At 32.8% G+C, this 54611-nt stretch carries 46 protein-coding genes; 15 read left to right on the top strand and 31 right to left on the bottom strand.

What is annotated here, in order from left to right:
- The 4 genes from ACHZDT_RS06560 to murI form a co-directional block, all read left to right on the top strand.
- On the top strand, positions 1 to 2501 hold a 2501-nt coding region (locus ACHZDT_RS06560), incomplete at its 5' end, for an outer membrane protein assembly factor (RefSeq protein WP_394773830.1).
- A 48-nt stretch (positions 2502 to 2549) separates the two neighbouring features.
- A complete protein-coding gene (locus tag ACHZDT_RS06555) occupies positions 2550 to 3572 on the top strand; it encodes an OmpH family outer membrane protein (RefSeq protein WP_394773829.1) in 1023 nt (340 codons plus the stop codon).
- Positions 3573 to 3587: 15 nt separating this feature from the next.
- Positions 3588 to 4091 (top strand): OmpH family outer membrane protein, encoded by a 504-nt coding sequence (locus ACHZDT_RS06550; RefSeq protein ID WP_394773828.1) that lies wholly within the window; start codon positions 3588 to 3590, stop codon positions 4089 to 4091.
- Positions 4092 to 4242: 151 nt separating this feature from the next.
- Positions 4243 to 5019, top strand: coding sequence for a glutamate racemase (murI, locus tag ACHZDT_RS06545; protein ID WP_394773827.1), 777 nt, complete (start codon positions 4243 to 4245; stop codon positions 5017 to 5019).
- A 2-nt stretch (positions 5020 to 5021) separates the two neighbouring features.
- Here murI and ACHZDT_RS06540 read toward each other — a convergent pair whose 3' ends face one another.
- Both ACHZDT_RS06540 and ACHZDT_RS06535 read right to left on the bottom strand, forming a co-directional pair.
- Positions 5022 to 6257: an aromatic hydrocarbon degradation protein gene (locus ACHZDT_RS06540; protein ID WP_394773826.1), complete on the bottom strand. Its 1236-nt coding sequence runs from the start codon at positions 6255 to 6257 to the stop codon at positions 5022 to 5024.
- Positions 6258 to 7586, bottom strand: a complete 1329-nt coding sequence (locus tag ACHZDT_RS06535; RefSeq protein ID WP_394773825.1) for a DUF4270 family protein — start codon at positions 7584 to 7586, stop codon at positions 6258 to 6260.
- A 281-nt stretch (positions 7587 to 7867) separates the two neighbouring features.
- On the opposite strand from ACHZDT_RS06535, the gene ACHZDT_RS06530 reads away from it, so the two are divergent.
- From ACHZDT_RS06530 to ACHZDT_RS06505, 6 genes are all read left to right on the top strand, one after another.
- Positions 7868 to 8659, top strand: coding sequence for a DUF6268 family outer membrane beta-barrel protein (locus tag ACHZDT_RS06530; RefSeq protein WP_394773824.1), 792 nt, complete (start codon positions 7868 to 7870; stop codon positions 8657 to 8659).
- A gap of 19 nt (positions 8660 to 8678) precedes the next feature.
- Positions 8679 to 9686 carry a Kelch repeat-containing protein gene (locus tag ACHZDT_RS06525; protein WP_394773832.1) on the top strand — a complete coding sequence of 336 codons (1008 nt, stop codon included), beginning with the start codon at positions 8679 to 8681 and terminating at the stop codon, positions 9684 to 9686.
- A 43-nt stretch (positions 9687 to 9729) separates the two neighbouring features.
- On the top strand, positions 9730 to 10011 hold the full coding sequence (locus ACHZDT_RS06520) for a DUF4907 domain-containing protein (protein ID WP_394773823.1): 282 nt from the start codon (positions 9730 to 9732) through the stop codon (positions 10009 to 10011).
- Entirely contained in the window at positions 10012 to 11118 is a 1107-nt protein-coding gene (locus ACHZDT_RS06515; protein WP_394773822.1) for a sensor histidine kinase, read from the top strand.
- Between the two features lie 17 nt (positions 11119 to 11135).
- Complete coding sequence (locus ACHZDT_RS06510; RefSeq protein WP_394773821.1) at positions 11136 to 11846, top strand: intradiol ring-cleavage dioxygenase; 711 nt, start codon at positions 11136 to 11138, stop codon at positions 11844 to 11846.
- 256 nt (positions 11847 to 12102) lie between these two features.
- Positions 12103 to 12819 (top strand): LytR/AlgR family response regulator transcription factor, encoded by a 717-nt coding sequence (locus ACHZDT_RS06505; RefSeq protein ID WP_394773820.1) that lies wholly within the window; start codon positions 12103 to 12105, stop codon positions 12817 to 12819.
- An 88-nt stretch (positions 12820 to 12907) separates the two neighbouring features.
- Here ACHZDT_RS06505 and ACHZDT_RS06500 read toward each other — a convergent pair whose 3' ends face one another.
- A complete protein-coding gene (locus ACHZDT_RS06500; RefSeq protein WP_394773819.1) occupies positions 12908 to 13423 on the bottom strand; it encodes a gamma carbonic anhydrase family protein in 516 nt (171 codons plus the stop codon).
- 10 nt (positions 13424 to 13433) lie between these two features.
- On the bottom strand, positions 13434 to 14423 hold the full coding sequence (locus ACHZDT_RS06495) for a type IX secretion system membrane protein PorP/SprF (protein ID WP_394773818.1): 990 nt from the start codon (positions 14421 to 14423) through the stop codon (positions 13434 to 13436).
- Positions 14424 to 14555: 132 nt separating this feature from the next.
- On the opposite strand from ACHZDT_RS06495, the gene ACHZDT_RS06490 reads away from it, so the two are divergent.
- The 3 genes from ACHZDT_RS06490 to ACHZDT_RS06480 all read left to right on the top strand — a co-directional run bounded on the left by ACHZDT_RS06490 (position 14556) and on the right by ACHZDT_RS06480 (position 16911).
- Positions 14556 to 15455 carry a NifU family protein gene (locus ACHZDT_RS06490; protein ID WP_394773817.1) on the top strand — a complete coding sequence of 300 codons (900 nt, stop codon included), beginning with the start codon at positions 14556 to 14558 and terminating at the stop codon, positions 15453 to 15455.
- Between the two features lie 144 nt (positions 15456 to 15599).
- Positions 15600 to 16007 carry a YtxH domain-containing protein gene (locus ACHZDT_RS06485; protein ID WP_394773816.1) on the top strand — a complete coding sequence of 136 codons (408 nt, stop codon included), beginning with the start codon at positions 15600 to 15602 and terminating at the stop codon, positions 16005 to 16007.
- Between the two features lie 91 nt (positions 16008 to 16098).
- Positions 16099 to 16911 carry a mechanosensitive ion channel family protein gene (locus ACHZDT_RS06480; RefSeq protein ID WP_394773815.1) on the top strand — a complete coding sequence of 271 codons (813 nt, stop codon included), beginning with the start codon at positions 16099 to 16101 and terminating at the stop codon, positions 16909 to 16911.
- A gap of 6 nt (positions 16912 to 16917) precedes the next feature.
- On the opposite strand, the gene tsaB is transcribed toward ACHZDT_RS06480, so the two are convergent.
- The 7 genes from tsaB to ACHZDT_RS06445 all read right to left on the bottom strand — a co-directional run bounded on the left by tsaB (position 16918) and on the right by ACHZDT_RS06445 (position 25093).
- On the bottom strand, positions 16918 to 17592 hold the full coding sequence (tsaB, locus tag ACHZDT_RS06475) for a tRNA (adenosine(37)-N6)-threonylcarbamoyltransferase complex dimerization subunit type 1 TsaB (protein ID WP_394773814.1): 675 nt from the start codon (positions 17590 to 17592) through the stop codon (positions 16918 to 16920).
- A 295-nt stretch (positions 17593 to 17887) separates the two neighbouring features.
- On the bottom strand, positions 17888 to 19180 hold the full coding sequence (locus ACHZDT_RS06470; RefSeq protein WP_394773813.1) for an efflux RND transporter periplasmic adaptor subunit: 1293 nt from the start codon (positions 19178 to 19180) through the stop codon (positions 17888 to 17890).
- A 6-nt stretch (positions 19181 to 19186) separates the two neighbouring features.
- A complete protein-coding gene (locus ACHZDT_RS06465) occupies positions 19187 to 20650 on the bottom strand; it encodes a TolC family protein (protein WP_394773812.1) in 1464 nt (487 codons plus the stop codon).
- A gap of 79 nt (positions 20651 to 20729) precedes the next feature.
- Positions 20730 to 21845, bottom strand: a complete 1116-nt coding sequence (locus ACHZDT_RS06460; protein ID WP_394773811.1) for an efflux RND transporter periplasmic adaptor subunit — start codon at positions 21843 to 21845, stop codon at positions 20730 to 20732.
- 38 nt (positions 21846 to 21883) lie between these two features.
- Positions 21884 to 23152 (bottom strand): ABC transporter permease, encoded by a 1269-nt coding sequence (locus ACHZDT_RS06455; protein ID WP_394773810.1) that lies wholly within the window; start codon positions 23150 to 23152, stop codon positions 21884 to 21886.
- 2 nt (positions 23153 to 23154) lie between these two features.
- A complete protein-coding gene (locus tag ACHZDT_RS06450; RefSeq protein ID WP_394773809.1) occupies positions 23155 to 24399 on the bottom strand; it encodes an ABC transporter permease in 1245 nt (414 codons plus the stop codon).
- The gene (locus ACHZDT_RS06445; RefSeq protein WP_394773808.1) at positions 24392 to 25093 is read right to left on the bottom strand and encodes an ABC transporter ATP-binding protein; all 702 of its coding nucleotides are present in this window, start codon (positions 25091 to 25093) and stop codon (positions 24392 to 24394) included. The genes ACHZDT_RS06450 and ACHZDT_RS06445 overlap by 8 nt, the downstream gene beginning before the upstream one ends.
- Before the next feature lie 176 nt (positions 25094 to 25269).
- Between ACHZDT_RS06445 and ACHZDT_RS06440 the strand changes: the two genes are divergently transcribed.
- On the top strand, positions 25270 to 26676 hold the full coding sequence (locus tag ACHZDT_RS06440) for a DUF4403 family protein (protein WP_394773807.1): 1407 nt from the start codon (positions 25270 to 25272) through the stop codon (positions 26674 to 26676).
- 23 nt (positions 26677 to 26699) lie between these two features.
- Here ACHZDT_RS06440 and ACHZDT_RS06435 read toward each other — a convergent pair whose 3' ends face one another.
- From ACHZDT_RS06435 to ACHZDT_RS06355, 17 genes are all read right to left on the bottom strand, one after another.
- Entirely contained in the window at positions 26700 to 26981 is a 282-nt protein-coding gene (locus tag ACHZDT_RS06435) for a hypothetical protein (RefSeq protein WP_394773806.1), read from the bottom strand.
- Between the two features lie 34 nt (positions 26982 to 27015).
- Positions 27016 to 27555: a DUF420 domain-containing protein gene (locus ACHZDT_RS06430; protein WP_394773805.1), complete on the bottom strand. Its 540-nt coding sequence runs from the start codon at positions 27553 to 27555 to the stop codon at positions 27016 to 27018.
- Positions 27556 to 27557: 2 nt separating this feature from the next.
- Positions 27558 to 28247: an SCO family protein gene (locus ACHZDT_RS06425; protein ID WP_394773804.1), complete on the bottom strand. Its 690-nt coding sequence runs from the start codon at positions 28245 to 28247 to the stop codon at positions 27558 to 27560.
- A gap of 10 nt (positions 28248 to 28257) precedes the next feature.
- The gene (locus tag ACHZDT_RS06420) at positions 28258 to 28899 is read right to left on the bottom strand and encodes a hypothetical protein (RefSeq protein WP_394773803.1); all 642 of its coding nucleotides are present in this window, start codon (positions 28897 to 28899) and stop codon (positions 28258 to 28260) included.
- A gap of 78 nt (positions 28900 to 28977) precedes the next feature.
- Entirely contained in the window at positions 28978 to 29334 is a 357-nt protein-coding gene (locus tag ACHZDT_RS06415) for a cytochrome C oxidase subunit IV family protein (RefSeq protein ID WP_394773802.1), read from the bottom strand.
- Between the two features lie 17 nt (positions 29335 to 29351).
- Positions 29352 to 30332, bottom strand: coding sequence for a cytochrome c oxidase subunit 3 (locus ACHZDT_RS06410; protein WP_394773801.1), 981 nt, complete (start codon positions 30330 to 30332; stop codon positions 29352 to 29354).
- A gap of 42 nt (positions 30333 to 30374) precedes the next feature.
- Positions 30375 to 30974, bottom strand: a complete 600-nt coding sequence (locus ACHZDT_RS06405; protein ID WP_394773800.1) for a heme-copper oxidase subunit III — start codon at positions 30972 to 30974, stop codon at positions 30375 to 30377.
- A gap of 2 nt (positions 30975 to 30976) precedes the next feature.
- Positions 30977 to 31879, bottom strand: a complete 903-nt coding sequence (gene cyoE, locus ACHZDT_RS06400; RefSeq protein WP_394773799.1) for a heme o synthase — start codon at positions 31877 to 31879, stop codon at positions 30977 to 30979.
- 158 nt (positions 31880 to 32037) lie between these two features.
- On the bottom strand, positions 32038 to 34161 hold the full coding sequence (locus tag ACHZDT_RS06395; protein WP_394773831.1) for an energy transducer TonB: 2124 nt from the start codon (positions 34159 to 34161) through the stop codon (positions 32038 to 32040).
- An 18-nt stretch (positions 34162 to 34179) separates the two neighbouring features.
- On the bottom strand, positions 34180 to 34923 hold the full coding sequence (gene deoC, locus ACHZDT_RS06390; RefSeq protein ID WP_394773798.1) for a deoxyribose-phosphate aldolase: 744 nt from the start codon (positions 34921 to 34923) through the stop codon (positions 34180 to 34182).
- A 110-nt stretch (positions 34924 to 35033) separates the two neighbouring features.
- Entirely contained in the window at positions 35034 to 35354 is a 321-nt protein-coding gene (locus ACHZDT_RS06385) for a VanZ family protein (protein WP_394773797.1), read from the bottom strand.
- A gap of 55 nt (positions 35355 to 35409) precedes the next feature.
- Complete coding sequence (gene gcvH / locus ACHZDT_RS06380; protein ID WP_041517696.1) at positions 35410 to 35790, bottom strand: glycine cleavage system protein GcvH; 381 nt, start codon at positions 35788 to 35790, stop codon at positions 35410 to 35412.
- Between the two features lie 87 nt (positions 35791 to 35877).
- The gene (sprA, locus tag ACHZDT_RS06375) at positions 35878 to 43083 is read right to left on the bottom strand and encodes a cell surface protein SprA (RefSeq protein WP_394773796.1); all 7206 of its coding nucleotides are present in this window, start codon (positions 43081 to 43083) and stop codon (positions 35878 to 35880) included.
- A 25-nt stretch (positions 43084 to 43108) separates the two neighbouring features.
- Positions 43109 to 43690 (bottom strand): Holliday junction branch migration protein RuvA, encoded by a 582-nt coding sequence (gene ruvA, locus ACHZDT_RS06370; protein ID WP_213295353.1) that lies wholly within the window; start codon positions 43688 to 43690, stop codon positions 43109 to 43111.
- Positions 43691 to 43768: 78 nt separating this feature from the next.
- On the bottom strand, positions 43769 to 46060 hold the full coding sequence (locus tag ACHZDT_RS06365; RefSeq protein ID WP_394773795.1) for an NADP-dependent malic enzyme: 2292 nt from the start codon (positions 46058 to 46060) through the stop codon (positions 43769 to 43771).
- Positions 46061 to 46220: 160 nt separating this feature from the next.
- On the bottom strand, positions 46221 to 46646 hold the full coding sequence (locus ACHZDT_RS06360; protein WP_394773794.1) for a CBS domain-containing protein: 426 nt from the start codon (positions 46644 to 46646) through the stop codon (positions 46221 to 46223).
- A gap of 551 nt (positions 46647 to 47197) precedes the next feature.
- A complete protein-coding gene (locus tag ACHZDT_RS06355) occupies positions 47198 to 47416 on the bottom strand; it encodes a helix-turn-helix domain-containing protein (protein ID WP_394773793.1) in 219 nt (72 codons plus the stop codon).
- A 109-nt stretch (positions 47417 to 47525) separates the two neighbouring features.
- On the opposite strand from ACHZDT_RS06355, the gene ACHZDT_RS06350 reads away from it, so the two are divergent.
- Positions 47526 to 47846, top strand: a complete 321-nt coding sequence (locus tag ACHZDT_RS06350; protein ID WP_394773792.1) for a hypothetical protein — start codon at positions 47526 to 47528, stop codon at positions 47844 to 47846.
- 792 nt (positions 47847 to 48638) lie between these two features.
- On the opposite strand, the gene ACHZDT_RS06345 is transcribed toward ACHZDT_RS06350, so the two are convergent.
- From ACHZDT_RS06345 to ACHZDT_RS06335, 3 genes are all read right to left on the bottom strand, one after another.
- The gene (locus ACHZDT_RS06345; protein WP_394773791.1) at positions 48639 to 50579 is read right to left on the bottom strand and encodes an OmpA family protein; all 1941 of its coding nucleotides are present in this window, start codon (positions 50577 to 50579) and stop codon (positions 48639 to 48641) included.
- 11 nt (positions 50580 to 50590) lie between these two features.
- Positions 50591 to 51496, bottom strand: coding sequence for a type IX secretion system membrane protein PorP/SprF (locus ACHZDT_RS06340; RefSeq protein WP_394773790.1), 906 nt, complete (start codon positions 51494 to 51496; stop codon positions 50591 to 50593).
- A 51-nt stretch (positions 51497 to 51547) separates the two neighbouring features.
- A partial coding sequence (locus ACHZDT_RS06335; protein WP_394773789.1) for a gliding motility-associated C-terminal domain-containing protein occupies positions 51548 to 54611 on the bottom strand: 3064 nt, incomplete at its 5' end.

Genomic DNA, 54611 nt, shown 5'->3' with positions numbered 1-54611 from the left:
GTCTTCAAAAAGGACAGGAAATCACCGTACCAGGCGAAGAAATTAGTGGGGCAATCAAAAAATTAGGCAAACTTGGCCTTTTTGATGAAATCTCTTTTTATGTAAATAAAATTGACAACGATAGTATCTATTTAGACTTAAATATCGTTGAACTTCCTAAATTAAACGAAGTAAAATTTGTTGGTATTAAGAAAAGCAAAGTCGAAGGATTAATTAAGGATAACAATTTGACCAAAAACAAAATTGTAAACGAAAACTTAATTACTACAACCAAAAATTATATCGAAAATAAATATAAAAAAGAAGGTTTTTACAACACCAAAGTAACAATAACAAACACTCCAGATACCATAAACGGACATCAGGTAAATATGCTTGTAAGGATAGATAAAGGTGATAAAGTAAAAATTAGCAGTATTGATTTCATTGGTAATAAACAACTTAGCAGCAATCAATTAAGATCTGCAATGAAAGACACGAAGCAAAAGAATTTCTTTCGTGTTCTTAAATCTTCAAAATTTATTCCTGAAAAATACAAAACCGACTTAGAAAAAGTTGTTGCCGCGTATAAGGAAAAAGGATATCGTGATGCACGTATTATTTATGATTCTGTTAGTTATAATAAACAGAAAAATATGCTTGCCATCAAAATTAAAATGGAAGAAGGAAACAAATACTACTTTGGTAATATTAAATTCCTTGGAAATACCGTTTACTCAGATCAATTATTAAATCGTTATTTAGGAATCAAAAAAGGAGAAACCTATAATGGTGTTTTACTTGAAAAACGTATTGCTGACAAAACAAAACCTGATGCTGAAGATATTACAAACTTATACCAAAACAATGGTTATTTGTTTTCTAACATTAATGCTGTAGAGGTAAAAACGGTAAACGATACTATTGATTTTGAAATTAGAGTTACAGAAGGACCTATTGCTTATTTCAATAAAATATCTGTAGTAGGAAACGATAAAACGAATGATCACGTTATTTACCGTGAGCTTAGAACTAAGCCAGGTGAAAAATACAGTAAAGAACAATTGGTAAGAACTATTCGTGAAATTGGTCAGTTAGGATTCTTTGATCCTGAAGCAATCGATCCAAAATTCAAGAATGTTGATGCCGCAGCAGGAACTGTTGATATTGAATATCACGTTGTAGAAAAAGGATCGAGCCAGGTCGAACTTCAGGGAGGTTATGGTGGTGGAGGTTTCATTGGAACTTTAGGATTATCATTCAACAACTTCTCGGCTAAAAACTTATTCAACAAGGAATCTTACAAACCATTACCTATGGGAGATGGTCAAAAAGTAGCGCTTCGTTTACAAGGAAGTACATATTTCCAAACGTATAGTTTATCATTCTCAGAACCTTGGTTTGGAGGAAAAAAACCAGTACAATTTAGTTCATCTATATCTTATAGTAAACAATTCCTAAATAACTATGCTACAAGAAGTGTAGATAAAAGCAAAAGTTTTAATATCCTGACATTACAAGTTGGTTTAGCAAAACGTCTTACTGTGCCGGATGATTATTTCGTTCTTTCACAATCTGTAAGTTACCAGCATTATGATTTGAATAACTATAATACAGGTTTGTTTACATTTGGTAACGGAGCATCGAGAAACTTAGCCTATACAATTGGACTTTCAAGAAGTAATAAAGGAGTTAACCCAATATTTCCAACTTATGGATCGGACTTTAGTATTTCTGCAAAAGTAACACCTCCTTACTCATTATTTAATGGTGTCAATTACGGAGATTTACAAAATCAAAAAGAATATAAGTCACAATATACAGGTACAGCAACTTCAGGCATCGACGGACAGCCTCTTAATCCTGGAGATTATGTAAAAACCGTAAGTGTAAATGGAACACCAGGAGTTGTAAGTGTTGGCTCTGATTATGCAAATGCAGATACGGATCAGGGGAAAGTCGATCAAAAGAAATACAACTGGTTAGAATACTATAAAATCAAATTTAAAGGAGACTGGTATACTAAACTATATGGTAAATTAGTTTTAAGAACATTAACAGAGTTTGGTTTCTTAGGTGCTTATGACCAATCAAGAGGTGTTGTACCGTTTGAACGTTTCTATTTAGGAGGAGATGGTATGGCGAATTACTCTATGGATGGTAGAGAAACAATACAGTTAAGAGGTTATGAAAATAACTCATTAACTCCTGTAAATGCTAAGGGAGAACAAATTGGAGCTACAATTTATAACAAATTCTCTGCTGAACTACGTTATCCAATTACATTGAAATCGTCTGCATCTATTTATGCATTGGCGTTTTTAGAAGCTGGTTCATCATATCCAACTTTTAAAGATTACAACCCATTTGACCTGAACCGTTCTGCAGGTGTTGGTTTACGTGTATTCATGCCGGCATTTGGATTATTAGGTATTGACTGGGGTTATGGATTTGATCCTCAACCTGGAGAAACTAAAGCGCATGGTAAAGAAATTCACTTTATTATTGGACAACAATTTTAGTAGAAATTTTAGTACATTTGTTTAAAAATTTTGAAATAAACTAATGTTATGAGAAAACAATTTTTATTTATATTTTCAGCTTTCATTGTAGCATATACAAGTCAGGCACAAACCAGAACGACGAGAATTGGTTACATTGACATGGAATATATTCTTGAAAATGTTTCTGACTATAAAGAGGCTAAATCACAATTAGAGCTAAAAGCTCAAAAGTGGAAACAAGAAATAGAAGCAAAAAAACTGGATATCAATATTCTGAAAGATGGTCTTAAAGCCGAAAGAGCTTTACTTACCAAAGAACTTATTGATGAAAGAGAAACGGAAATTAAATTTCTGGAAAATGAAATGCTGGATTATCAGCAAAAACAGTTTGGAGCTGAAGGAAATTTAATTCATCAAAAAGCTGCATTGGCAAAACCAATTCAAGATCAGGTTTTTACAGCTGTTCAGGATATTGCCGAAGCTAAAAGCTATGATTTTGTATTTGATAAATCATCAGATTTGACAATGCTTTTCAGCAATAAAAAGTTTGATATCAGCGATCAGGTTATCCGCGTTTTAAACCGAGCTGACAAACGTGAACAATTGACTAAAAAACAGTTAAAAGATCAGGAAGCAAAAGAAAAAGTTGAAAATGCTATTGACGAGAATCCAGCAATGCAAGACCGACAAAAAGCGTTAGATGAAAAAAGAACTGCCAGAGAAAAATTAATTGAAGACAGACGATTAGAGCAGGAAGCTAAGAAAAAAGAATACGACGACAGAAGAAAGGCAATTGCTGCAGAAAGAGAAGCGAAAAAAAATGGCACGGTTTCTGAACCAGCTAAAGCAGATGCAACTAAAACTGACGCAACAGCAAAACCAGCTGACGCAACAGCGAAACCCGCCGCTACCGGAACTGAAGCAACAACTACAGATCCTGCAGTTGATAAAGCCGCAGAAAGACAAAAACTTTACGAACAGCGTAAAAAAGAATTAGAAGACAGAAGAAAGAAAATTTTAGAAGAACGAGAAGCGGCCAAAAAAGCAAAAGAAGCCGAGCCACAAAAAGCAAATACGACCAATAATTAATTAATATTTTTAAAAATGATGAAACAAATTAAAACTTTACTAATTGCTGCCATACTTATTTTAGGAGCAAGTAACACAATGAACGCACAAGCTAAGGTAGCTCATGTTGATGTTAGCGAGATTATGTCGAAAATGCCTGCAATGCTAGATGCACAAAATCAACTACAAAAATTAAGTGGGACATACGATGCAGAATACAAAAAAATGGTTGACGAATACCAAGTAAAAATCAAAAAATACGAAGGTGAAGCTGCAACTGTAACTGATGCTGTAAACGGAGAACGTTCTAAAGAAGTTCAGGACATGCAAAAAAGAATCGTTGACTATAGAGACAACGCTCAAAAAGAATTGCAACAAAAAGAAACTGACATCGTTAAACCATTAATGGAAAAAGTAAGAGCTTCTATCTCAAAAGTTGGAAAAGCTAAAGGTTTCCAATATGTATTAGATGGTTCTACTCTTTTATTAGCTGATGGTCCAAACATTACTGCTGATGTAAAAAAAGATTTAGGATTCTAATAAACGAATTTCTTAAAATCAAGAACTGCTTAAACTTTAAAAGTTTTAAGCAGTTTTTTTTGGATTAGTTTCATATTAGAAAACTAAAATATTCTGATATTTCCGGTAAATTGGAATATCGATTTATTGCAAAAAAGACTAAATTTGTATCATGACGAATAACAATCCTATAGGTGTTTTTGATTCCGGCATTGGTGGAACTTCCATCTGGAGCGCAATCCACGAATTACTTCCAAACGAAAAAACCATATATCTAGCTGATAGTAAAAATGCCCCTTACGGTCAGAGAACCAAAGAAGAGATTGTTGCATTAAGCAAAAAGAATGTTGATTTTTTACTTGAAATGAATTGCAAACTTATTGTTGTAGCGTGTAATACTGCGACAACAAATGCCATTCTGGAGCTTCGTGCTGATTATGATATTCCGTTTATAGGGATTGAGCCTGCAATAAAACCTGCTGCTAATAATTCGAAAACACAGGTAATAGGCATTTTAGCCACAAAAGGAACTCTAAATAGCGAGTTGTTTAATAAAACGGCAGAGATGTTTCAAAACACTACAATAATTGAACAAGTGGGTCATGGACTGGTTCAGCTTATTGAAGACGGGAATTTATATTCAGCGGAAATGACTCAATTATTAGAATCTTATTTACAGCCCATGATTGATGCTAATATTGATTATCTTGTTTTGGGTTGTAGCCATTATCCATATCTAATTCCGCAAATCAAAAAGATATTGCCGGAACACATTCAGATTATTGATTCCGGAGAAGCAGTTGCCCGTCAAACCCAAAACGTTTTGCGCGAGAAAGTTGGTTTTACAGACACTCAAAATAGTGACCCTATATTCTATGTGAATTCAAATCCTGAAGTTTTAAAATCAATTTTAGATTATAAATATCCAGTGATAGAAAAAGATTTTTAAACCTAATCTATTTTTCGTTTGATAAACCAAATTCCGTCCAAAGATAGATTAAGGGAAATTTTATGGTAGTTCTCTTTGATTAAATTGTCTGAAATACTACCTCTTTGCCCGTAAGAATATGAGATATTCAAAGCAGAATATGTATTTTCTATCGGCAAAGTAAGTCCTATGGAAATTGCTGCATTATTTACCCGCTTTCCATCAACTTCAAGATAACCAGTATCAAAGTTTACACCTGTAGCATATTGAATTCTATCCCAATATTTACGAATATTCTTTTTTGTACTATAGGTAAATCCAAGTGCAAAACGATCCTGGTTCACAAAATTTCCATATAATTCAGATTGATTGCTGTCGCTCCATAAGCTCTTTTCATAATCCAGCGTCATGTTCAGGTTGTTTTTAAAACGTTTACTAATTCCAATTCCCATTTCTAAAGGCATATAGTAATCGTCTGTTTTTGATACCACATTTGATTCTACGGTCGTAACAACATCATCTGTAACAGTTTGAACAGTCTGAACTTTAGAAGCGCCAATTTGCGATGGCAATTTAAAAGTAGTTGCAACAGTAAAAGTAGAATCAATTTTGTATTGTGCTCCTAATGTTGCTCTTACGCCACTATAATTTGTTTTTTTCTGAATACTTGTAATTGAATTCATAATCAGGAAATTTCTATTGTCAGTAGTTTTTCCAAATAACACAGCTGCTGAAACTCCAAGTGATAATTTTTTTCCAAATTTATAGCCATACGAAAAATCAAAATTATTCAATCCGCCAGAACCTGTAGCAGTTAAATAGTAATAATCCTGACTATTGTCTATTGGTAATTTTAAATTAGAAATTTTAAAGGCTGAACTTGAGTATGGTCGTAAAGCTATACTAAACCCTGAATTTTTAGTTACGGGAAAAGCAAAAGCAAGATGCGAAAATTGAAAATTATTACGGCTTTCGCTTCTTAAACTACTTTGATACGTGGTAGAAATAGATTTTCCTCCAATATCAAACATAAAATGATTTTGAGGTAAATATCCTAATGATGCGGGATTTAGATTATTTATAAAAGTATCTGATGGCAAAGCAATTCCTGATGAACCAATTGACGGTAGTATTCCAAAATCAGCATCATATAAACTACCTACGCCGTATAACGAATACGGAGAACTTGAAATACTTTGAGAAAATGAAGTTAGCGACGTTAAAATGAAGCAACTTAAATATATTATTTTACGTTTCATTTAGTAGGAGATGTAATAAATTTTAATTTGTATTTTATTATTCACATGTTTTTGATCTCCCAAAACAATTCTGTTTACTGTTTTAGAAATTCCCGGCAATGTTAAAATAAGAGATGATTTAGAATCAGATTGTTTTAGCATTTCTTTTTGTAAAAAAGCACCAATTGGAACCGTATAACCAATATTTTCGTTAAACTCATCTGTTTTTTTATTCAAAATACCATAAACGGCAGTTCCGGCAGAATTCACTAATGAACCACTAACCCTGTTTAAATTATCAACCACATAAATTTTTAATGAATCGGCTAAAGGATATTGTTCAGAATACGTATTTGCAACTGGTTTCAACAGTATTTGTGCATCAACAATTGCTCCGTTAGCAGCAATATATTTGAGCTGTTTGATGTTCGGGAAATCAATCCTACAGGCAACTCCGGTACCGGACTGAATAAATCCCTGTCGGTTTGTTAATGTGCTTGATAATTTACTGGTTGAAACGGGCAAATTCTCCAGTAATGTTCCTGTTTTATCTGATGAAATAGCATTGAATTGCTTAGTTGCATCTAAAATTGTAAAATCCATTATAAAAGGAACTTCCTCAGTGTCTGCCTGATATTTTGAATAATACAACCTGACTTTACTTGTCGCGACATGAAAACCAATTACACTTGCAGAATTAGATGTAGATGGTACGAGAACAAGTCCTTTTAAATATTCGTTGAAACTATCAAAATCTGTAATTTCTCTTTTCTTAAATTTCTGAAAAAGCGCCGCACCAAATGCATCACTCATTTTAATATTAATAGAATCTTTTTCAACCGGTCTTGGTTTGTATGAAATCGTACCGAGACTTTCATCACTATAACTTACTGCCGAATTATTATAAAAGCTGTTATCATCTGTATTTGGTTTTACCCTTTGAGTTATTCGATGAATATCAAACGTTTGCACTTTTGTTGTATCTCCATAATAGTAATTATCATATTTTAAAATCATCGAAATAGAATCAAAAACATAATTAGTAGTTTCAGTATCAGAACCACTATTTTTTAAGGTATAGGAATCTGATGCCAATTGAAAATAACTGTTTGATTTCACCTTTCCATAAAGTGGATCGTCATAATTTCCAATTAAAATTCGGCTTTGATTAGATGTAACAAGTGAGTCAAAATTTATGGTAGACATATCGACTGTCACAGTGTCAATCAAAATGACTTTATTACCCAGAGCCAAATAATCAGATCCAACAACAAATTCGCCGGCATCTACATCTGTTCCGCAAGAAATTGCGGTTACTGCCAAAAACAACATCAATATAAACTTGTGCATAATCTATTTTTTGAACAAATATAAAATGCACTCTTCTGGACTGCACTATAACATATACAGTCACGCCTTTTTATACTATAAACAGCAAAAAATCATCTACAACGCATTAATACCAGTCAATAGTTCATTCAGCCTTAAAAAGGGGGATTTAGTCTATCAAAAAGTGCCATACATATATCTTCTTTTTTTTAAAACCATTAGCCACCTACTTTTGAACCAATAAATAAGTAATGAAAATAAGGTTTATAATTTGTTCGTTTTTTCTGATTTCAATTTTCAGCATGAAAGCTCAGGATAACTTTTCTGTAGATATGAATGTAAAAACAGCACCTACAGATAAAGTTGATTTTACTGAAACTAACATAGGGATTTCATTTAATAAAAAAATAAGCGATAAAAACACCATAACAAACACATTAGAATATTCGAATTTGAAAGTGAATTATGATTTAGGCAGTTTTAATGCATACGAGAATTTAGATGGATTTAACCAGATTAAGAACAAGTTTGAAATTTCTCATGCAATCTCAAATACAACAAATCTGAATTTTTCAATTACGCCAACAGTAAATTTTCAAAGTGATTTAAATAGTGATGATTTCTCAGTTTTAGGAAGTTTCGAAATTAAACAGCAATTGAATTCAAACATGAATATCGACATTGGTGTAGCCAGAACAACTGTTTTTGGTTCTCCTAAATTCATGCCTGTTTTATCATTGAACTATAAAATTAACAACGAAAGTTCGTTACAGATTGGATTTCCGGATTCTAAAATTTCATACTCTAATAATAGTCGGAATCAATTTAGTTTAAGCAATAGTTTTAATGGTAATTTTTATCATTTAGACCTACAAAACAATTTAAATAATAATGCCTCAAAAGTTAGTTTATCGCAAATGACGTCGGCATTTGAATACGAAAGAAATGTTGACAAAAACTGGTTTTTAAATTTTAAAGCCGGATATGATTTTGACAAAAAATACAACCTGATCGATAATGACAATCATAAAGTATATGATTTTAATACCGGCAATGGGTATGTTTTAGGAATTGGCATCAAATACAAACAATAAATAAATTTAATACACTATGATGAATAATTTAAAAAAAGGAATATTATTCGCGGCATTGCTTTCGAGTCTCTTTTTTATAGGCTGCAGCAACGATAATAACGATGATGATCTAGTAGGAAACTGGATTAAAAAATCAGCATTTGATGGACCTGCCAGATCTAGTGCAACCAGTTTTGTTATTGGTGATTTTGCTTATGTAGCAACAGGTTATACTGGCGATGTATATTTAAAAGATTTATGGGCATACAATTCTACCGGAGATTATTGGGAACAAAAAGCAGATTTTTCAGGAGTTGGGCGCAGTTCCGCTTCTAGTTTTACGCTTAATGATAAAGGATATGTTGGTTTGGGATATGATGGAACTAATAAATTAAAAGACTTTTATCAATATGATCCTACAAGTAATAGCTGGACGCAAAAAACTGATTTTGCAGGAACTGGCCGTTATGCTGCAGTAGGTTTTCAGGCTGGTGGAAAAGCTTATTTCGGAACTGGATATGATGGAAATTATCTTAAAGATTTTTACCAATACAATGATGTTACAAATGCATGGACGCTTGTAAACGGATTTAGCGGAAATAAAAGACGTAATGCTACTGCTTTTGTAATTGCTGATAAAGTATATTTTGGAACTGGAATTAACAACGGAGTTTATCAGGAAGATTTTTGGGAATTTGATCCTGCGACAGATGTATGGACAAGAAAACGTGATATTGATAAAGATACCGATGATGATGATTCATACAATGATGATTATGCGATTGTTCGTTCAAATGCTTCTGCTTTTTCCATGAACGGATTAGGTTATGTTGTGGGTGGAGAAAGTATCAAAACAATCTGGGAATATAACCCTTCAACTGATCTTTGGACAGAAAGAACTCCAATGGAAGGAGCCAGCAGAACAGATGCTGTAGGATTTGCTATCAATAACCGCGGTTTTTATATGTTAGGAAGAGTCGGTTCTACTTACTTTGATGATGCCTGGGAATTTAAACCTTTAGACGCACAAAGTGACGACGATAATTAATACAAAAAAACAATTTTTCCGGAGTAAAATCCGGAAAAATTTAATGTTTATTTTACTGGTTGTACAATTTACTGCTTGTGTCAAAAATGAAAAAACTTTTAAAACCGAATCCTTTAGAACTACGTCAGGTTATGGATATTCGATCACTTTAAAAAATAAAATCATTATCAGGCAGTCTATTATTCCGGTAATAAGCAACACTAAAAGTTTTACAACAGAAGGTGATGCTCTAAAAGTAGCTGATTTAGTAGTGAAAAAACTGAATCAAAACATATCGCCAACGGTAACCAAAAATGATTTAATTTTATTAAAAATAAAATTATAAATGAAAATAGATACCATCAGAAATACCAGTTCAAATAAAATTTTGTTCCATTGCATCATATGGGTTTTCTTTGTCCTGACTTCATTAATTCAGTTTTATGAAAGTCCGTTTAGAATCAACAATGATTTTTATGTACAATGGACAACAGGAATTATTTTGTTTTATCTGAACTATTTTTATTTGGTTCCTGCTTTGCTTTTAGAAAAAAAATACTGGCTTTATTTTGTGTTTGTGTTTTCGCTTATATTGCTTTTTATGATTATCAGGATCAATTATTTTATTCCTGATTTCTCAGAAGTAAGACATTTGAGACTTCGAAATATGCCACCGCCCGAAGACTTTAAATTAATGTACAAAGGAAGAACACCAGCCGTAATGGCAACGAGACAACCTTTGTTTTTTAAAATTGGACCTTCGTTTTTTTATATTTTAATTATTACAATAAGTGCAATTATCAGAACACTTACTGAATTTTACAACAATCAACAAAACAAGTTAATTGCCGAAACGCACCGAACAAATACTGAATTGATTTATTTGCGCAAACAAACCAATCCGCATTTTTTATTCAATTCCCTAAACAGTATTTATTCTTTGGCACATAAAAAATCTGATTTGGTCCCTGATGCCATCGTAACATTGTCAGAATTAATGCGCTATATGCTGTATGAAACTGATAATAAAACGGTGGCTTTAGAAAAAGAGATTAATTACATTCAGAATTATATTGACCTGCAAAAACTGAGGCTGAATAATATCGAGGATATTGTTATCAATGTTCACGGTGATACCCGAAACAAGTTTATTGAGCCTTTACTTTTGATTTCATTTGTTGAGAATGGCTTTAAGTATGGAACCGATTATAAAGGTGCTGCGCATGTAAAAATCAAGATTTTTATTCTGGAAAACAGTCTCGATTTCTGGATAGAAAATACAATTGAAAATTATGTTAAGGATCCTGAAAATTCAGGAATTGGACTTGTAAACATTCAAAGCCGACTGGATTTGCTTTATCCAAACGCACACAAACTTACAATAACAGAAGACAATCAATATTATCGTGTGCATTTGAACTTAGAATTAGACAAAATTCAAACCGCAATTTAATTAAATAGTAAATGATTATGGACAGAAAAAAATTCATTCGAAATGGGATTTTAGGAATTGCTTCATTAGCAACCGCTTCTAAATTATTAGAATCCTGTTCAAAAAGTGACAATGATGATTCTGTCACAAATGCCTCTGAAGATGGAAGTTGTACCGTTACTCCTGCCGAAACAAAAGGTCCCTTTCCTATCAAAACGCCAAGTCAGTTAGTTTTAGAAAATATAAAATCTGACCGCATTGGAGTTGCGTTGCTTATTAATTTAGTTATCGAAAACACAAACAATAATTGTTTGCCATTAGCAGGCGTTTTAGTTGATGTCTGGCATTGTGATAAAGACGGGAATTATTCTGAATACGGCGGAACATCTATGCAACAAACTGATTATACTTCGGTTCATTTTTTAAGAGGAAGACAAACTACAAATTCAAAAGGTGAAGTTTCGTTTATTTCCATATTTCCGGGTTGGTATCAAGGCAGAGCGCCACATGTTCATGTTGAAGTTTTAAGCACGAGTGGTTCATCATTATTGGCGACACAAATCGCTTTTCCTGAAACTGTTACAAGTACCGTTTATTCAAGTACAAATTATGCTGCTCACGGTCAAGCCGATACATTAAACACAAAAGACAATGTTTTCTCTGATAGTTTATCAGATGAATTAGCAACTTTAACTGGTAATCTTACAGATGGTTACACATTAAGCAAAACGATTAACGTAAAAGGATAATTTATAAATTAAGTGTTGAAAAAAATATTTAACACATTGATTATAGAGTAACAGAAAGTAAAAAAGAAATACATTTCCTGAATATAACCCGCTTTGTGTATTATAAGTGGAACGCCTTTTTTAGAATGTTTCTATATGTTAGAATTAATTATACATAAAGTTAAACCCGTATTTTATGATAATTTTAAAACTTAAATCGCTGGTTTAAAACTACTTTTGCGTGCCAAAACAAATTTACTAATTTAAACTTCAACAAATGAAATGCGTAATTATAGACGATGAGCCTTTAGCGGTTGAATTATTAGAAGATTTTGTTGGAAAAGTTGATTCACTTGAACTCATCAGTACTTTTAATAATGCTATTGATGCTGTTTCATTTATCAATCAAAACAATGTGGATTTGATTTTTCTGGACATTCAAATGCCACATTTTTCAGGAATTGATTTTTTAAATACAATCGAAAAAAAGCCTTTAGTCATTTTTACAACTGCTTATTCTGATTATGCCGTTGAAGGTTTTAATCTTGGCGCAGTAGATTATTTAGTAAAACCCATTCCGTTTCATCGTTTTTTAAAATCGGTTGTCAGAGCGCAGCAGGTTTTAAATCCGGCTGTAAATGTTCAGGCGATTTCTGAGAGTACAACAGCACCAGAACTAGAACAGGATTTTATGTTTGTTAGAGCAGAATATGAAAACGTAAAAATGAATTTTGCAGATATTCTATTTATCGAAGGTTTAAAAGATTACGTCAAAATTTACACAACAGATAATAAATTCACGCTTACTTTAATCAGTTTAATAAAACTCGAAAATTTACTTTCAAGCAAAGGCTTTTCCCGAATTCACAGATCTTATATTATTAATATAAAACATGTAAAATCGATACAAAAAAATAAAGTTTTGATTAGCGACAAACGAATTCCTATAAGCGAAAGTTATAAAAATTCTTTTTTCGAAAGAATCAACTTGTAATTTTAAAATTCAAAAAATAGAAATTCCAAATTCCAATTGCATCACAATCTATTGGAATTTGGAATTTATTTTTTAGAATTTATTACTTTTATTCCTCTTTGAACCAACCTGAATACATTACATAATTGTTTGAAATACGTTCAATTTCACCAGCAAAATCAGATTGATCAATGTCTTTTACTTTTTTTGCAGGAACACCGGCGTAAATAGTTCCCGAAGCCACAACTGTATTTTGTGTTACAACAGCTCCGGCTGCAATGATCGAATTGCTTTCTATCACACAATTATCCATTACAATAGCGCCCATTCCTATCAAAACGTTATCATGAATTTTGCATCCGTGTACAATTGCATTGTGTCCTATTGAAACATTGTTTCCTATAATTGTTGGGTGTTTTTGATACGTACAATGAATAATTGCTCCGTCCTGAATATTTACTTTATTCCCAATTGTAATAAAGTTTACATCACCACGAATTACAGCATTAAACCAAACACTGCAAGAATCTCCAAAAGTAACATCGCCAACAATAGTAGCATTTTCGGCAACATAACAATCCTCTGGAATAGAAGGTGTTTTTCCGTTTACAGATTTAATCAGCATAATAAAAAATTTAATTAATAGCGGGACAATTACAGTCGTAACGTTCCTTTTTACAAAATAAATTGATACCTAAAGTAATTTGATGGTATCCTCCTGTGTCAAATTTTACAGCGCCTGTAACTTGTGAGTATGTATAAGCAAACATAAAATTATTATAATTCAAACCTATTATTGGTGTAATATATTGCAGTTTTTGTGCCGCTACTCCACTTGTAGTGCTGTATTGTGCACCATCAAAACTTCTTCGGTAAGATAAAGCAGCCCATAAACTTCCAAAATCCATACTCTTATAGGCTTTAATGTTTAAATCGATTGATTTCTGTTTTGTTTTATCAAACAACTGAAATAAAATGGAAGGTTCCCAGGTTATATCATTTCTTTTTCCAAAAACATAACCTGCACTTAATAAAAACTTTCTAATATTATCACTTTCATAATCGGTGTACAATTCCCGTCTGGTTTCAAGAACTCCCTGAACTGTTGCGTGAGCATAAAAATCAAGATAATTATAAGATGCTCCAATATCCATATTAAAATAGGAATCTTTTTGAATCTGACCAAAAACAATTGGATCAAAAGATCCGCCAAATTGGGTTTCATCTAACTGACTTTGAATTACTCCTCCGCTTATACCAAACGAAAGCTGATTTAAATCAAGTTCATCTCTGGAAAACATAATATGATGTGCATAAGTAAGCTTTACTCCTTTTTGAGAATGGTAACCATTTTTATCATTAAAAATGATAATTCCTGCTCCTGAACGCTCGCCAATTTTCCCGTTAAAAGTTAAGGTTTGAAGTGTTGGCGCGTCTTCCTGGCCAAACCATTGCTTTCTGGCAGTTAATCTAATTTTAGCACAATTAGCCGCACCCGCCATTGAAGGGTGTATTAAGTAATAATTATCTGATAAATAATCAGAATAAACCGGAATTCCTTCTTGAGAATAAGAACAAAAAGACACCATAAAAAAAATAAACAAAACCTTGATTTTCAGTTCCATAAAGGAAATTTTGTATGTATAAACTAAAGACTTTTCCGAACAAATTGAAAAGACTCTTAATTATTTTATTAAAAAACCAAATATAGGTAATAGTAGAAAATAACTTTACTAAATTTGTGAAAATTTACACTCATGACAAAAATCACTATAAAAGAAACTCAAAATCCAACTATCCTGAAGTTTGAGTTTGAAGATTTCATTACAAAAACTCAAAATTTTGAATTTAAAAATATCGATGAAGCACAAGCATCGCCTTTAGCGCAACAATTATTTTATCTACCGTTTGTAAAAACAGTTTACATTTCAGGAAACTTTATTGCAATCGAAAGATACAGTATTGTAGAATGGGATGATGTAAAAGATGCTGTTGCTGAGCAAATTGAATCCTATGTAGACAAAGGTGGCGTTATTATAAAAATCGATGAAAATCAGCCAAAAAAACAACCTGTCACGGTTTATGGAGAAACAACTCCAAATCCAGCTGCTTTAAAATTTGTTGTAAGCAGAATGTTGACTAAAAACGCTGTTGAATATAAAAATATTGATCAGACTGCTTCTTCTCCATTGGCTAAGGAATTGTTTAAATTTCCTTATGTAAAAGAGGTTTTTATTGATGAAAACTACATTTCGGTAACTAAATATGATATTAACGAATGGGATGAAATCACTTTAGAAGTAAGATCATTTATCAAACAATATATCGAAAATGGAGGAACTGTTTTAGATGAAACTTTAATTGAAGTTGCTACAAAAAATGACGTAACTAAAGATGAAGCTTTTGATAAATTAGATGTTACTTCACAACAAATCATTAATATCCTGGAAGAATATGTGAAACCGGCAGTTGCGGCTGATGGTGGAAATATTGCTTTTGATTCTTATAATGAAAATGACAAAACTGTAAAAGTAATTTTGCAAGGAGCGTGCAGCGGTTGTCCTTCATCTACATTTACTTTAAAAAGCGGAATCGAAAATATGCTTAAAAGCATGTTGAACGACGAAGCGATTAAAGTAGAAGCAATAAATGCATAATATTTTATTTAAATAAATACGGAAAGCGTCTCAAATGAGGCGCTTTTTTATTGAATTCATATCTCCTTAATTTTCAATAAATTATTATCCCGTAATGGCATAAAAATAGTTTAATATTGTATTCTAAACTAATAATATATAACCATGGGAGTATCTTCATTTTTCAAGAATTTATTTGGCTCAGCCAAAGATTCTACAACAAATTTGGCAACTGAAGCCGAAGTTAAGTTTGAACAAGCTAAAGAAGCTGCTGCTCCTTACATCGATAAAGCAGAAACTTTTGCTGAGGAAACTATCGAAAAAGTAAAAGAAGCTTCAGAACCAATACTTGAAAGTGCGGTAGAATATGCCCATAAAGCAAAAGATATCGTTAGTGAATATGTCGAGAAAGCTTCAGAATCATTAAGTGATGTAATTGATTCTGTAAAAGAAAAAACAACTGAAACTTCAAGCGCAACTACAACTATTGTTCCTGAAGATATAGTTGTTAATGGTGAAAAAACCGAAACTGCTACTGACGAAATTATAGATACGATTCCGCCTAAGGAATAAGACACATTCTTTCTAATAAAAATAAAATATATCTATATTTGCACCACTAATACGCCTTCTCCTTTGAGAAGGTTTTTTTATTCGAAAAAACATGAACATGAATCCAGACCAACTTAGTAATTACGTCACAAAATTTATTGACGTATTAGTTGATTATGCCCCAAAATTAATTTCCGCTTTTATTATTTTATTTGTTGGAATATATGCCATCAGATTGATAAACAGAATTATTACAAAAGTAATGGTTCAAAGAAATTTAGATCCTACATTGACAAAATTCCTTTCGGACATTTTAATTTGGGCTCTTAGAATTTTGCTTTTTGTAACTTTTATTTCAAAACTAGGAATCGAAACTTCGTCATTTGTTGCCATTTTAGGAGCAATGGGACTTGCGGTGGGTTTATCATTGCAAGGTTCTCTATCAAATTTTGCGGGCGGTATGTTGATTATCGTTTTCAAGCCTTTTAAAGTTGGCGATACAATCGAGGCGCAAGGAGTTATTGCAACAGTTGTCGAAATTCAAATTTTTGTGACTAAAATGCTTACCGGAAACAATCAGACTGTTTTTGTACCAAATGGCGCTTTGTCAAACGGAACGATTATTAATTATTCGATGCAGGGAGAAAGAAAAGCTGATTTGACCTTTTCAATTTCTTATGATTCAGATATCAAAAAAGCAAAAGAGATTCTTCTAGACGTTTTAGTTAAAAATCCAAAAGTGCTTAAAACTCCGGCACCGGAAGTTTTTGTAAAAAATTTATCAGCAAGTTCTATAGATTTTGCAGTTCGCCCTTGGGCAAAAAATGCAAATTACGGATCTGTTTTCTCTGAAACTCTCGAGAATTGCAAGTTAGCACTTGATGAAGCAGGAATTTCAATTCAGCCTTATACCATTCAGAAATAAAATATTTTATTGCTTTTTTGATGGAGGTCCCATCATGAAATCTTTTAAATAATATGGTTCAAAATAAGCGACATCTACAGTGTCGCTTTTTTGATATTTATCATAACTGATTTTGCTCATTGCCGCTGCTGAAGGATATTTGATTTCTTCTAAAAATACAAAGTTTGTTTTAGTTAAAACCGGTTTGCATTTCTCAGTACAATCACCAACAAAATATATAGTATCTGTATATCCTGAAAAAGATTCTTCGGTAATAACTTCTGCTTCAATACCTCTTTCAATTTCTAAACGAGCATTAAAAACTTCGCTGTAAACTTCCATTCTTCTGGCGTCAATCATAGGAATAATTTTTCCGTCAGAAACATTTGCCTGCGATGCTAAAGTCTGTAAAGTATCAATTGCAATTAAAGGAATATTTAAGGCAAAACACAATCCTTTTGCTGCCGAAACTCCTATTCGTAAACCGGTGTAAGATCCTGGTCCCTGACTTACCGCAATTGCCGCTAAATCCTGAACTGAAATTCCTGCTTCGGCAATTGCTTCTTCAATAAAAACATGCAGTTTTTCAGCATGTGAATATCCTTCTTCAGCAATTTCTTTACATACAATTGTTTCTCCATTTTTAGCAATAGAGACTGAACAGTTTTTTGTAGCCGTTTCGATATTAAGAATAAATGGCAAAGTATTAAATTTAAATTATTAAAAAATTTTATTGAAAATTTGAGCAAAAAGAAGAACAAATATAAAAATCAATACAGGAGCAATACATAAATTTATGATCAAAAAAGTGATGTAAATTAAACATTTCTTTCCTGTAGAAAAATGAACATATTTCACTCTGTAATATTGTGATTTATATACTTTATAGTGAACAAAATAAAGGAATGCTATTATTACAATCAATCCTACACTAATGATTGCATAAAAACTATCATCTTGCAGACTGTCATCACATACCATAAATTCTAAATAAAGATTATTTTTTAGGTAAATCTGCTTTTTTCAGTTTTACTTTATCGCCGGAATTCAGTTCTTTGGATACTGTTGTATAAGGTCCTGTAATCACCACATCTCCAGGTTTTAATCCTGACATTACTTCAATATTTGTATCGTCCTGAATACCTGTTTTAATGATTCTGATTTTAGCTTTATCACCTACTTTTACAAAAACACATTCAAATTTTTTATCACTTTTTGGTGTCGCTTTTTTATCATCAGTTGGTTCTTCAACTTTAATATCTTTTACAGCAGTTGTATCAGCCTTTACAACAACAGAACTAATTGGCACTGCCAAAACATTATTTTTAGTTCTTGTCATAATATCAACTGTTGCTGTCATTCCTGGTCTAAAAGGAGAATAAGTACTTGGCTGACCTTGTAATAAGTCCTGATATGATTCTTTTAAAATACGCACTTTAACTTTAAAATTAGTTACCTGATCTGATGTTAATGTTGTACTTGCCGAATTCGAAATACTGGTTACAGTACCTTTAAACTTCTTTTTTAAATAAGCATCAACTTCAACATTTGCTTCGTCTCCAATTTTTACTTTAACAATATCATTTTCGTTTACATCAACTTCAACTTCCATATTGTTCAGGTTCGCAACTCTTAAAAGTTCTGTTCCGGCCATTTGCTGCGTTCCTAAAACTCGTTCGCCCAATTCAACATTTAAAACCGAAATTGTTCCGCCAGCCGGAGCGTAAATTAATGTACGTCCTAAATTATCTTTTGCTTCTGTTACAGATGCAGATGCGCTTTGAACATTATAATAAGAGCTTTGTTTAGTCGCTTTTGCCACTTCAAAAGTTGCAATCGACTTATCCCAATCTGACTTTGATATTACTCCTTTGTCATATAGCGTTTTATTACGCTCATAACTTGCTTTTGCTTCTTTAAAATTTGCTTCAGATTGTGTCAAACTTGCCTTTGTTCCGGATAAATTTGCAACAGATCTGTCCAATCCTGAAGTATATAAATCAGGATTTATTTTTACCAATAAATCTCCTTTTTTTACAACCTGACCTTCTTTAACATTTAAAGCGATAATTTCACCTGAAACCATTGATGAAAGTTTTACCTCAATTTCCGGCTGAATTTTACCTGTTGCAGAAACTGTTTCTATTATTGTTGAAGCAATTACTTTTGAAACTTCTACTTCTTTTCCTTCATCCTTATTTCCTATTACTCCCGCTTTTGAAAGAGCTATTAAAGCTACAATAAGAATTACTGCACCGCCTAATAAGAAATAAATTGTTTTTTTTGACATAATAAATTATTTTGTGATAATTGGAATAATCGGAATTCCAAAGTAGAATTCAAGTATTTTTATTTTAAAAATGTAATCATATTTTGTTCTGATAACGTCTGACTGTGCATTGGTTAACAATGTTTGTGCCTGTGTAAAATCAAATGAATTCATCAATCCTACATCGTACTTTTCTTTAGCATAATTGTAAGCCTGCTGTCTTGCCTCTAATGTCACTGTAGAGGATTCATACGCATTTAAAGCTCCTTTAGCATCTGTAAAAGCTGTATAAACGTTACGTTGCAAATCTAAACTTTTTTGTTCTAAATCTATTTTAGATTTCTCTAAAGTTACTTTACTTCTTTCTACATTATTCCGAACTGAAAAACCATTAAAAATAGGTACAGAAAGCTGAAATCCAAAAGATTGACCTTTGTTATCATTAAACTGATCAAAAATTGGCGCTGCGCTTCCTAAAACAGATGAATAATTATCACGCAAAACCGGCTGATTTGTTCCCTGAACATAACCTATCTGAGATGCTGGATTTACAGTATTTAAAGTAGTTCCTGTTACAATATCTGAATAACTTGCTCTGGTATTAAAATTATAAAAAGCACTTAAAGTTGGCTGATAAGCTCCTCTTGCAATAACAACATTCTTTTCTGCTATTTCAAGATTAGTTTGAGCCAGCTTTAATTCTGTTCTAATTTCTTTAGCCTTATTATAAATATCAAATGGAGTCTGTGCCAGGATATTATTTTCATCCTTAGCATTTGTATCATCAATTACATCAAAATCTGCAAATTCCTTTAATTGTAAAAGTTGCGCCAGACTCAATTTTGAGATCAGCAAAGTATTTTCAGCAACAATAATAGCTTGTTGATCTGTTGCAGCTGTTGCTTTTAAATCATACAAATCACCACGCGGAATTGTTCCGGCATTTACCATTTCTTCAGAACGTGCCAAACGCTTTTGATCAATAGACAATTGCTCTTTTTTTACCTTTAAATTTTCTTTATTAAAAAGAATTTCCAAAAATGCATTGGCAACATTTAATGAAATATCTTCCTGCATTTTTAATAATTGATATTGTGATGCGACAATCGAAAGTTTAGTTCTGCGAAGTGTATTCTGGTTTTGTAAACCTTTATAAATATCAACTCCAACAGAAGCACCTACAGATGAATATTGCGTTGTTTGATTTTCCAGTAAACCTGTTGTAATATTTTGGTTTAAACCAACGTTCCAGGAGTGTGAAGCATTTGCATTAACAGAAGGCAAGAAGTTACCTAACGCACCTTTTTTATCAATTGCAGCATTTTTAACATCTAACTCTGATAGTTTTATTGTGATGTTATTGTCTAATGCATAACGAACACACTCTTCTAATGTCCATTGTTTTGATTGTGTTTGTGATTGTGCCTGAGCCGATAGACCAAACCCAAATAAAATGGCAAAAACAAGACTATTATATTTATTTATTTTCATATATTTTGAATGAAAGCATAGCAAAAGGACTACGCAAATTTAACATTTTTAAAACCAAAAACTCTTTTCTACTTTCAAATTATTTTTTCTCTTCTTCACTAATTAAGCCCTGATTCCAGATTTTAATTTTATCTGTAGCTTTAATTCCGCTTTTTACCTGAACATAGATTCCGTCACTAACTCCAAGTACTAAATCTCTTCTTTCAAATTTTTGCAGAGTTGTTTCAACTTCAACGTAAGGTTTTTGAGTTTTTTTGTCAAATTGAACTAACGATTCTTTGATTGCCAGTGTTTTTTCTGCTTTCTCTAAAATAATTGAAGCATTTGCACTTAATCCAGCTCTGATAAAAGTGGCATCCCTGTTTTCTAATCTTGCTTTAATTTCAAACTGAATTGCGCCATTTTCAACAACTCCTTTTGGTGCGATATCAGTCAACACTGCGTCGAATTTTTTATTTTCAATTGCTCCAACTGTAATTTCGATAGGCATTTTTTCTTTGATTTTACCGACTTCCGATTCGTCAATTTTTCCAATAAAAATCATTCTACCCACATCGGCAACACTTGCAATTGTAGTTCCTTCATTAAAGTTATTACTTTCAATAACCTGATTTCCTACTTTTACAGGAACCGCTAAAACCATTCCGGTTACTGTTGCACGAATTAAGGTATTGGCATAACTTCCTAATGATGTTGTTGTTCCTGTTTTTACAATATCTAAACTTTGTCTTGCAGCCTGATAATTTTGTTTTGCCTGCGTATAAGCTAATTGTGCCGCATCAAAATCATTTGCAGAAATTACATCTTTATCAAATAAGGTTTTTTGCCTTTTATAAATCTTTTCCTGATTATCTAGAGCAATTTTAGCCGTTTGCACTTGATTTTGAGTGTTACTGACATTTGACACGTTAGCTACAACTCTAATTTTTGCAATCATATCTCCGGCTTTGATTTTTTCTCCGGCTTTGATATACACTTCTTCAATAATTCCTGAAATATTTGGTTTGATTAGAACCTCTTCATCCGGTTGAATATTACCGGTTGCAATGGTAGTTTTTACGATTGTTTTAATCTCTGCTTTTTCAGTTTTAAAAACAATTGGAGATGCTTGATTTTTAGCATACAAATAATATAGCGCGCCAAAGAAAACTATAGCAATAAAGATTAAAATGGTTACGGTTACTCCTTTTTTCATTTTGTTTTGGTTTAATCGATTATTTTTGATTGATAATTTTATTCTGTTCGTAAAGCATCTACAGGCTTTACATTAATTGCGGTCTGCGCCGGAATAAATCCTGCCAGCAAACCTGATCCTACTAATATTAATAAAGCAACAAATACAACTCTTAAATCTACGCTTGGGTTAGCAAACATAGTATTGTTTTCCGGTGGCATAGAATCTAAAAACATATTTAAGAGCGCAATAACTCCAGTTGCTACAGCAACTCCAAACATCCCCGAGATAATAGTCAAAAATATAGATTCAGATAAAATTTGACCTCGAATTGCGCCTGGCGTAGCTCCCAAAGCTCTACGGATTCCGATTTCTTTAGTACGTTCTTTAACTACAATCAGCATAATATTGGAGATTCCGATTACACCAGAAATTAAAACTAATGATCCTACAAAATAAGCAATGATATTTAAGATATCAAACAAACTTTGTACTTTACCAAATTGCTCGTACATATCATAATTTCCAACAGCACGATCATCCTTCGGGCTAATGAAATGAAGCTCTTTTATCTGATTTAAAATTAGAGGTTTTAACTCTGTAATAGAAACTTCATCTCTTGCCGTAAGCGCCATCCATCCTACTTTATCGCCATAATTAAAAGCTTGCTGAAAAGTAGTAAAGGGTATAAATATGTTTTTTTGCTCTTGTTCTGCATTTCCACCGGTTTGTTTAGATTTATAAATTCCTACAACCATAAAATTTATCCCATTCACTTTTATATAACTCCCTACGGCTTCTTCCTCTTTTCCATAAAGTTCGCTGATAACTCCTTTTCCAATCACTGCTACTTTTCGTCTTTCCTGAATATCTTGTTGATTTACAAAACGTCCTTTTATGATATCCATTGGCTGCTGTTTAATCAACTCAGGATAATCTCCGTAAACAGAAAAAGCAGATGTTTTTATACCATGCACCACATTATTGGTTCCGTTATTAGAATCTCCCAATTGATTTCTTGGGGAAACATATAACAAATCCGGAAAAGATGCTTTTAAAGCTGTCACATCACTATTTCTAAAATCATAACGGCGGGTTTTAGGCAAACCTTTATATGCTTTTGATGTTGTCTGGCTCCACATAAACATAGTATTAGTGGCTATTCCGTCAAAACCTTTTTTCACTCCATTTTCAAGACCTTTTCCAACGGCAAGCAATATTACCAAGATAAAAATCCCCCAAAACACTCCAAATGCAGTTAGAACCGTTCTAAAAACGTTGGCTGTTAAAGCCTGTAAAATCTCGTCCCAATTATCTTTTTTAAACATAATTATTCGTCTCTAAGTGCTACAATAGGTTTTATTTTGGCGGCTCTGTATGCTGGAAAAAATCCTGCCAATGCACCTGCAAAGACAAGCAATGCCAGTGTGGTTAATGCTACACTAAAATCTACTGAAGGATTCTGGAAATACTCGCTTTGGATCATTGGTCCAACAAATTCCAGCAATAATAAACTTGCGAGCAGACCTACAAAACCAGCGATAGTGGTTATAAAAATAGATTCATGAAGTATCATAGAAATAATAGAAATTGGCGATGCGCCCAAAGCTTTTCTGATCCCTATTTCCTTAGTTCTTTCCTTTACTATAATAAGCATGATATTGCTTACTCCTACAACTCCTGCAATAATAGTACAAATACCAACCCACCAAAAAAACAATCTGATATAAAGATTTAAATCATAATACTTTTTTGCTTCTTTAACCGAGTTAAAAGCACCAACACCTCCATCATCATCAGGAGCAACCATGTTTCTGCTTTTTAGCAATTCTTTTAAATCTTGAGTAAATTTTTCAGATTGTGCCAGAGCTTCGTCATAATTATTTGTTTTTTTCATCGTAAAAAACAAATTACTAATCTTATCCCCATTACCAAAAGCTCTTTGTACTGTAGTCAAAGGCAAATATGCTCTGGTTTCTTCTCTTTCTCCTCCGGGATCTGTAAAAACACCTACTACTTTAAAATTGATTCCGTTGATTATTATTTCTTTGCCCAGCGCATCTTTATCTTTAAATAAATCGGTCTTAACTTTCATTCCAATAGTAGCAACTTTCTCATTGTTAGCTAAATCATTACTATTTATATATCGCCCCTGAACTATTGTTAAATTTTCAACTTTGCCATAATCAGGAGTAACTCCTCTATATTGATAACTTCCTGATTCTTTTCCGTATGAAAATGGAGCTCCCCAATAATTATAAGTCGATGCTCTCAAATCTAATTTATCATCGAATTTCTGTACAGACTGCTTATAATCAGCGTCTCTGTACTGAATTTGTCTTCCTGGATTTAATCCTTTATATTCTTTTGTAGTCGTTCCTGACCAAACCTCAATAATTCCTGCTGCATCACGCTCGAATTGTTTTTCAATTCCGTTTTGAAGCCCTTTACCGGCACCAAGTAAAATCACTAAAATAAATATACCGGAAGCTACTGAAATTCCAGTAAGAAATGTTCTAAGTCTATTTTTAGAAATTGCTTCAAATATTTCCTGCCAACGTTCAATATTAAACATAAGATGACGCTCTAACTTGTTCTACTTTTTTATCATCGATAATTAATCCATCTTTAAGGACCACATTTCTTTTGCACATTGCAGCAATATCAGGTTCGTGAGTTACAATTAAAATTGTTTTTCCTTCATCGTTAATTCCCTGAATAAGTTCCATAACTTCATAAGAAGTTTTTGTATCCAATGCTCCCGTAGGTTCATCTGCCAATAATACTTTGGGGTTTGATGCTAATGCGCGGGCAATTGCAACACGTTGCTTTTGACCTCCCGAAAGTTCGTTTGGTAAATGATGTGAGTGAGAACCTAAACCTACTTTTTCTAAATATTTCATGGCAATATCATAACGTTCTTTTCGCTTAATACCTTGATAATACAAAGGCATTGCAACATTATCCAGCGCAGTTTTATAATTTATCAAATTGAAAGACTGAAATACAAATCCTAAAAATTTATTTCGATATCTTGACGCTATCGTTTCGTTAAGATTTTTAATAGGTGTTTTGTCTAAAATATAACTACCAGAATCAGCTTCATCAAGAATTCCTAAAATATTTAAAAGCGTCGATTTTCCAGATCCTGATGATCCCATAATCGCCACTAACTCGCCTTCTTCAATATTAAAATTAATTCCTTTTAACACATGCAATTGAGAACTTCCCATTTTATAGGACTTGTGTAAATCTTTGATTTCGATCATGATATTGTTAAATTTTAAAACAATAATAACATTTTTATTAAGTAAAATATGATAAGAAAACGTTAATAGTTGCGTTTTCTTATTACAATAAGACTCAATTCATTATCAATTGTTACACTTTTTCACGATAATATAATTGTTTTCTTAATTTTGCATCACTTAAAAAAATCATAACGATGAAGTTTTTTTCAATTATCTCTTTATTTACAGTACTTACGGTAGCAACAAGCTGTTCTACATCTCAAAAATTAGAAACTTTAAAACCAGAACCAGACGATGCAAGTCCCTTAGTTTATGATGCAAATCCGTCCTTTATCAACTTGCCTATATCGGTAAAACTTAGCGATATTGAAAATCAAACCAATTCTTTGCTGAAGGATTTAATTTATGAAGACAACAATATTGATGATGATGATATTGAAATGAAAATCTGGAAACAGGCACCAATAAAAATTCAGAACGATCCTGCAAATCCTGATAAAAAAATAAAAACAATTTTACCGCTTAAAGCGACTATTAAATATAGAATTGGCACTAAAAAATTGGGAGTTGAACTTTATGACACGAGAGAATTTAACTTAAATGGCGTAATTACTTTATCAAGTGAAGTTACTCTGACGAATTGGAAATTAAATACCAAAACCGAATTCAAATCTTTAAACTGGAACGAAAGCCCAACAATGATTGTATTTGGCAAAAGTATGCCAATCACGTATTTAGTTAATCCGGCGATTTCTATTTTTAAATCGAAAATAGAAAAGAAAATAGACGAAGCAATTGAAAAATCTATGGATTTTAAACCGAATGTTTTATCGGCATTAGAAAAAATCTGTACGCCATTTCAAATGAGTGATACCTATGAAAGCTGGCTAAGAATTGTTCCTGTCGAAGTTTATTCAACGAATGCAAAACTAAAAAACGATTTGTTTTTATTAGACATGGGAATGAAATGCAATATGGAAACGATTGTGGGCAAACAACCGGAATCTCAATTCAAGGCGAGTAAAATTGTACTGAAACCTGTTGCAAAAATCCCAAACCAAATATCGGCGAATATTGCGGCAATTTCAACTTATATTGATGCTTCAAAAATTATAACCAGGAATTTTGCGGGACAGGAATTTGGATCAGGAAGCAAAAAAATAACAGTGAAAAATGTTTCCATCTGGCATAAAGATGGCAAAATGGTGATTGCGCTTGATGTTTTAGGATCTATAAACGGAACTCTTTATCTTGATGGATTCCCACAATATAATGCTAAAACAAAAGAAATTTATTTTGAGAAACTTGATTATGTTTTAGATACAAAAAGCAAAGTAATGCGCACGGCAAGCTGGCTGGGTCAAGGTTATATATTAAGAAAAATGGAAGAAAGCTGTCGCTATTCTATTCAGCCTAATTTAGAAGAAGGCAAAAAAAGCATGGCAACTTATCTGAAAAATTATTCGCCAATGCCCGGAGTTTTTGTAAATGGCAAAATGGAAGATATTCAGTTTGATAAAATTCAGTTGACCAATCAGGCTATTATTGCTTTTATAAAAATAAACGGAACTGTCAATGTTTCGGTTGATGGTTTGAAATAAGAACAAAAAAAAGCAGAATAAAATTATTCTGCTTTTTTCTTTTTAGATTGATACATTCTGTAAATCAGAACGCCAATTATAGCTACAAGTAAATACGGAACTACCATTAAATAAACGATTCCGTTATTTACGGCTTCAGCTTTTTTTACATTCGAATCTCCTGCAAGTGCAGCTCGACACATAGCGCATTGTGCGTTTGCTGCAAGAGAAAAGAAAATAGAGACAAAAATATAGATAAACTTTCCTGAAAAAGTTTTACCTGCATTGTTATCTATATTCTTCATTCTATACTCTTTACTTTCCATTCTATTTTCTTTATTCTTTATTCTATTTTCTAATTTAAGCATAATAAGGAGAAATCATTAAATAAACTATTACACCTGTAACCGCAACGTACAACCAAAGCGGAAATGTTATTTTAGCAATCTTTCTATGTCTGTCAAAACTTTGTGAAAGCGCTCTGACGTAACTAATTAATACTAACGGAATAATTATAATAGACAATAATATATGCGTTACTAAAATAAAGAAATACACATATCTTATTATACCTTCACCACCAAATTTAGTAGAATCGGCAGTCATATGATACGCTACATACATTACTAAAAACGCAAGTGACAATGCAATGGCAAAAGTCATTAAACGCTCATGAAGTTTTTGTTTTCCGTTTTTAATAGCAATTACCGCTAAAACTAAAACAACCGCTGTAATTCCATTTGTTGTAGCATAAATAGGAGGTAAAAATGAAAGCGGTTCTACATTGAATCCTAAATCTTTTAATTTTACACCGAATAAGATAGCTACTACAACCGGAATGATAACTGAAACTGCTATAATAAGTTTGCTATATTTTTTTTCTAATGACTGATCTTCCATTTTTATTCTGCTAATAATATTTTAATATCTTCCTGAATATCTCTAACTCCTTTTTTATCTAATCCGTCGTAATAGATGTTTGGATTTCCGAAATCATCTTTTCTACAGCGAATATTTCCATCTTTATCAATTAAAGCAAACAAACCGGAATGTTCAAAACCACCGCTTACTTTTTCATTTTCTCCTGCATAAAGATTGAAACCTTTGTTTGACAAATCCATAATTGTCGCTTTATCGCCTGTTAGAAAATTCCAGTTAGACGATTTTACCCCTAATAATTTAGCATGATCTTTTAAAACTTGTGGTGTATCATGTTTTGGATCTATCGTAATAGAAACGATTCCGAAATTTGGATTACCAAAAAAAGTTTTCTCAATCTCTAACATACTCAAATTCATTTTAGGACAAATGGACGGACATGTTGTAAAGAAAAATTCTAAAACGTACACTTTTCCTTTATACGTTTCATTTGAAACTTTAGTATTATCCTGATTTGTTAATTCAAATTTAGGAGCCGGACCTATTGTCATTAGCTTTCCATCAGACTTTGAAGTTTTTAAACCTACATTATCTAAACGGTTTCCTTTTACAACTTCGCCATTTTTGACTCTGTCTACAATTTTAGGCACAGCATAAATTCCGAAGATTAAAATAATAAACGAAATTCCGATATATGATTTATTTTTAAACATGATATAAAGATTAAAGTTCTTTTGTTGCGTTGTGGTTCTTTTTTAGAGCTGCACGATATTCGTATAAAATAATTTTAAAATCATCAAGCATTTCGTTACTCAAATCTGAAGGATGAAAAGTATTATAACCTTCCTTGTATTCGTCTTTATCTTTTCTTCCTCTTAAATTTCGTTCTTTATCTACGATATAAACATTTGGAGTTCCAAGATTCTGATCTAATTTTCCTTTTAAATGCAATTGATCATAAAACACTTTAATTTCTTCAGGAGAAGCAAATACAAAATGCCATCCTGAAACATCTGTAAAAGCACCTAAAGATTCTTCGATTTTCTGAGCATCTTTTTCAGTTCCTAACGGGCAAATCACTACAAATTGTAAATCTTTGAATCCATTGTAACGCTGATAAATTTTTTCGTTCAGATTAAAAAAATTTCCTCTGTTTTTTAAAATCTCAGTTCCTGAAAATCCAAGAATTGTTATTTTATTATTTAAGGATACTTTTTCTTCTTTAAGAGATTTCCAATTACCAAGGTCGGCAATTTTAGGAGTGATTGTGGGAAGTTTAGTAAAACTATTTACACCTGAAGCAAAAAACAAATAGGCTACAATTGGCAAAACAAAAAGTACAAAGAGAACTATATTTTTTTTCATTGTATTAACTGAAGTTATTGAGGTACAAAAATAAAAAAAGCTCCGTTAAACGGAGCCTCTTTTCGAATTAATATCATGTTAAAAATTCCATTTAATAGTAGAATCTTTAAAAACCCCATAAATATAATGTCCTTCTGTCAACAGAATAAACAATAAATATAAAACCAGGAAAATAACCGGTGAAACAACTGACCATCTAAGGCTGCTTTTTTCACCTTCCATGTGCATAAATGCCCATACTATATAATAAGCTTTGAATATTGTCAGGATATAAAATATCCAGTTTAACAAATTCAAACCTAAAAAATGATTAAATTCTAAAAATCCCGGTTTATAGATACCTAAAAAAACTTCAACAGTAGTTACAAGTGATAATAATCCAAAAACAAACCAGATTCTCTTTGTATTTGATACGTATTCGTGATCGTGTGACATAATGATAAATCTTAAAATTAAACTAAGTAGAAAACTGTAAATACAAATACCCAAACTAAATCGACAAAGTGCCAGTATAAACCAACTTTCTCTACCATTTCGTAGCTTCTTCTTTTTTCGTAAGTTCCCAATAATACATTAAAGAAAATAATGATATTGATAATAACTCCAGAAAATACGTGAAATCCGTGAAATCCTGTAATAAAGAAAAAGAAATCAGCAAATAATTTACTTCCGTACTCATTTCTGGTAAGGTTTGCTCCTTCTACTACATATTTTGCCTGACTTAAACGATTTTCAGATTCCGCTCTTGTCAATACTGTTTTTTTCTTTTCGGCAGTAAGTGTTTCTGTTCTTACTAATAATTCAGGATGCGCTTTAAAACCAGCCTGAATTTCGGCTACAGAATATGTTGGTACTGTTTCAGCACTTTCCATAAACCATTTACCGTCAGCTCTTGTAAGTTCTTGTCTTTGTTCCGGTAATTTTACAGCAAACTCTTCAAGAGCTACTCTTTTACCATCTTTATCAACAAACTGCAATAAGCTTCCTCCTACTGTTTCAACTGCTCCATATTCACCTTTTATGAAGTTTTTCCATTCCCATGCTTGAGAACCAACAAAAATAAAACCTCCAATAATTGTTAAGAACATGTAAATTGCAACTTTTGTTTTTTTCAAATGGTGACCTGCATCAACAGCCAAAACCATTGTTACAGATGAGAAAATTAAAATAAAAGTCATTAAGGCCACATATAGCATTGGTTGCGGATTACCATGCATAAATGGAAAGTGAGTAAACACTTCATCAGCCAAAGGCCAGGTTTCAATAAATTTAAATCTAGAAAAACCATAAGCCGCCAGGAATCCAGAGAATGTCAAGGCATCTGATACGATAAAAAACCACATCATCATTTTACCATAACTTGCTCCTAATGGCTGATTGCCACCTCCCCAAGTTTTTTCTTCGTTATTTGCAGTTGTAACTGTCGCTTCCATAAAAGATATTCGTTAAAAAGTTCCCAAATTTACGTTTTTTTCTTATTTAAAGAAATATAAAAATAAAAATAAATATACCCATAATAAATCTAAAAAATGCCAATACATCGCACCTAGTTCTATACCAAGAGTTTGAGTCGAATTGTATTTTTGTTTAAAATGATTATAAATTATAATTAAAAGTGAAATCAAACCTCCAGCCAGGTGTAATAAGTGTGTAACGGTAACAACATACAAAAAAGTTGTAGTAATTGAACTACCTTCTCCTGTAAAATAATAACCGCTTTCTACGATTTGCCCAAAACCTGCAAATTGTAAAACTACAAATAAAATCCCTAAAGCTAATGTTCCTAAAAGTAATGCCGTAGTTGCGCTTCTATTGTCTTTTTGAATGGCTTTTTTCGCCAGATAAAAAGTCACACTGCAACCAATAATTACTATTGTACTGTAATAAAACGCAGTTGGCAATTCGAAATTCTTCAACCAATCTGCTCTTGATTTACTTACTACAAACGCACTTGTAAGTCCGGCAAACATCATGGTCATACTTACCATTGCGAACAACAAAATCAGTTTTGCCGATTTTGATTTTCTTACTTGCTCCTCACCTGCTGAGTCTGTTTTTGTTAATGTAATTTCCATAACTATCTTAAAAATTTATCTACTATAAATACTATTTGCAGTAACGAAATATACGAAACGCTTACCAGCATTAATGTTCGAGCTGCTTTTGCCGTTCTTAACTGATACAAACGTACCGCATAAAACAACATCCATAAGCCTAATAAAAACACTATAATTGCTGCAATGGGCGTAATAAACAATTGCCCCGTAAATCCTAAACATGGCAGCAACGATGCTATAATAAGCCAAACTGTATATAAAATAATCTGCAAAGCCGTCTTTCTGTCTTTTTTTCCTGTTGGAAGCATAAATATTCCAGCTTTTGCGTAATCTTCATATAAAAACCATCCAATGGCCCAAAAATGAGGAAACTGCCAGAAAAACTGAATTAAAAAAAGTGTTCCTGCTTCGATACCAAATTCTCCTGTTGCTGCAACCCAACCTAACATAAACGGAATTGCGCCTGGAAAAGCACCAACAAAAACCGATAACGAAGTTACAGTTTTTAAAGGTGTATATATGCTTGTGTATAAAAATATTGAGATCGCAGCGAACATTGCTGATTTTGCATTGATTGTATACAACAATGTAATGCCAATAATTGTCAGCAAAATTGCCACAAACAAAGCCATTTTTGGAGACATTCGCCCTGAAGGAACCGGACGATTTTTAGTTCGATCCATCAATAAATCGATATCTTTTTCAATTACCTGATTAAAAGCATTTGAAGCCCCAACCATACAATATCCACCAACCATTAAAACCGCTAAAACACTCCATTTAAAAGGATGCTCATCATTAACACCCAATAAATAACCTGCAATGGAAGAAAACAATACACTGATCGCTAAACCGGCTTTTGTAATCTCTTTGAAATCATTAAATATTGATTTTATTGAAAATGTATTTTTAGTAGCGTTCAATACGGTAATTATTTGTATGTTTTTTTTAGTGGTGCAAATGTACAAATTAGATTGTAGAATACTGACCTATAAAATTAGATTTTTTTCATTAAAACCTTTACAAAATAAGGTCTTGCAAATCTTTAACACTATTATTTCGAAAAATCTTATTAAAAACCCTAGTAATCAAAATACCAATTAAAAATATCTGAACGCAATCCGATAGTGAACCAGGTTGTACTTTGTTTAAAAGTAGTTGCTGTTTCCTGTGTTGGATCAAAATTTCTATAAAGAAAACTTCCAAAAAATTTCAAATTCGTCATTGGGTTTATCAAATAACCTCCCTGAATATCTGCGATAAAAATATTGGTTTTATTTCCCTGTCCTACTTTTACATCTGTATCATACGGGCGATCTACATCGTAACTTTTATAAATATTTCCTCCGTAGTTATAACTGTCTTCAGCAGTATCAAAGTCCAAACCTCGTTTACCAATTGTAAATTTGGCATCAGCATAATAACGTCCTTTATGATAACGTCCAATTGCAACAAGTTCTTCAAAATTTCCACCCCATTGATGTCCCATGCTTTGATTATTATGCCCATAATTGGTAATAATAGCACTATGAGAATACACATATGGACGCACATGATTATATTCTACCTGCAACAATAAATCTTTAATTTTAAAAGCATTAAAATATTTTGCTCCAAGCTGATATCCAAATTTATTTTTCCAGCTATTCTCGCCGGCTCCCATATCACTTATTGAAAATTCATCGAGCAAAAACTGAGCATATAAGTTAACATTGTTGTTCCATTTGTATTTAGAAGACATTCCTAAAAGTGCATTTCCACTTCTGGAGGATGACGAAAACTCTACAGAACGGTAAAAAATAATTGGATTCACAAAATTAACATCAAAACCTCTATTATTAGTATCTGTCCAAACTACTGATTCAAAAAATCCTAAATTTAATTTGTTCGAAACATTCCAACTTAAATAATGGTTCGCCATGAATTTTGTAGCATAGGTTTTATCTAAAGTTACATCCGGACGAACATCCTTAAGCCACATATAAGTGTTGGTGTATTTTATTTTCCAGAAAGTGGTATTAATTTTAAAATAAGGATAAGGACTTGCGCCGTCACTTTCAAGTAAAGAACGATATCCGTCACCAATAAAATTTCTTCCGTAACCTAACTGAAAATCAAAAATCTTGCTTGGTGCATAGGTAATATTAGCTTCCGCCAAAGGAAAATCGTAAGCATCTGTTTTAAATCTTTTTGCAATTCCCATTCCCGGAATAATTGCCGGATTTCCACCTGAAGGTTTTAATGTTTCGGCATAATCATTATAATAACTTGCAAATCTTCCCTGACTTTCAAAAACGGTAGTTGTAAAATTAATTTGTTTTCCTAAACCTCCTCTAAAATTCAAAGCACGCGTATTTACATAAGTATATGACGCGTCAAGATCTGAGGCTTTACCCATTTGTAAATCAAGAATAGGATTTAATGCCAGCCAATAATCTTCTCCCTGAATCTGAACCAGATTTTCGTTCCAGAATTTTCTTCCCAACCAGGTCGAAACATCTTTTTTGAGCGATTGATTTACTGCATTTAAATTATAATATTTTGAAACTTCGGCATATGTATATGGTTTTGAAGCCGTATGATTATTACTTCCTACCTGATTCATTGCTCCATCAAATTGGGCATAATAACTATGTGAAAATGGAATATTTAAATGACTTTCAAATTCAGGATTGTTGTATTTTTTATAAACAATACTGTCTAATTCTGTCATTGGCTTTTGTTCCGGTTTTAAAATTTCGGCTGCAGCCAAAGCTTCTGCTGCAATTTGGTCAGCGCTTTTTAACGGAATATCTATTGAAATAGTATATTTTGAATATGTTGGTTTACCATTATAAGTTGATGGTTTTATTTTAGGAAATTTTCCAAAAACACGTTTTGCTTCTTCAGATAATTCATCGTTTACAGCATTTACATAAATGACTTTAAACGCTCCGTTTGCATCGACTTCAAAAAGTACTTTTACTTCGCCTTTATAATTTGATTGCTTTAACTTTTGCGGAATCTCAAAATTACCAAACACAAAATCCTGCACTTCTTTATAAAAACAATCTTCGAGTTTTTTAGATTGCAAATTTTCACAATTTGGAAAAACAGGAAATTGCTCTGATGTAAAAGCAGGTCTAATCGATGAATTATTATTTTCTTGCGAAAAAGCAAATACGACAGAAAGTGTCAGAATAAAAGATAGAAAAATCTTATTCATGTAAATTTTGGTTTTCATTTAATATTGATTTGTGGTATTTTCTCCGTTTGCAATTGCTTTTGCAGCCGAAGTTCCGATGCGCTTAACTCCTAAACGGATCATTTCTACAGCATCTTCATATGATCTTACTCCTCCGGCAGCTTTTACTGACAAAGGCGATGCATTTTCTAACATCATTATAATAGTAGGAATTGTTGCTCCGTTTGGCAAATCGTTTCTGGTTTCATAAAAACCAGTTGATGATTTTACAAAAACAGAAGCATATTCGTCTTCCTTAAAATTTGATATCACAACATTTTTGATCAAAGCCGAAAGCTGAATAATTTCTTTATCACTTAAAGCCGCAACTTCAATAATCCATTTTACCGTTTTATTGTTTGCAAGACCAATTTGTGTTCCTATCAAAATTTCCTGTTTTACTAAAGCAAGATCTCCACTTTTAAAAGCCTCATAATTACAAACAAAATCAAGATCGTCTGCTCCATCGTCAATCGCTTTATTAGCTTCTTTAATCTTGGTTTCTAAACTTGCTTTACCTTCGGGAAAATCGATGACAGTACCAACAAGTAAAGTTGAATTTGCTTTTACAATCATTTCTTTAGCCAAAGCAACATGTTCCGGCCGAATCATAATTAGCTTGAAGCTTTCAAGAATGGCTTCTTCAATAACGCTTTTTACCACATCTTTATTTTCTGCTTCCGAAAGTTTGGCTTGCGAGGCAGTTTTCAAGTAAGTGGAATCTAAATATTGCTTAACATTCATGATTGTATAGAATTGCGACAAAAATACATTTTATATTCAGAAAAAAATAGACTTTTTAAAGCTTGATTTTTTGGCAATAAAAAAACCCACCGAAGTGGGTCTTTATATTTTTATATTTTATCGATTTGCTTTTTAAAAACTATTGCCGTAAAAACTCCAATAGTTGCTCCAAGTGCATTTGCTAAAACATCCGTCACATCAGCAGCTCTTGTGGTTGTAAAAACGCTTTGTAAAATTTCGATTGTAATTCCAAAAAAAACAGAAAATATAAACGAAATCAAATAGGCTTTATAATCATCAGGCGCTTTCCCCTTTAGTTCTTTTTTGAAGAACAAAATCCATGAAATTGTAAATCCGAAATGAAAACAAAAATGTACAATTTTATCTATACTTGGGAAATTTATAGCGGGAATATTACTTGAATCCGTCAAACAAAAATAAGTAATAATACCCGAGCATATTATTGCCCAAAGCAGCAGGAATTGTTTAGGCACCGATAAGTTGTTTGTAAGCTTCGTCAGATAACAATGAATCAATTTCTGATGCATCTGAAATTTTTATTTTAATCATCCATCCAGCTCCGTAAGGATCAGAATTAACTGTTTCCGGTGCGCTTTCCAAACTTTCATTAAAAGCAATTATTTCTCCTGTTAAAGGCAAAAACAAATCAGATACTGTTTTCACAGCTTCAACTGTTCCAAAAACCTCATCTTTATCAAGTGTCTGATCTAAAGTTTCTACTTCAACATACACGATATCCCCTAACTCTTTTTGTGCAAAATGAGTAATTCCTACAGTTGCAACATCTCCTTCGATGCTAACCCATTCGTGATCTTTTGTGTACTTTAAATTTGCTGGTATGCTCATAATACTATGTTTGAAAATTGATAATTTAATAATTAAGCCACAAATGTAATAATCTTCTAATGAAATCTTGTTTAGAATCCAATAAAATTAATTTCCGAAATTATATCGAAGCGTAAATCCTGATCTGATGTTCGTTAAAGGAAAAGAGGTCGAAATTACCGCTTTTGAGAACGAGTGATCATAATAGAATATTGCCGTTAGGTTTTTACTAAACGAATAATCCGCAGTTAGTTTTAATGACCATATATTTTGTCCCGCCGCTAATTGATTGTTGTCGTAATCTAAATAACGTACTAAAGTTTCATTTTTTCTAAGAGAAAAATCGGCTTTAATATTGATATCACTTTTAATAATTCCTGTTGGACTATCTGCTAATCTTGAGGAGAAAATAACATCTTTAAAACGATATCCCATACCTACGATATATTCCATTCCTTTTACTTCGGTCAATAAATTATTATCAAAACTCATTGATAACGCTCTGTCTTTTTTGATTTCGGTAAGGATTCTTAATGAACTTTTCAACTCAAAATCTACTCGAATAAGCGGACTAAACTGCTCTACCAAATTGACATTTGACATGATTGTTTTGTTATAGAAATTGGTATTAACATCTTGTCCGTTTGGCGTTTCTAAATAATCAAAATTAGATCTAAACTGATTTATAGTGTATGATGCCCTGTAATTATGCTGTAATGAAAAACGCTTGAATTTATCCTTGAAATACTTATAACGCATCAATCCGTTGTATTTTATACTCCAGTTAGGAATAGGGAAACTTCTAAAAATATCTGTTGAACTTCCTGAAGCATCACTTCCTGAATATGCAGCTAAAAATGCAGGCAATAAAACCGCCTGATTACTTTTTGTAAATCCTATTGGATATCCCTGATTGGCAAGATATATTTTATAATTAGGATCTGTTTCTGCCGGAATTGGATTGTTTGCATCTCCATATCTCGGAATTGCTGCTCCTGCACCATAACGATCAGTTGCCAGACGATCTGCAATTACTAAACGATTATTTCTAAAATCATCAAATGCTGCCGATTCAGTTTCACTGCTTGTCGCAAAAGCTGTTTTAATCAATACTGTTGAAATTGAGAACATTCCGTATGTGTACGGTGATAAAGGTGTATATTGTCCATCTATAACACTATATTGTTCTGAAGAATTTTCAGAATAAGAGCGATCCATCGAAAGATCAACTTTTAAATCAGGCAATAAATCAATATTTGCTGTAATTTTTAAAATCTTATTTGTCACCTGAGTAAAATTCTGGTTGAAGTCCTGATAATCTGTTAACCAACCTCTTTTTGCTGCTTCATAACGAACATCATCCTGGCTTCCAAAAATAAATCCTAAACTTGGTCTTGACGATCCTAAGAAACCTACACTTGGTGTATATCCCGGTAATACTGTTCCGCTGTTTTTAGTATAATTAACCTGAATGTTTTTTACACTGGTTAAAATACCTATCATGCCATCATAAAACGGACTAGTGCTTGTTGTGGGTTTTGCTGTATTAACAATTTTCTCTCCTGGTTTTGGTGCCGCTGTTGGTTTAGGTTTCGCCGCACTTTTCTTTGATCCCGGCGTTAGTCCTAAATACTTGTACAGCGTATTCATAGTAAAAGTCGTTGTTAACGTATTAGAATTTGCATTCTGAATTGTATTTCCTAAATCAAATTGGTTTCCATCCGGATCAATATATTCAGAAAATGCAGTTGATGAACGCTGCCAGTTATAATCTGCCGTATATGAATATGACGCTTTTACAAAACTAAAAACTGGTATTTTATTTATCGGAATATCATAATTCAACACTAATTGCTGTACATGTTGATTTGGTGTTCCAATATCTAAATAATCATCCCAAATATTAAAATCCTGTTTTGGTGTATTATCATCGTTCAGGAAGTTTCTAACAATATTATTTGATGCCGCAGTGTAATTTAATTTTAATGATTTAGTCAAATTATAACCAAAACCATATTGATAATTAAAGGCAAAATTTCGTCTGTATAAAGGATCAAGTCCAATTCCCTGAACTTCTACTTCACGATATTGCTGACGGTTACTTTGTCTTATAATATTTGTATTAAAAGAGATATTAGATGGTAAGTAATTAAAATTGAAATCACTTAACAATTTCCAATATTCACTTTTTTTCATGAATTTAGTTTTCTTAAAAGGAACGACTTCTTTTGGCTGAAAAGTGTACGCATAATTTACTGCAGTATTTGATTGCTGATCTACATAATCTGCTACTTCATAATCATGACGTTCGACTTCATTATACGATTGTGATAATGTTAAATTTTCAACATCGTAAATGTGTGGTTTCTGTTCTGCCGCTCTGTCTTTTCTTACTCCAATAAAATTGATGCTTCTTCGTTTTGTATAATCAATAGCACGACTTCTAATATTATCCTTTTCTGCCTGATCTGTGGTTTCTTTAATTAACTGGTCAAGTTTTATATCCTGATTAAAAGGATCATATTCCGGCGTAATAACTTCTTCTCCAATAGCGTAATTAAATGGCAGATTGATTCCCCATTTTGGAGGTAATAATTTACCTAAATTAAGATTTGTTACAATGTTATATTGCTGAATATCTTCACGATCTCTTTCGTTTGCACCTTGCTCTAAAGATCCAAAACCTATTGTACTCTTTTTACCTGTTGCAGAAATGGTTGCAAAATCAGCCATATTGGTATCAATATTCAATATTGCCGCCATACCGCCTTTATTCTCCATGTCTGCCAAACGAAGCTCATTGAACCAAACTTCACCTTTTATGTCTTTATGATCTGCCCTGCTTTTTACCCCGACCATTAAATTTCGAACTAAACCAAAGTTAGGATTTCCTTTTATCCCTAATCTCAATTTACCATCACCATCGCCTCCACTATTGGCTAAATCATCATCAGGATAGTAAATTCCGTTGATGTCCCGCTTGTTAGAATTGATATCAATACTCATGGCTTTAATTTTCATTTTTGTCAATAACTCAAGCGCCAGATCAATATTATTGTCTTCAAGCCAAACCTGTTCTGAACTTATGGTACAAGTTCCGCCTGTTCTGGTTACTTTTAATGGGATTTCAACTTGATAAAAGTTTTGGGTAAAGTCATTTCCAAAACGAATAAAACCTATCATTTCGTCATCTAACAATGTGCTTTCATTAGGCAAAGATTCTGCGTGTAAAAACATTTTAAGTTTTTTATACTGACGCATATCAATACTTACGTTTTTAAATACTGCCCTGGAATCCTGATATTGTAAACCTGCTCCACCAACACGCAATGCTAATGCTTGCTCATTTTGATTAATGATTGTATTGTTATTGTACAATTGCTCTCTTTGAACTCCGGGAGGAACTACATAATTTACCGGACATTTTGTGCCGTTTTCCTGAATGTTCACTGCCGCAACATCAAACTCAGTTCCGTCATCATCCGGAGTCTGATCATTTGCATCAAGTGTTCCTGTATATCTTCTCCATTCTCCTCGTACTAAATCTAATGCTCCAAAACGAACTGTCATCTGGTTACTAAAACCAGTCATGAACATACGCATGAATCGAATAGACCTGAAGTCTGTAATATTACCAATTGTATTTTGTGGTTGAGAAACCGGAATTTTAAACTGAATCCATCTTGCTGTTGTCGTTGACCCATTTGGTAAATCAACATTAGTTACCTCGCGAATATCTGTAATGAAATTTTGTCCTACCTGCATTCCCGGTTTTACATCAATACTATATTCATAATAAGCATTAATGGTGTTCATTGTATTGTCACGATTAATATCCTCTACATCTGGTAAAGTTGTTGCCCCACGATTAGGATCATCAACACTTACAGCAGAGTTTCCTTCAACTCCGTTATAATTTTTATAACGTTCAAGAACTCCTCCATCAGTATTTAAATAATATTTATAATCATCGGCAGCAGGGTCAGCTTCTCCTGCATAATTAGTATAAACGGAACCTTCTCTTGAGTTTGGCAAACCATCTAAACCTACATCCTGATTTTTACGATTTTCAGCATTTGTATCAAAGGCATAAATTAACGATTGTGATGCAGGAACATCTCCCCAAAGCGGTTGCGGATTTACCATGATCTGTCCTGGTCCTAATCCGTTTTCATATTGTTTTCTTCCGTCTTTTAATACGTCTTCAGAAATTTCACCTAAATTGAAATATATTTTTCCTGTATTAGTGGTTGGTGCCTCTGCATTTCCAACATAAGGGTCCATAACCCAAAACTGAATATACTCGACATTTCCCTGCTCAAAATTAGTTGAATTTAAAGCACGCATAATTCCACCATAATTAGTATTTGCGGGAAGTGTGCTAAAATTCGGATTGTTATTATAAGGTCCTCTGTCAGATGGATAATAACTTAAATCTAACGTATTAATTACCTGAATTTGTCCCTGAGCAATATCTGTATTAGGATAAAGTTCTTTGCTGTAAATACGTCTTGTTGTATTTAATGACAAATCATCATTTGAAATTCCAGACGGTTTTGACGAGTAAAAAACTGGATCAATTGTGTACCATGCTAATTTTGCACGTTTAAAACCATATTCTAATGTGCTTGAATTGGCATTAAAACTATTGTCATTTATAGAATTTACAAATGGCGTAGAGGCTAAACTCCAAGAATAAGCTGATCGCATATCGATGGTAGATTGAGAACCTTCAAAATCATCAACGTAAATGGTTGCTTCGCCTTCAAAATCACTTGCTTTTGGTGCGTCAGGTCTTAAAAATGCAACTTCTCCACGAATCGAAAGATTCGAAGGAACATCTGTATCAATGTTTGGTAATTTGTTTACTAATCTGGTAAAAAACGGAACTTCGGTAGAGTAATTTCCATTAAATCCAAAAATAGTATTGTTTACAGATTCCTGCCCATAACTCGATTTTTGAGTAAATGGTTTCTCTGTCATTTTTAAGAAGGTTCCACCAATAACAAAATTATCTGAAATTTTATGTTCAACATTGAATCCCATAAATCTTCGGGTTTGTTGTCCGAAAATTGAATTGTTTTCTAACGAAACTTCAATTGGTGTATTTGATGCCTGAAGTGAAGGGTCCAGAATCTGAACACGTCCTAATTGATAGTCGACACTATAATCAATCCCTTCAACTAACTTTCGTCCGGCTGCCATAACTACAACAGAACCTTGCGGAACGTTAAAGGCTCCAATAGGAATACCGTTACTTCCGGATGATTTATATTTTCCTCTTAATAAAAATTTGTTTTTATCACTATCCTGCAAAGCTCCGGATTGTGTATTGCGATACATGTTTCTAAACACATATTTTTGTTGATTCGCATTGTATGAATTTGGATCATCATAGTTTTCGCCTGATCCTGTATTTTGTAATTTTCTAAATAAAAGTTCCCCAAAAGGTTCTTTAGTGGTGAAAATAATTCGTCCGTTTTGAACATCTACCGTAACCCCGGGAATATAATCAAAGAAACCATCTCCACCGGTTTGCGGATCATTATTATAATTTAATCTATCCAGGTTAAATACATTTAATAATGGCGTTTGATCTACTTTGTTATCTGCCGTTGGGTTTGCAGGAAAAGTAGTTCCCTGAACAGGTGAAATATAATTTATTGGCGAAGGATCTGTATAAAGTATATTTAATCTAAAATCGTCTTGCTTAATTTGATATGCCTGAGGAATTTGATAAACGTTTTTCATCATCAGGTTCCAAACCGGATTTTGAACATTTGTCAAATTGCTTTTTAGCATTTTTAATACTAAACTTTGTGTAATAATAGCCTGATTTGCATTGTTGTTTCCTGTAACTACTGTTGCATCAACTCCATCACTACCAAATTCTCCTACCTGATACACTTTACCTCCCACAGTATATTCAAACGCTACGGCAAGAACCTCATCATTTGCCAAACGCTGCTGCAATGAAAAGTATCCTAATTGTGCATTAAAAGTATATTCGTTTGTAGTTAATTTTCTGGCGTTTTCAAGTACAGAATAATCTGTTCCTTCGCTGGTGTTTGCATTATTGAATCCAGATTTTGCTGTTACAATTTCTCTAATATTTGAGTTTAAATAAGATCCTGCCTGCCCAATTGTTGCCGGATCGTATTTATTATTGTTGTTATCTGTAGGTGTATCAATACCGTTATTAAAAAATCCTGCCGTAGAACTTATAACAACAACCTGATTGTCAGGAACCCCTGTAATTTGTCCCTCACCTAAATCCTGAAGTGCAATAATATTACGTAAGTTATTATTACTTGTACTTACACGATTTTGCTTATTGGTTACCCAAACTTCTAATCTTGTAATTTGAACACGGCTATCAATAAATGGATAGTTTTTTAAAGAAGCATCATATTTGTTTCTGAAATATTGAGACAAGAAAAAGTGTCTGTCATTATCATAGTCCAAAGCATATAAATCGAAGTTTTGAACTGTTCCGCCACCTTCTGCAACTATACTTTTTGTTTGTGACTTCTGTTCTGAGAAAACTCCGGTCACGGTTGTCTTGCCAAATTGCAATTGTGTTTTAACACCAAACAAACTTTGGGCACCACGAATAAGTGTACTATTTAATGGCATACTCACATTACCAACTTCTACTTTTTGAACAATATCATCTTCTGAAGGAGTATATGCAAGTTTAAATAAATTCTGGAATGCAAATGTAGATTGGGTATCATAATTTGCGTTTACCTCTAATCTGGTTCCTACTTTACCCATTAAACTCATGCTGATTCTCTGATCGAAATCAAAGGTAAGACTTGATCTGTTTCTTGGAGAAAAAGAAGGATTATCTTGTTTAGTATATCGAACGCCCAAGTCCATTTCTACTGATCCTGTTGGCTTTACATCGATTGTATTACTACCAAAGATACTTTCAAAAAGGCTTGAATTGATATAATATCGAGGTAATAAATCTTTTTTAGCGGCTTCGCTTCCTAATTTTTTACCATCGATTGCATCTGATTTTTTTCTGAAATAATCTCTTCTGGATTCTTTCAAAACTAAATCTTCGTACTCTTGAGGAGTTAAAATAATGGGGTAATTGATTGAAAATCCATCAACGGATTTAGTGTAGATATATCGATCTGTGATAGGATCATATCTGTAAGCAGAAAGTATACTAGGCGGATTATCTAACTCTACTTTCCCAACAGAGAATTGAGTTTTCGTTGTATCTTTAACCGTTGGATTTACTTGCGCATGCAAAACATTACTGCAAACCAAAAACAGTAAAAAAATACAAATTTTACGCATACAATTCGTTTATATAAAATTGAGTTTATAGGCTTTTTAGAGCTTTTTTGATGATTGTTTCTACTGTAGCTTCCGGGTCTTCTTTTACGATTTTCTCCACTACTTTTTCTGAAGTTTTTCGGACAAAACCTAAAACTTCCAAAGCAGATAACGCTTCATCTCGGTTTGTATTGTTTTGGACTACCGAAACTTCGTCTAAATCGTACAACTTTAACACTTTTTCCTTCAAATCAAGGATAACACGCTGTGCTGTTTTGTTTCCAATTCCTTTTATTGACTGTATTACTCCCACATCTCCGGATGCAATTGCGTTAATAATTTGTCTTGGCTCAATTGAAGATAACATTGTTCTTGCAATGTTAGCCCCAATTCCGGAAACAGATAATAACATTCTGAATATTTCGCGCTCAGATTTTTCGGCAAAACCAAATAATGTATGCGCATCTTCCTTAATTAGAAGATGCGTATACAGTTTTATATTTTCCACATTAGGAATTAATGAAAAGGTATGTAAAGATATATTTACCTGATACCCAACTCCTCCACAGTCAATTACGACCTCTGTAGGATTTTTCTCCACTAACTTCCCCTGCAAATGTGCTATCATAGTATAATTTTATTAGGGTCAAATATAACAAAAATGCAATAAAAATACGACAATATTATCCGATCCTTACTATTTGTACTATTTAGCTAATTTATTTTTTTTGTTTTCTTTCTCCTGAGCGTCAATTACTGCGATTGCAGCCATATTAACCATCTCTTCAACACTTGCGCCTAATTGAAAAATGTGAACCGGCTTGCCCATTCCCATCATAATTGGACCTATTGAATTTACCTGATACAACTCTTTCAACAACTTATAAGTAATATTAGCTGATTCTAAGTTAGGGAAAATCAATGTATTTACTTTTTTACCTGCTAATTTTGAGAATGGAAATTTTTCTGCAAGCATTTCCTGATTCAAAGCAAAATCTGCCTGAATTTCTCCATCAACGATTAATTCCTGATGATTTTTATGCAAATAAGCTACTGCTTCTCTCACTTTTCCTGCACCGGGACTTGTGGATGAGCCAAAGTTTGAGAATGAAACCATTGCAATAACTGGCTCAACTCCAAACATTTTTGCTGTTTTAGCTGTCATTAATGCAATATTAACTAAATCTTCTGAAGTTGGATTAATATTGATTGCCGTATCAGACAAGAACATTGGTCCGCGGGATGTCATCATCATGTTTGCTGTTGCTACAAGTGATGCTCCGGCTGCTTTATCAATTAATTGTAACATTGGTTTTACAACACTTGGATAACTTCTGGTATGACCTGTAACTAGGGCATCTGCTTCGCCTTCGTTCACCATCATTGCTGCAAAATAGTTTCTTTCGCGCATGTATTTTTGAGCATCAAGTAATGAAACTCCTCTGCGTTCTCTTGTTGTCCAATATGAATTTGCAAATCTTTTTCTTCTTGCCTCTTCTTCAGGTGTTTTAGGATCAATGATTTCAATATCAGCATCAAAACCTAATTCAGCTTTTAGTTCTAAAATCACATCTTTATCACCTAATAAAATTGGGAAACCAATACCATCTTCATGAACGATTTGAGCTGCTTTTAATACATTTAATTGATCTGCTTCAGCAAAAACAATTCTTTTAGGATCCATTTTAGCACGGTTTGTAATCAAACGCACCATTTTATTATCGTTCCCCATACGTTCACGAAGTGCATCTTCATAAGCTGCCCAGTCTGTAATAGGATTTTTTGCAACTCCTGATTCCATTGCTGCTCTTGCAACTGCAGGCGCTACAATAGTAATCAAACGTGGATCAAATGGCTTAGGAATAATATATTCCTGACCAAAACCTAATTTTGTTGCCCCGTAAGCAACGTTAACTTGCTCCGGAACTGGCTCTTTTGCCAAAATAGCTAATGCTTTTACAGCAGCCATTTTCATTGCTTCGTTAATTTTTGTAGCACGAACGTCTAACGCTCCTCTAAAAATATATGGAAAACCTAAAACGTTATTTACCTGATTAGGAAAATCAGAACGCCCTGTAGCCATAATAACATCTTTACGAGTTTCTGTAGCTAAATTATAATCGATTTCCGGATTTGGATTTGCCATTGCAAAAACAATCGGATTCTCATTCATTGTCAATAACATTTCAGCAGATAAAATTCCTCCTGATGATAGTCCGATGAAAACATCTGCTCCGTTTATAGCTTCTGCTAAATCAATTTTAGCGCCGTCAATAGCATATTTCAATTGTAACTCTGATAATGCAGGATTATCTTTTGTTAAAAGTCCTTTACTATTGAACATTAAAATATTCTCGACTTTAACACCTAATAAAACATATAAATCTGTACAGGCAATCGCTGCAGAACCTGCACCGGAAACTACCATTTTTACATCTTCGGCTTTTTTTCCTGCTAATTCTAAAGCATTGATTAAAGCTGCCGAAGAAATAATAGCCGTTCCATGCTGATCATCGTGCATTACGGGAATATCTAATTCTTCAACCAGTCTTCTTTCGATTTCAAAAGATTCCGGTGCTTTAATATCTTCAAGATTAATTCCTCCAAAAGTTGGAGCAATATTTTTTACTGTCTGAATAAATTCTTCAATATCTTTTGTTCCAATTTCAATATCAAAAACATCAATATCCGAGAATATTTTAAACAATAAACCTTTTCCTTCCATTACTGGTTTAGAAGCTTCAGGACCAATGTCCCCAAGTCCTAAAACAGCTGTACCGTTTGAGATAACGGCAACTAAATTTCCTTTTGCTGTATATTTGTAAACGTCATCAACGTTTGCTGCAATTTCTAAACATGGCTCTGCAACACCTGGCGAATAAGCCAAAGACAAATCTCTTTGGGTTGCGTATTTTTTTGTTGGAACTACCTGAATTTTTCCTGGAGTTGGTTCTGAATGGTACAGTAACGCTTCTCTTCTTTTACTCTCTTTGTTCATTTATTTTTAGCTTTTATTCTAGCTTACAAAGATATAAGTCTTGGTTTAAAATGGCGTCTTTTTAGTGCTTTCTTTTCTTAAAATAACATTTTTTGAAAACCAAAAAAAATAGTCCGCTATTATTTGGACTATTTTTTAAAGCTTATTTTTTAAATTTCCTTTACTGAGAAATATAAGAGTTTAAGTGATTTATTGTGTCTTTTTGAATTTCTATAATTGCTTTTACAACATCGCTTATAGAAATTATCCCTACTACAGTTCCATCTTCCAAAACTGGTAAATGTCTGATTCTTTTGGTACTCATTAGTTCCATACAATCTTCGATATTGTTTGAAAGGTTTACCGAAAAAACATTGCTTTCCATAATTTCATGAACAAAAGTTTCTTTTGAAGATTTATCTTTTAAAACAATTTTTCGGGCATAATCCCTTTCAGATAATATTCCTTTTAAATCGTTATTATCAATAACAAGAATAGCTCCTATGTTTTTTTCTCCCATCACTTTTAAGGCTTCATAAACCGTAGTTGTTGAAAGTACCGAATAAACATTTTTTCCTTTTGCGTTTAGTATTTGATTTACAGTCATATCTGAAAAAATTTAGATTTATAAAGTTAGAAAAAAAAATATCCCACACAACAACGAAATCGATTTTTTAAAACATAATCAATTCATTTTAAACATAATACGCTTAATTGTGTATTTCCGAAATATTACTTCAATAAAATGAATGAATTTTATGACTTTTTTGAAGAAAATGCAGGGTTTTTAAATTTTGTAGATTGTGTGAATTGTTGTGTAGGTACAATCCTATGGGATATTTTATTTTGGTGTAATTTGGGTTTCTACCAACATTTAACTCCTAACGGAGTATTTCGGAGAAATTAAATATTGGTAGAAAAAGAAATTTACGTTAAAATTGCAATGCTCCAGAGGAGCAATATATTTATAGCAATCATATATAAGATGTTAAATAAAGCTCCAGCGGAGCGACATATTTATAGCAAATCATTTACGATATCAAAAAGCTCTAGCGCAGCGGCATTATAATTAACTAAATATGCCACCCCGATGGGGTTCAATTACGTCAATTTTTTATTTTTCTATAAATATGTCGTCCCGATGGGACTTAAAAATGGTTATTTAAAATCAAGAAGTTCATCTATTGATATTTCTAAACCTTTACATAATTCAAGTAAATAAAGATAAGTAGGATTAAATTCACCCGATTCAACTTTGTGAATAGATTGTTGATCTTTAAGTATCAATAATCCCAATTTAGCTTGTGATAATCCTTTGGAATTCCTCAATTCTTTAATTCGAGCACCTAATCGCTTTAATTCTTCTGACTTATCCACTTCTTTTAATTTCAGACAATTTGCGTTTTCTATTTATTATTTTCAACATACTATAGTATGTTATTTAAAAATTTTCGTACGTTTGCTTTTCATCTAAAATTAGAAATTTATGGAAACAAACGAAGCACAAAAATTAGAGAATCTTAGAAAATTAATTGCTCCGTATTTCAATCCTTCAAAGTCAAATAACGACAATTCAGAAGTTTATACTGCTCAGATTAATATCAGTTATTATGAACTTGGTTGTGTAATTACCAATATGCTAAAAATGTGTGTGATGACGCTCGATAATGACGGACATATAAAGTCAAGCACAAACAAAAATCCCATAAATGTGTCACTCATTTTAGAAATGATTCTTGAAATGTTTCCTTTAAATGAATTTGAATTATTAGGCGAAATTAATCAAATGGTTGTTGGTGATAATTAAAGCAATTGATTGTTTTTTGTAAACTGGACTAAAGTCCAGCCCTACAATATAAATCGAGCCGATGGCTCTTTATGAGTTTGACGGACAAAGCATTTATAAACCAAAAGCGTTAAAAGCTATTGCTTTATAAAAGTTCCTGAGGAACAAACTATATTGTAGGGCTGGACTTTAGTCCAGTTGAAAATATAAATCGAGCCAATGGCTCATTATTGGTTTGAAGACAAAGCATTTTTTAAACCAGAAGCATTAAAAGCTATAGCTTTATAAAAGTTCCGGAGGAACAAACTATATTGTAGGGCTAGACTTTAGTCCAGTTGAAAAATATAAATCGAGCCAATGGCTCATTATTGGTTTGACGGACAAAGCATTTTATAACCAGAAGCATCAAAAGCTATTGCATTATAAATGTTCCGGAGTAACAAACTATATTGTAGGGCTGGACTTTAGTCCAGTTGAAATATAAATCGAGCCAATGGCTCTTTATTGATTTGAAGACAAAGCGTTTTATAAACCTGAAGCATTAAAAGCTATTGCTTTATAAAAGTTCCGGAGGAACAAACTATATTGTAGAGCTGGACTTTAGTCCAGTTGAAAATATAAATCGAGCCGATGGCTCTTTATAGGTTTGACGGACAAAGCATTTTATAAACCACAAGCATCAAAAGCTATAGCCTTATAAAAGTTCCAGAGGAACAAACTATTGTAGGGCTGGACTTTAGTCCAGTTAAAAAATACGAACATAATCCAAATTTGTGATCGGGTTGATATACGATCACAATCCAAGCATAAAAATTACAGATTCGTAATCACAAATTCGCTTCGTCTATTCAGTTTATGTTCGTCTTCAGAACATTTTACGCCATCAGAACATTGATTTACCAGTTGTGATTCTCCGTAACCTTTTGCCGTTAATCGGGTTGAATCAACACCATTTTCAACCAGCCAATTCAGAGTTGCTTTTGCTCTTTTATCTGATAAAATCTGATTGTATTTTGCTGTTTGCCGGCTATCTGTATGTGAACGAATATCGAGTTTTATATTTGGATATTGTTTTAATATTTGGGCGATTTTTTCTAATTCAAAAGCCGATTCTTTTTTAATTGTGGCTTTATCTAAATCGAAATAAATAATAGGAATATCGAGTGTTTTTGCAAGATCTGTTCCTATCGTTATTGGTTTTACTCTTTTTTCCAGCTGAATTGGCAAGGTTGTTTTTCCGTCTAATCTTTTAATAGTTACCGGAGTTTCTTTACTTTCATAATCGGTTTTTGAAGCGCGTACAAAATAATTTTTTCCGCATTTTAAATTAGTAAAAATATAATTTCCTTTTTCATCAGAAACAACTTCGGTTACAGCCAGAAAATTTTCATCAAACAATGCAATTTTGGCATTTGAAAGAATTTCATTTGTCTCAGAATCTGTTATTGTTCCCACCAATTCCTGCTCACAAGTCAGTTTACGAGTTTCGGTAAATCGATAAATATCATCAAATCCCTGGCCGTTTTCTCTGTTTGAGGAGAAAAAGCCATTTCGGTTTTTACTGTTAATTGTATAACCAAAATCGTCTTGTTTACTATTTATGGGTTCTCCCACATTTTGTATTTCTTCGAATGTTCCGTCGCTATTTATTTTAGAAACAAAAACGTCAAGTCCGCCTAATCCTGGTCTTCCGTCAGTAGTAAAATAAAGTTCATTATCATCTGATATAAAGGGGAATGTTTCTCTTCCTTCGGTATTAATTGTCGCGCCTAAATTTTCCGGTTTCCCGAAGGTTCCATCATCATTAATACTGACTTTAAACAAATCAGATTGTCCTAAAGTTCCCGGCATATCTGATGCAAAATATAATGTTTTTTCATCGACACTCAATGCAGGATGCGCCACACTATATTGATTGCTGTTAAACGGAAGTTCCTGAATATTTTTCCATTCGCCATCAATAAAGCTGGCTTTGTATAATTTTAATAATGTGATCTTTTTTTCGTCTCTTCCTCTTTTTCCGTCCAGAAAATTATTTCGGGTAAAATACATTGTTCTTCCATCTTTTGTAAAAACGGGAGTTGACTCATTGAATTTTGTATTTACTTTTTTCTGAAAACGTTCGGGATTCCCAATACTTCCGTCTGCTTTTAGTTCAGCGGTATATAAATTGGTGAAAGATTTATTTGTCCATTTAAAGTTTTTCTTGGCTATTCCGCCAGTATCTCTTGCAGAAGTAAAAACTAATTTATCGTTGAAAACGGCGCTTCCGTAATCTGAATATTTAGAATTAATTCCGGCATCGGCAATTTCAAATCGTCCGGAATTAGACTTTATTTCTTCTAAATAATTTTTATTGGTTTCAAACAAAACACCTCTTTTATCTGAAGTTATTTTTTTACTGAATTTTTCTAAAATTATATCTGCTTTAGAATAATTTCCTGCCGATTTTAGACATTGTGAATATCTGTAATAATATTCCGGTTCTTGTTGTTCGTTCATCAAAAACAATTCGTCGTACCATTTTAATGCCTTAATTAATTCACCATTAAAATAATAGGAATTACCAAGTCGCTGAAACATTTTTTCATCCTTATATCCTCTATTCGCAACACTTTCGTAAACTTTTATTGCATCAACATAGGCATATTTTTCGTATTTTTCATTGGCATTATTTATTGCTGTTTTTTGTGCAAATACGTTTAGAAAAAACAATAAAAATAAAACAGTATAATTCAGGTTATTGGTTTTCATAGACTGGCTTTTTAGAAGAATCTTGGTGATGTAATTCTGTTATAATTATTGAAAAACTCAAAACGCAGGAAAATTTCGTGCGATCCGGAATTGTACCTTCTTAAATTTGTTGTTTCATGATCATAACCGTATCCTATATACAAACCATCTGTTACCTGAAAACCCGCCATTGCGCTAACAGATGCGCTCCAACGGTATGCAAGTCCTAAAACAAATTTATCATTAAACATAAAATTACCTGAAACATCAACTTGTAAAGGAGCGCCTTCGACCATTTTTGTCAATACTGCCGGTTTGAATTTGACGTAATAACTTAGGTCAAAAACATATCCTGCCATGAAATAATAGTTGATTTTATCTTTAAAAATAGCTGTATCATTGTCATTATATCTATTGGTTTCGATAAAATTAGGAACAGATAATCCTAAATATGCTTTATCAGAATGCCAATAAACTCCTGCTCCAATATTGGGCGTAATTTTATTATTTAAATCCTGAAACTGCGGATCTCCCTGATCTTCGTAACTTAATTTATTTACATCCAAATTAAAAAGATTCGCTGTTGCTTTTATTCCAAAAGAAAGTTTAAAAGTATCAGAAGTTGGAACTGTATACGATAAATCAGCCGATAAAGTATTCTCGTTTGTGGGACCAATTTTATCGTTGACTAATGAAACGCCTAATCCTAAATTGCTATTATTTAAAGGTGTATTTACCGAGAATGTGCTGGTTTCCGGCGCGCCATCAAGTCCAACCCATTGTGTACGATACAATCCAAAAACGCTTAATACACCGCGAGAACCCGCATACGCCGGATTGATCGTAATTGTATTGTACATATATTGTGTAAACTGAGAATCTTGCTGCGCGGAACACACAACCGAAAAAAACAGGAATATTAATATTATCTTTTTCATTTTAAAGTCTTTAAAAAGTGGCTTAGCAAATAACTAATCCATTTGTATTTTTTATTTGTTGATATATAAATAACCTGATAATTCATGCGGATTTGAAGCTGTGTCTTTATATTTTAAGATATAAAAATAGGTTCCTACAGGTAATCCGTCAGCTTGTTTTATAGTACTCCGTCCGGCTGAAAAACCAACAAAAGAACGATCTTCGTTATTATAATTATCTGTATCGTAAACTAAAACTCCCCAACGATTGTAGATTTCTACTGTATTTTCAGGATAACATTCTAATCCCTGTATATAGAATTTTTTATTTTTTTCATCTCCATTTGGAGAAAACGCATTAAAGACTTTTATTACACAACCGTTTAAAGGCATTACTGTTGGTTTATCTCCCGTATTATCCTCTCCATCTGATTTGTCTTCAACAATAATTCCTTTTTTTGAAGCTCCTTTTACAGTTGCCTGATTGCTTACGCTTCCTTTATTAATGTCGTTTTGTGTGATTTTATAAGTCGCTGTAAAATTATTGTCATCAGATTGGTTTACCTCTAAATCAATTGCTTGCCCAGAAAGTACAACGCCCGGCAAAGGATCTGAAATCATAACTCCTGTCAATGGAACGTTTCCTGTATTTGTTACTTTAAATTTATAAGTAATGGTTTCACCTGCATTTGCGAATCCACTATTATTTTCGTCATTAAATATTGCCGTTTTAATAATTGCAATAGCAGGAACTTCTACAAAAACAGTTAATATTGCGTTGCCGCAATTAGATGAATTTCCTTTTTCGCAAACCTGAAATGGTAATGAATAATTTCCTCCGGGCGTATTTGGTTTTACATTTACGGTTCCGTCTAAATTGAATTCAAAATATGCATTTGTTGTATTCGTAATTACAACATCTGCCGGATTAATTGGCAAACCATTTAGTAAATCATTGTCTAAAATATTGATGAATTCAAGAGAACCATTTATTCCGTCAACATTTGCACTTGCGTTACTTATAACAATTTGTGCCATAGGAACTATTGGTATAATTGGCGGCGCAGGATCTATAACATTGACTACCGTTATTTTTACAACTGCTTCACTGCAATTAGACGCATTTAATATTTCACAAATTTGATATGTCAATTCATAATTGCCAGCTGGTGTTCCTGATTTTACTGTGATTGTTCCGTCTGAATTTAAAGTCAAATTAGGGTTTGAAATGATAGTTTTTAAAGTAACACTTTCAGGATCTATTAGTGATCCGTTCAAAGTGTCGTTATGAAAAATATTTGTTGCCGAATTTTGTCCTTTATTACTATCTACAGTTCCTGCATTATCATTGTTTGCCTGTAAAATTGCTCCTGTTACAGGAATGTAACTTTTTACAGTCGCACAATTATTTGTTGGGCTTAGATATTCACAAATGCTATATTCTATTTCATAATTCCCTATTGGCGTTCCTGCTTTTACTGTTACTGTCCCGTTATCATTTAAGATTAGTCCTATTGGAACATTTATCGCAGTCAAAATTACTCCTCCGGGATTATTTGCGATCACTACCGGATTTCCATTGAGGGTATCATTATTAGTTAAAGAAAATGTAGTTCCTCCAATGCTTCCATTTATTGGCTGAGTATTTTCGGTCAATGCAATTATTGTATTTCCAACTATAACTGTCGCAGTTGCATTTGCACAATTTGCAGGATTTGCTGCATTTTCACATATTGTATAATCAATTGTGTAAGTTCCCGATGCTGTATTTGGAGCCAAAGTCAATTCGCCATTCGCATCTACGCTAAGTGGACCAGTTGTTTTTGGCGTTACATTGATATTTGTTTGTGTAACCGGAAATCCGTTTAATGTATCGTTTGTTGTGACATTTCCAACATTAGTTATTGTAGTTGATGATGTTTGGGATCCAAAGTTATTATCTGCAATCGCGCATATTTTAGAATCAATAACAACACTTGAACTTGGAGATTCACAAACATTAGCCTGTGCCACAATGTTATAGGTTCCGGCTGGAGCAGTAATGATATTTCCACTTTGAGTAACTCCTGCAGAAGGTGTTATCACGTAATTATATGTAGCATTATAATTAGTTATTGTAAAACTTCCGGTTGTTTCGGCACATGTTTGTTGATTTAAATTAAACAAAGGAATTGTTGGTGTAATCAACATTGCATTATTTCTGAAAGCTGATGTTTGTGCTGAAGTACAAGTTGTATTTCCTGCCGTAAGTGTATAATCTGTTCCGAGAATCATTCCCGAGATAACTCCTGTTGAAGCAATTATTGGTCCTGTTGGGTTAAATGTATACGTTAAACTTGAATCGTAATTTGATATTGTAGAAATTCCGTCAGACGAACAAGTTGGAGCTGTTGAAACTACACTTGGAATTATGGGCGTTACCAACATCGCATTATTTCTAAAAGTCGATGTTTGTGCAGAAGTACAAGTTGTATTTCCCGAAGTAATCGTATAATCTGTTCCAATTATCATTCCTGAGATAATTCCTGTCGAAGATATACTTGGTCCTGTCGGATTAAAAGTATACGTTAAACTTGAATCGTAATTTGATATTGTCGAAATTCCGTCAGATGAACAAGTTGGAGCATTTGATATAATCGTTGGAATCGCTGGAGTTACCAACATCGCATTATTTCTAAATGCTGATGTTTGTGCTGAAGTACAAGTTGTATTTCCTGATGTAAGCGTATAATCTGTTCCAGTAATCATTCCCGAGATAATTCCTGTCGAAGCGATACTTGGTCCTGTTGGATTAAATGTATATGTTAAACTTGAATCGTAATTTGATATTGTGGAAATTCCGTCAGATAAACATGTTGGAGCGGTTGATACAATCGTTGGAACATTTGGTGTTATCAGCATCGTATTATTTCTAAAAACAGAAGTTGGCAATGAAGTACAAGTTACATTTCCTGAAGTAATCGCATAATCTGTTCCGATAATCATTCCTGAGATAACTCCTGTTGAAGCGATTGTTGGTCCTGTCGGATTAAAAGTGTACGTTAAACTTGAATCGTAATTTGATATTGTAGAAATTCCTTCAGATGAACAAGTTGGAGCGGTTGAAGCTATAATTGGAATTGCCGGCGTTACCAAC

The organism is Flavobacterium sp., from assembly GCF_043722275.1.
Taxonomy (GTDB): Bacteria; Bacteroidota; Bacteroidia; order Flavobacteriales; family Flavobacteriaceae; genus Flavobacterium.
The sequence above is the reverse complement of the archived record's forward strand: the minus strand, read 5'-3'. Positions and strand labels throughout refer to the sequence as shown.

What these genes read in the sequence shown, in the direction of transcription:
- ACHZDT_RS06555 (WP_394773829.1), top strand. Translation starts at nt 2,550, where the DNA reads ATGAGAAAACAATTTTTATTTATATTTTCAGCTTTCATTGTAGCATAT.
- ACHZDT_RS06550 (WP_394773828.1), top strand. Translation starts at nt 3,588, where the DNA reads ATGATGAAACAAATTAAAACTTTACTAATTGCTGCCATACTTATTTTA.
- murI (WP_394773827.1), top strand. Translation starts at nt 4,243, where the DNA reads ATGACGAATAACAATCCTATAGGTGTTTTTGATTCCGGCATTGGTGGA.
- ACHZDT_RS06540 (WP_394773826.1), bottom strand. Translation starts at nt 6,257, where the DNA reads ATGAAACGTAAAATAATATATTTAAGTTGCTTCATTTTAACGTCGCTA.
- ACHZDT_RS06535 (WP_394773825.1), bottom strand. Translation starts at nt 7,586, where the DNA reads ATGCACAAGTTTATATTGATGTTGTTTTTGGCAGTAACCGCAATTTCT.
- ACHZDT_RS06530 (WP_394773824.1), top strand. Translation starts at nt 7,868, where the DNA reads ATGAAAGCTCAGGATAACTTTTCTGTAGATATGAATGTAAAAACAGCA.
- ACHZDT_RS06525 (WP_394773832.1), top strand. Translation starts at nt 8,679, where the DNA reads ATGAATAATTTAAAAAAAGGAATATTATTCGCGGCATTGCTTTCGAGT.
- ACHZDT_RS06520 (WP_394773823.1), top strand. Translation starts at nt 9,730, where the DNA reads ATGTTTATTTTACTGGTTGTACAATTTACTGCTTGTGTCAAAAATGAA.
- ACHZDT_RS06515 (WP_394773822.1), top strand. Translation starts at nt 10,012, where the DNA reads ATGAAAATAGATACCATCAGAAATACCAGTTCAAATAAAATTTTGTTC.
- ACHZDT_RS06510 (WP_394773821.1), top strand. Translation starts at nt 11,136, where the DNA reads ATGGACAGAAAAAAATTCATTCGAAATGGGATTTTAGGAATTGCTTCA.
- ACHZDT_RS06505 (WP_394773820.1), top strand. Translation starts at nt 12,103, where the DNA reads ATGAAATGCGTAATTATAGACGATGAGCCTTTAGCGGTTGAATTATTA.
- ACHZDT_RS06500 (WP_394773819.1), bottom strand. Translation starts at nt 13,423, where the DNA reads ATGCTGATTAAATCTGTAAACGGAAAAACACCTTCTATTCCAGAGGAT.
- ACHZDT_RS06495 (WP_394773818.1), bottom strand. Translation starts at nt 14,423, where the DNA reads ATGGAACTGAAAATCAAGGTTTTGTTTATTTTTTTTATGGTGTCTTTT.
- ACHZDT_RS06490 (WP_394773817.1), top strand. Translation starts at nt 14,556, where the DNA reads ATGACAAAAATCACTATAAAAGAAACTCAAAATCCAACTATCCTGAAG.
- ACHZDT_RS06485 (WP_394773816.1), top strand. Translation starts at nt 15,600, where the DNA reads ATGGGAGTATCTTCATTTTTCAAGAATTTATTTGGCTCAGCCAAAGAT.
- ACHZDT_RS06480 (WP_394773815.1), top strand. Translation starts at nt 16,099, where the DNA reads ATGAACATGAATCCAGACCAACTTAGTAATTACGTCACAAAATTTATT.
- ACHZDT_RS06470 (WP_394773813.1), bottom strand. Translation starts at nt 19,180, where the DNA reads ATGTCAAAAAAAACAATTTATTTCTTATTAGGCGGTGCAGTAATTCTT.
- ACHZDT_RS06465 (WP_394773812.1), bottom strand. Translation starts at nt 20,650, where the DNA reads ATGAAAATAAATAAATATAATAGTCTTGTTTTTGCCATTTTATTTGGG.
- ACHZDT_RS06460 (WP_394773811.1), bottom strand. Translation starts at nt 21,845, where the DNA reads ATGAAAAAAGGAGTAACCGTAACCATTTTAATCTTTATTGCTATAGTT.
- ACHZDT_RS06455 (WP_394773810.1), bottom strand. Translation starts at nt 23,152, where the DNA reads ATGTTTAAAAAAGATAATTGGGACGAGATTTTACAGGCTTTAACAGCC.
- ACHZDT_RS06450 (WP_394773809.1), bottom strand. Translation starts at nt 24,399, where the DNA reads ATGTTTAATATTGAACGTTGGCAGGAAATATTTGAAGCAATTTCTAAA.
- ACHZDT_RS06445 (WP_394773808.1), bottom strand. Translation starts at nt 25,093, where the DNA reads ATGATCGAAATCAAAGATTTACACAAGTCCTATAAAATGGGAAGTTCT.
- ACHZDT_RS06440 (WP_394773807.1), top strand. Translation starts at nt 25,270, where the DNA reads ATGAAGTTTTTTTCAATTATCTCTTTATTTACAGTACTTACGGTAGCA.
- ACHZDT_RS06435 (WP_394773806.1), bottom strand. Translation starts at nt 26,981, where the DNA reads ATGGAAAGTAAAGAGTATAGAATGAAGAATATAGATAACAATGCAGGT.
- ACHZDT_RS06430 (WP_394773805.1), bottom strand. Translation starts at nt 27,555, where the DNA reads ATGGAAGATCAGTCATTAGAAAAAAAATATAGCAAACTTATTATAGCA.
- ACHZDT_RS06425 (WP_394773804.1), bottom strand. Translation starts at nt 28,247, where the DNA reads ATGTTTAAAAATAAATCATATATCGGAATTTCGTTTATTATTTTAATC.
- ACHZDT_RS06420 (WP_394773803.1), bottom strand. Translation starts at nt 28,899, where the DNA reads ATGAAAAAAAATATAGTTCTCTTTGTACTTTTTGTTTTGCCAATTGTA.
- ACHZDT_RS06415 (WP_394773802.1), bottom strand. Translation starts at nt 29,334, where the DNA reads ATGTCACACGATCACGAATACGTATCAAATACAAAGAGAATCTGGTTT.
- ACHZDT_RS06410 (WP_394773801.1), bottom strand. Translation starts at nt 30,332, where the DNA reads ATGGAAGCGACAGTTACAACTGCAAATAACGAAGAAAAAACTTGGGGA.
- ACHZDT_RS06405 (WP_394773800.1), bottom strand. Translation starts at nt 30,974, where the DNA reads ATGGAAATTACATTAACAAAAACAGACTCAGCAGGTGAGGAGCAAGTA.
- ACHZDT_RS06395 (WP_394773831.1), bottom strand. Translation starts at nt 34,161, where the DNA reads ATGAATAAGATTTTTCTATCTTTTATTCTGACACTTTCTGTCGTATTT.
- deoC (WP_394773798.1), bottom strand. Translation starts at nt 34,923, where the DNA reads ATGAATGTTAAGCAATATTTAGATTCCACTTACTTGAAAACTGCCTCG.
- gcvH (WP_041517696.1), bottom strand. Translation starts at nt 35,790, where the DNA reads ATGAGCATACCAGCAAATTTAAAGTACACAAAAGATCACGAATGGGTT.
- sprA (WP_394773796.1), bottom strand. Translation starts at nt 43,083, where the DNA reads ATGCGTAAAATTTGTATTTTTTTACTGTTTTTGGTTTGCAGTAATGTT.
- ruvA (WP_213295353.1), bottom strand. Translation starts at nt 43,690, where the DNA reads ATGATAGCACATTTGCAGGGGAAGTTAGTGGAGAAAAATCCTACAGAG.
- ACHZDT_RS06365 (WP_394773795.1), bottom strand. Translation starts at nt 46,060, where the DNA reads ATGAACAAAGAGAGTAAAAGAAGAGAAGCGTTACTGTACCATTCAGAA.
- ACHZDT_RS06360 (WP_394773794.1), bottom strand. Translation starts at nt 46,646, where the DNA reads ATGACTGTAAATCAAATACTAAACGCAAAAGGAAAAAATGTTTATTCG.
- ACHZDT_RS06350 (WP_394773792.1), top strand. Translation starts at nt 47,526, where the DNA reads ATGGAAACAAACGAAGCACAAAAATTAGAGAATCTTAGAAAATTAATT.
- ACHZDT_RS06345 (WP_394773791.1), bottom strand. Translation starts at nt 50,579, where the DNA reads ATGAAAACCAATAACCTGAATTATACTGTTTTATTTTTATTGTTTTTT.
- ACHZDT_RS06340 (WP_394773790.1), bottom strand. Translation starts at nt 51,496, where the DNA reads ATGAAAAAGATAATATTAATATTCCTGTTTTTTTCGGTTGTGTGTTCC.